This is a genomic window from Nocardia sp. NPDC051832, from assembly GCF_040681285.1.
Classification (GTDB): Bacteria; Actinomycetota; Actinomycetes; order Mycobacteriales; family Mycobacteriaceae; genus Nocardia.
Genome location: NZ_JBFAYL010000002.1, coordinates 1 through 55,121 on the forward strand (window position 1 = coordinate 1; position 55,121 = coordinate 55,121).

General features: G+C 68.4%; 58 protein-coding genes and 1 pseudogene (1 of these 59 running past the window's edge). 29 read left to right on the forward strand and 30 right to left on the reverse strand.

Annotated elements, in window-relative coordinates; all coding sequences use genetic code 11:
* Positions 1-142: 142 nt before the first annotated feature.
* Both AB0M14_RS09615 and AB0M14_RS09620 read right to left on the reverse strand, forming a co-directional pair.
* Entirely contained in the window at positions 143-1,486 is a 1,344-nt protein-coding gene (locus AB0M14_RS09615) for a hypothetical protein (RefSeq protein WP_364991508.1), read from the reverse strand.
* Positions 1,483-2,022, reverse strand: coding sequence for a GNAT family N-acetyltransferase (locus AB0M14_RS09620; protein WP_364991511.1), 540 nt, complete (start codon positions 2,020-2,022; stop codon positions 1,483-1,485). Before AB0M14_RS09620 ends, AB0M14_RS09615 begins: the two co-directional genes overlap by 4 nt.
* Between AB0M14_RS09620 and AB0M14_RS09625 the strand changes: the two genes are divergently transcribed.
* On the forward strand, positions 2,013-2,300 hold the full coding sequence (locus AB0M14_RS09625; protein ID WP_364991514.1) for a hypothetical protein: 288 nt from the start codon (positions 2,013-2,015) through the stop codon (positions 2,298-2,300). The genes AB0M14_RS09620 and AB0M14_RS09625 overlap by 10 nt on opposite strands.
* Here the strand turns inward: AB0M14_RS09625 and AB0M14_RS09630 are convergent, their stop codons facing one another.
* Together AB0M14_RS09630 and AB0M14_RS09635 are read right to left on the reverse strand one after the other, a co-directional pair.
* Positions 2,301-3,299: a hypothetical protein gene (locus AB0M14_RS09630; protein WP_364991516.1), complete on the reverse strand. Its 999-nt coding sequence runs from the start codon at positions 3,297-3,299 to the stop codon at positions 2,301-2,303.
* Between the two features lie 37 nt (positions 3,300-3,336).
* Positions 3,337-4,260 carry a LysR substrate-binding domain-containing protein gene (locus tag AB0M14_RS09635; RefSeq protein ID WP_364991519.1) on the reverse strand — a complete coding sequence of 308 codons (924 nt, stop codon included), beginning with the start codon at positions 4,258-4,260 and terminating at the stop codon, positions 3,337-3,339.
* 130 nt (positions 4,261-4,390) lie between these two features.
* On the opposite strand from AB0M14_RS09635, the gene fdxA reads away from it, so the two are divergent.
* Together fdxA and AB0M14_RS09645 are read left to right on the forward strand one after the other, a co-directional pair.
* Entirely contained in the window at positions 4,391-4,729 is a 339-nt protein-coding gene (gene fdxA, locus AB0M14_RS09640; protein ID WP_364991522.1) for a ferredoxin, read from the forward strand.
* A gap of 47 nt (positions 4,730-4,776) precedes the next feature.
* The gene (locus AB0M14_RS09645) at positions 4,777-5,523 is read left to right on the forward strand and encodes a Sir2 family NAD-dependent protein deacetylase (protein WP_364991525.1); all 747 of its coding nucleotides are present in this window, start codon (positions 4,777-4,779) and stop codon (positions 5,521-5,523) included.
* Here AB0M14_RS09645 and AB0M14_RS09650 read toward each other — a convergent pair whose 3' ends face one another.
* Together AB0M14_RS09650 and AB0M14_RS09655 are read right to left on the reverse strand one after the other, a co-directional pair.
* A complete protein-coding gene (locus AB0M14_RS09650) occupies positions 5,524-6,108 on the reverse strand; it encodes a GNAT family N-acetyltransferase (protein ID WP_364991529.1) in 585 nt (194 codons plus the stop codon).
* 22 nt (positions 6,109-6,130) lie between these two features.
* Positions 6,131-6,760, reverse strand: a complete 630-nt coding sequence (locus AB0M14_RS09655; protein ID WP_364991531.1) for a TetR family transcriptional regulator — start codon at positions 6,758-6,760, stop codon at positions 6,131-6,133.
* A gap of 72 nt (positions 6,761-6,832) precedes the next feature.
* Between AB0M14_RS09655 and AB0M14_RS09660 the strand changes: the two genes are divergently transcribed.
* A complete protein-coding gene (locus tag AB0M14_RS09660) occupies positions 6,833-8,233 on the forward strand; it encodes a carotenoid oxygenase family protein (protein ID WP_364991535.1) in 1,401 nt (466 codons plus the stop codon).
* Positions 8,234-8,398: 165 nt separating this feature from the next.
* On the forward strand, positions 8,399-9,166 hold the full coding sequence (locus AB0M14_RS09665; RefSeq protein WP_364991537.1) for a hypothetical protein: 768 nt from the start codon (positions 8,399-8,401) through the stop codon (positions 9,164-9,166).
* 32 nt (positions 9,167-9,198) lie between these two features.
* On the opposite strand, the gene AB0M14_RS09670 is transcribed toward AB0M14_RS09665, so the two are convergent.
* The 5 genes from AB0M14_RS09670 to AB0M14_RS09690 form a co-directional block, all read right to left on the reverse strand.
* Positions 9,199-10,314: a hypothetical protein gene (locus AB0M14_RS09670; RefSeq protein ID WP_364991540.1), complete on the reverse strand. Its 1,116-nt coding sequence runs from the start codon at positions 10,312-10,314 to the stop codon at positions 9,199-9,201.
* A 133-nt stretch (positions 10,315-10,447) separates the two neighbouring features.
* Positions 10,448-11,182, reverse strand: coding sequence for a hypothetical protein (locus AB0M14_RS09675; RefSeq protein ID WP_364991543.1), 735 nt, complete (start codon positions 11,180-11,182; stop codon positions 10,448-10,450).
* A 219-nt stretch (positions 11,183-11,401) separates the two neighbouring features.
* Positions 11,402-11,836: a helix-turn-helix domain-containing protein gene (locus AB0M14_RS09680; RefSeq protein ID WP_364991546.1), complete on the reverse strand. Its 435-nt coding sequence runs from the start codon at positions 11,834-11,836 to the stop codon at positions 11,402-11,404.
* Positions 11,837-11,878: 42 nt separating this feature from the next.
* Complete coding sequence (locus tag AB0M14_RS09685) at positions 11,879-12,901, reverse strand: hypothetical protein (protein WP_364991549.1); 1,023 nt, start codon at positions 12,899-12,901, stop codon at positions 11,879-11,881.
* A gap of 3 nt (positions 12,902-12,904) precedes the next feature.
* Positions 12,905-13,441 carry a hypothetical protein gene (locus tag AB0M14_RS09690; RefSeq protein ID WP_364991552.1) on the reverse strand — a complete coding sequence of 179 codons (537 nt, stop codon included), beginning with the start codon at positions 13,439-13,441 and terminating at the stop codon, positions 12,905-12,907.
* Between the two features lie 151 nt (positions 13,442-13,592).
* On the opposite strand from AB0M14_RS09690, the gene AB0M14_RS09695 reads away from it, so the two are divergent.
* A complete protein-coding gene (locus tag AB0M14_RS09695) occupies positions 13,593-14,033 on the forward strand; it encodes a hypothetical protein (protein ID WP_364991555.1) in 441 nt (146 codons plus the stop codon).
* A 1-nt stretch (position 14,034) separates the two neighbouring features.
* Here AB0M14_RS09695 and AB0M14_RS09700 read toward each other — a convergent pair whose 3' ends face one another.
* Positions 14,035-14,724: a hypothetical protein gene (locus AB0M14_RS09700; protein WP_364991558.1), complete on the reverse strand. Its 690-nt coding sequence runs from the start codon at positions 14,722-14,724 to the stop codon at positions 14,035-14,037.
* Between the two features lie 330 nt (positions 14,725-15,054).
* On the opposite strand from AB0M14_RS09700, the gene AB0M14_RS09705 reads away from it, so the two are divergent.
* A complete protein-coding gene (locus tag AB0M14_RS09705) occupies positions 15,055-15,813 on the forward strand; it encodes a helix-turn-helix domain-containing protein (protein WP_364991560.1) in 759 nt (252 codons plus the stop codon).
* Positions 15,814-15,935: 122 nt separating this feature from the next.
* On the forward strand, positions 15,936-16,484 hold the full coding sequence (locus AB0M14_RS09710) for a hypothetical protein (protein ID WP_364991562.1): 549 nt from the start codon (positions 15,936-15,938) through the stop codon (positions 16,482-16,484).
* Between the two features lie 76 nt (positions 16,485-16,560).
* Here the strand turns inward: AB0M14_RS09710 and AB0M14_RS09715 are convergent, their stop codons facing one another.
* From AB0M14_RS09715 to AB0M14_RS09725, 3 genes are all read right to left on the reverse strand, one after another.
* A complete protein-coding gene (locus tag AB0M14_RS09715) occupies positions 16,561-16,761 on the reverse strand; it encodes a DUF397 domain-containing protein (protein ID WP_364991564.1) in 201 nt (66 codons plus the stop codon).
* 272 nt (positions 16,762-17,033) lie between these two features.
* On the reverse strand, positions 17,034-17,576 hold the full coding sequence (locus AB0M14_RS09720) for a YaeQ family protein (protein ID WP_364991565.1): 543 nt from the start codon (positions 17,574-17,576) through the stop codon (positions 17,034-17,036).
* Between the two features lie 21 nt (positions 17,577-17,597).
* Positions 17,598-19,199, reverse strand: a complete 1,602-nt coding sequence (locus tag AB0M14_RS09725) for an alkaline phosphatase D family protein (RefSeq protein ID WP_364991568.1) — start codon at positions 19,197-19,199, stop codon at positions 17,598-17,600.
* Positions 19,200-19,308: 109 nt separating this feature from the next.
* Between AB0M14_RS09725 and AB0M14_RS09730 the strand changes: the two genes are divergently transcribed.
* Entirely contained in the window at positions 19,309-22,632 is a 3,324-nt protein-coding gene (locus AB0M14_RS09730) for an arabinosyltransferase domain-containing protein (RefSeq protein WP_364991571.1), read from the forward strand.
* Between the two features lie 3 nt (positions 22,633-22,635).
* Here AB0M14_RS09730 and AB0M14_RS09735 read toward each other — a convergent pair whose 3' ends face one another.
* The 3 genes and pseudogenes from AB0M14_RS09735 to AB0M14_RS09745 form a co-directional block, all read right to left on the reverse strand.
* Positions 22,636-24,072, reverse strand: coding sequence for an MFS transporter (locus tag AB0M14_RS09735; protein ID WP_364991574.1), 1,437 nt, complete (start codon positions 24,070-24,072; stop codon positions 22,636-22,638).
* A gap of 72 nt (positions 24,073-24,144) precedes the next feature.
* Positions 24,145-24,603, reverse strand: a complete 459-nt coding sequence (locus AB0M14_RS09740; RefSeq protein ID WP_364995612.1) for an SRPBCC family protein — start codon at positions 24,601-24,603, stop codon at positions 24,145-24,147.
* A 114-nt stretch (positions 24,604-24,717) separates the two neighbouring features.
* Positions 24,718-25,107, reverse strand: a pseudogene (locus tag AB0M14_RS09745) (NUDIX domain-containing protein); the annotation flags it as partial.
* 34 nt (positions 25,108-25,141) lie between these two features.
* Between AB0M14_RS09745 and AB0M14_RS09750 the strand changes: the two are divergent.
* Complete coding sequence (locus tag AB0M14_RS09750) at positions 25,142-25,474, forward strand: MmcQ/YjbR family DNA-binding protein (RefSeq protein WP_364991576.1); 333 nt, start codon at positions 25,142-25,144, stop codon at positions 25,472-25,474.
* On the opposite strand, the gene AB0M14_RS09755 is transcribed toward AB0M14_RS09750, so the two are convergent.
* Positions 25,464-26,210 carry a tyrosine-protein phosphatase gene (locus AB0M14_RS09755; protein ID WP_364991579.1) on the reverse strand — a complete coding sequence of 249 codons (747 nt, stop codon included), beginning with the start codon at positions 26,208-26,210 and terminating at the stop codon, positions 25,464-25,466. The two genes, AB0M14_RS09750 and AB0M14_RS09755, sit on opposite strands and share 11 nt — an antisense overlap.
* 39 nt (positions 26,211-26,249) lie before the next feature.
* Between AB0M14_RS09755 and AB0M14_RS09760 the strand changes: the two genes are divergently transcribed.
* The 5 genes from AB0M14_RS09760 (at position 26,250) to AB0M14_RS09780 (ending at position 30,314) form a co-directional block, all read left to right on the forward strand.
* Positions 26,250-26,510 carry a hypothetical protein gene (locus AB0M14_RS09760; protein ID WP_364991583.1) on the forward strand — a complete coding sequence of 87 codons (261 nt, stop codon included), beginning with the start codon at positions 26,250-26,252 and terminating at the stop codon, positions 26,508-26,510.
* A gap of 99 nt (positions 26,511-26,609) precedes the next feature.
* Positions 26,610-28,472 (forward strand): hypothetical protein, encoded by a 1,863-nt coding sequence (locus AB0M14_RS09765; protein ID WP_364991586.1) that lies wholly within the window; start codon positions 26,610-26,612, stop codon positions 28,470-28,472.
* Complete coding sequence (locus tag AB0M14_RS09770) at positions 28,469-28,639, forward strand: hypothetical protein (RefSeq protein ID WP_364991588.1); 171 nt, start codon at positions 28,469-28,471, stop codon at positions 28,637-28,639. The genes AB0M14_RS09765 and AB0M14_RS09770 overlap by 4 nt, the downstream gene beginning before the upstream one ends.
* Entirely contained in the window at positions 28,636-28,995 is a 360-nt protein-coding gene (locus AB0M14_RS09775; RefSeq protein WP_364991591.1) for a hypothetical protein, read from the forward strand. Before AB0M14_RS09770 ends, AB0M14_RS09775 begins: the two co-directional genes overlap by 4 nt.
* On the forward strand, positions 28,992-30,314 hold the full coding sequence (locus AB0M14_RS09780; protein ID WP_364991593.1) for a hypothetical protein: 1,323 nt from the start codon (positions 28,992-28,994) through the stop codon (positions 30,312-30,314). The genes AB0M14_RS09775 and AB0M14_RS09780 overlap by 4 nt, the downstream gene beginning before the upstream one ends.
* A gap of 6 nt (positions 30,315-30,320) precedes the next feature.
* Here the strand turns inward: AB0M14_RS09780 and AB0M14_RS09785 are convergent, their stop codons facing one another.
* The 3 genes from AB0M14_RS09785 to AB0M14_RS09795 form a co-directional block, all read right to left on the reverse strand.
* Positions 30,321-30,692: a hypothetical protein gene (locus AB0M14_RS09785; protein WP_364991595.1), complete on the reverse strand. Its 372-nt coding sequence runs from the start codon at positions 30,690-30,692 to the stop codon at positions 30,321-30,323.
* Positions 30,693-30,830: 138 nt separating this feature from the next.
* Entirely contained in the window at positions 30,831-31,526 is a 696-nt protein-coding gene (locus tag AB0M14_RS09790) for a hypothetical protein (protein ID WP_364991598.1), read from the reverse strand.
* 68 nt (positions 31,527-31,594) lie between these two features.
* A complete protein-coding gene (locus tag AB0M14_RS09795; RefSeq protein WP_364991600.1) occupies positions 31,595-32,917 on the reverse strand; it encodes a serine hydrolase in 1,323 nt (440 codons plus the stop codon).
* Between the two features lie 174 nt (positions 32,918-33,091).
* On the opposite strand from AB0M14_RS09795, the gene AB0M14_RS09800 reads away from it, so the two are divergent.
* From AB0M14_RS09800 to AB0M14_RS09815, 4 genes are all read left to right on the forward strand, one after another.
* Positions 33,092-34,042 carry an ATP-dependent DNA ligase gene (locus AB0M14_RS09800; protein WP_364991602.1) on the forward strand — a complete coding sequence of 317 codons (951 nt, stop codon included), beginning with the start codon at positions 33,092-33,094 and terminating at the stop codon, positions 34,040-34,042.
* Positions 34,043-34,456: 414 nt separating this feature from the next.
* Positions 34,457-35,215: a hypothetical protein gene (locus tag AB0M14_RS09805; protein ID WP_364991604.1), complete on the forward strand. Its 759-nt coding sequence runs from the start codon at positions 34,457-34,459 to the stop codon at positions 35,213-35,215.
* Between the two features lie 86 nt (positions 35,216-35,301).
* Complete coding sequence (locus AB0M14_RS09810; RefSeq protein ID WP_364991607.1) at positions 35,302-35,736, forward strand: anti-sigma factor; 435 nt, start codon at positions 35,302-35,304, stop codon at positions 35,734-35,736.
* Positions 35,726-36,574, forward strand: a complete 849-nt coding sequence (locus tag AB0M14_RS09815; protein ID WP_364991610.1) for an RNA polymerase sigma factor SigF — start codon at positions 35,726-35,728, stop codon at positions 36,572-36,574. The genes AB0M14_RS09810 and AB0M14_RS09815 overlap by 11 nt, the downstream gene beginning before the upstream one ends.
* Here AB0M14_RS09815 and AB0M14_RS09820 read toward each other — a convergent pair.
* Positions 36,571-37,341: an SDR family oxidoreductase gene (locus tag AB0M14_RS09820; RefSeq protein WP_364991612.1), complete on the reverse strand. Its 771-nt coding sequence runs from the start codon at positions 37,339-37,341 to the stop codon at positions 36,571-36,573. The genes AB0M14_RS09815 and AB0M14_RS09820 overlap by 4 nt on opposite strands.
* A gap of 59 nt (positions 37,342-37,400) precedes the next feature.
* Positions 37,401-37,604, reverse strand: a complete 204-nt coding sequence (locus AB0M14_RS09825) for a hypothetical protein (RefSeq protein WP_364991614.1) — start codon at positions 37,602-37,604, stop codon at positions 37,401-37,403.
* Between the two features lie 143 nt (positions 37,605-37,747).
* On the opposite strand from AB0M14_RS09825, the gene AB0M14_RS09830 reads away from it, so the two are divergent.
* Positions 37,748-38,659, forward strand: a complete 912-nt coding sequence (locus tag AB0M14_RS09830; protein ID WP_364991616.1) for an NADP-dependent oxidoreductase — start codon at positions 37,748-37,750, stop codon at positions 38,657-38,659.
* 323 nt (positions 38,660-38,982) lie between these two features.
* A complete protein-coding gene (locus tag AB0M14_RS09835; RefSeq protein WP_364991619.1) occupies positions 38,983-39,321 on the forward strand; it encodes a transglycosylase family protein in 339 nt (112 codons plus the stop codon).
* A gap of 62 nt (positions 39,322-39,383) precedes the next feature.
* On the opposite strand, the gene AB0M14_RS09840 is transcribed toward AB0M14_RS09835, so the two are convergent.
* Positions 39,384-39,827 (reverse strand): nuclear transport factor 2 family protein, encoded by a 444-nt coding sequence (locus tag AB0M14_RS09840; protein WP_364991621.1) that lies wholly within the window; start codon positions 39,825-39,827, stop codon positions 39,384-39,386.
* 71 nt (positions 39,828-39,898) lie between these two features.
* Positions 39,899-42,553: a discoidin domain-containing protein gene (locus AB0M14_RS09845; protein ID WP_364991624.1), complete on the reverse strand. Its 2,655-nt coding sequence runs from the start codon at positions 42,551-42,553 to the stop codon at positions 39,899-39,901.
* A gap of 532 nt (positions 42,554-43,085) precedes the next feature.
* Here AB0M14_RS09845 and AB0M14_RS09850 point away from each other — a divergent pair.
* The gene (locus AB0M14_RS09850) at positions 43,086-44,597 is read left to right on the forward strand and encodes a phosphatase PAP2 family protein (protein ID WP_364991627.1); all 1,512 of its coding nucleotides are present in this window, start codon (positions 43,086-43,088) and stop codon (positions 44,595-44,597) included.
* Between the two features lie 127 nt (positions 44,598-44,724).
* On the opposite strand, the gene AB0M14_RS09855 is transcribed toward AB0M14_RS09850, so the two are convergent.
* The 4 genes from AB0M14_RS09855 to AB0M14_RS09870 form a co-directional block, all read right to left on the reverse strand.
* A complete protein-coding gene (locus tag AB0M14_RS09855) occupies positions 44,725-45,774 on the reverse strand; it encodes an ABC transporter ATP-binding protein (protein WP_364991631.1) in 1,050 nt (349 codons plus the stop codon).
* The gene (gene modB / locus AB0M14_RS09860) at positions 45,771-46,529 is read right to left on the reverse strand and encodes a molybdate ABC transporter permease subunit (protein WP_364995615.1); all 759 of its coding nucleotides are present in this window, start codon (positions 46,527-46,529) and stop codon (positions 45,771-45,773) included. Before modB ends, AB0M14_RS09855 begins: the two co-directional genes overlap by 4 nt.
* Before the next feature lie 247 nt (positions 46,530-46,776).
* A complete protein-coding gene (modA, locus tag AB0M14_RS09865; RefSeq protein WP_364991633.1) occupies positions 46,777-47,559 on the reverse strand; it encodes a molybdate ABC transporter substrate-binding protein in 783 nt (260 codons plus the stop codon).
* The gene (locus AB0M14_RS09870) at positions 47,559-47,957 is read right to left on the reverse strand and encodes a helix-turn-helix transcriptional regulator (RefSeq protein WP_364991636.1); all 399 of its coding nucleotides are present in this window, start codon (positions 47,955-47,957) and stop codon (positions 47,559-47,561) included. Before AB0M14_RS09870 ends, modA begins: the two co-directional genes overlap by 1 nt.
* A gap of 184 nt (positions 47,958-48,141) precedes the next feature.
* Here AB0M14_RS09870 and AB0M14_RS09875 point away from each other — a divergent pair, with 184 nt between their 5' ends.
* The 7 genes from AB0M14_RS09875 to AB0M14_RS09905 all read left to right on the forward strand — a co-directional run.
* Entirely contained in the window at positions 48,142-49,506 is a 1,365-nt protein-coding gene (locus AB0M14_RS09875; protein WP_364991639.1) for a glutamine synthetase family protein, read from the forward strand.
* A complete protein-coding gene (locus AB0M14_RS09880; RefSeq protein WP_364991641.1) occupies positions 49,487-50,212 on the forward strand; it encodes a gamma-glutamyl-gamma-aminobutyrate hydrolase family protein in 726 nt (241 codons plus the stop codon). The genes AB0M14_RS09875 and AB0M14_RS09880 overlap by 20 nt, the downstream gene beginning before the upstream one ends.
* A 19-nt stretch (positions 50,213-50,231) precedes the next feature.
* Positions 50,232-51,593, forward strand: a complete 1,362-nt coding sequence (locus AB0M14_RS09885; protein ID WP_364991645.1) for an aldehyde dehydrogenase family protein — start codon at positions 50,232-50,234, stop codon at positions 51,591-51,593.
* Between the two features lie 7 nt (positions 51,594-51,600).
* Positions 51,601-52,368 (forward strand): 3-oxoacyl-ACP reductase, encoded by a 768-nt coding sequence (locus tag AB0M14_RS09890; RefSeq protein WP_364991649.1) that lies wholly within the window; start codon positions 51,601-51,603, stop codon positions 52,366-52,368.
* Between the two features lie 52 nt (positions 52,369-52,420).
* Positions 52,421-52,642 carry a hypothetical protein gene (locus tag AB0M14_RS09895; protein WP_364991652.1) on the forward strand — a complete coding sequence of 74 codons (222 nt, stop codon included), beginning with the start codon at positions 52,421-52,423 and terminating at the stop codon, positions 52,640-52,642.
* A 102-nt stretch (positions 52,643-52,744) separates the two neighbouring features.
* Complete coding sequence (locus tag AB0M14_RS09900; RefSeq protein WP_364991655.1) at positions 52,745-54,169, forward strand: nitrilase-related carbon-nitrogen hydrolase; 1,425 nt, start codon at positions 52,745-52,747, stop codon at positions 54,167-54,169.
* A gap of 235 nt (positions 54,170-54,404) precedes the next feature.
* Positions 54,405-55,121: the beginning of an MFS transporter gene (locus AB0M14_RS09905; RefSeq protein WP_364991657.1), read on the forward strand. It continues 735 nt past the right edge of the window; only the first 717 of its 1,452 coding nucleotides appear in the window; it begins with the start codon at positions 54,405-54,407; the stop codon falls past the right edge of the window.

The window sequence follows — 55,121 nt, forward strand, 5'->3', positions numbered from 1 at the left end:
TTTTTTCTCCTCCCAGACTTACTAAAAAACACAAACTCCAAATTAGAGCCCCCCCCCTAACAACACTGCGTCTACTTGTTTCTGGGGGGGGGGGGGGCCCCCCCCGGCCCCCCCCCCCCCAACACTCACTTCGAGACACAACCTAGCGGAAGCCGAACAGCGGCGGAAAGACCAGGACCACGATCCACGCCCAGGCGGCGTAGACGACGAGGTAGCTGGTCTGCCAATGCTCCAGGCGGGCGAAGGGGGTCCGCCCGCGCAGGAATCCGAACAACAGCCAAGCCGACCAGGCGAGGTTGGCCAGCAGGATGAGGTTCTCGCCGAGGGCGGCGATCTTGTTGGGGCTGGACCCGTATTCGGTGATGCGGCTGGTGAGGGCGGTGAGGACGAGCAGGTCGACGAGCAGGGCGCTGACCACCAGGGCCAGTTGCAGTTTGTCGAACAGCTTCGGCTCGTCCGGACGGTCGACGGCGGAGATGGCGTAGAGCAGCAGGCCCAGGATCACCACCAGCAGCAGGTCGAACAGGATCAGCACGTCGCGGTCGACCTCGAGGCCGGTGCTGCTCAGGCCGAAACCGATCAGCAGGGCAAGCAGGACGACGGTGAACAGCGGCGTGAAGATCTTCGTCAGCACCGGTGCGATGGTTTCCAGGACGCCCTGTTTGGTTTCCACCAGCCAGGCGGCGACCACGATCGCCGCGACCGCGCCGCACGGCGCGAGCGCCTCGCTGACGAAGATCTCGACATCGATGCCGATGGCGTCGAAGGTGCCGACCGTGATGGCGGTGAGCACGCCGCCGCCCAGATTGATCAGGACGAAATAGACGATCCATTCGCCGGTGAAGCGGATGAAGTCCATGCGTTTGGCGTGCGAGCGCCAGTCGCCACCCGTATAGGCCACACCGACCGCCAGCCACAGCGCCAGCGGCAGATGGATGGCCGACAATGCCACCAACTGCGAATCACTGTCCAGCCCAAAGGCGTTGGCGGCGATCGCGCCGACCACGAACAGCCCGGCGACGAGCGCGACGGCGGTGCCGCCGAGCCGGCGCCGCAGGCCGAAGTAGAGCGCGAGCGGTGCGAGCGCGAACAGCGCGAGGTTGCGCAGATAGAACTCGCCGCTGTCGTCGAAGTCGACGCCGAACAGCGCGGGCACCTTGATCGCGAGCGCCGCGCCGGCCGCGCACACCAGCATGGTGAGCATGGCGGTCCGGTTGCCCGTGCGGTCCGGCTCGCCGGTGAGCACCAGGTCGCGCCACAACCGGGTGGCGTGGGCGCGGGCGAACTCGCGCGCCGGGCCGTCCTCGGCGGCAAGCCGTTTCACCGCGACGAGGAAACTCTCGTCGGGCCGCAACCCGGTCGCGGTCAGCTCCTCGATACTGCCCCGCAGACGGCCGTCCAGTGCGTCCGCTTCGCCCGGTGAGCCGTGTTTGCGCAGGTAGGACTGCCACTGGCTGAGCTGTGCGTCGAGACCGTCCGCGCTCATGTCGTCATCACAGGCTGATCGAAACACAGAATGTTGTATTTTCTGTGGTGTTTCGGGTGGGGGTTGGTGTGACCTGCCGGGCGCCAGCCCCAGGCCCGGTAAAGCGCGTCGGCGGGGGCCGTCGGGTCGACCGAGAGGACCGCGAGCGGTTCGGGGCGTCCGCGCAGGAGCTCGTCCAGCACGGCGCGGCCCAGCCCTCGGCCTCGATGTGATCGGCGCACAGCGAATTCCATGATCGAGAACTTCGGTACCTCGAGCGCGCCGGGCGGCGCCGGTGTGGCGGCCTCGGGCAACCACTGTCCGGCCGCGAGGTTGAACCCATAGGCCATCCCGGCGAGTTCGCCACCCTCGACCGCGCGGACCAGAGCGAATCCCGGTTCCGCGAACTCGGTGGTCAGTAACTCGCGGAACCGGTCCACGTCGTCCGGGCCCTCGTTGTACGGCGGGTCCGCGAAAACCTCTGTGTACAACTCGATCAGCGCCTCGGTGTGCCGTGCCGCCGCGGTCGCGTCATCGCGGATGAACTGTGCAGTCATCGTGCATATTCTGCGCGGACCCCGCGCTCCAGGCCAGGGCGTGTCGGCTCCAGTGCCGGTCCATCGGCCGCGACCCGGCCACCCTGGAACGGGTCTACGTCAGCGGCTTCACCCCGGAGAACCCGCTCGCCTCAATGGAAGTCTTCGCCGAAACCGTCGACCGCTACACCGCGATCGGCATCACCGAACTGGTCGTGCACTGGCCGGTACCGGGCAGCGCCTTCGACAACGACATGGCGGTTTTCGAGCGGATCGCGAAATCTCAGCACGCCGAGTAGTCAATCCGCTGACTGGAGGGTGACGGCGGCCTGCCGGAGTTGGGTGAGGAGCTCCGGGGAAGGCCAGGTGCGGATTTCGTAGCGGGGCGGGTTCATGCCCGGCACGGGGGTGAGGCCGGTGATCGCGGCGGCGGCGGCGAAGGGGACTTCGAACAGTCGCTCGATGTCGCCGGATTCGGTGTCGTGGCAGAAAGAGATGTAGTCGGCGTGTGGGAGGAGGTAGTCGACGCCCTCGCCCCAGACGGTGAGGGTGGCGGGACCGTCGGTGGTTTCGATGAAGGTGGCGGCCGCGGCATAGGCGGGGTCCAGGTCATAGCCCGGGAGCTCGTAGATATCGTCGAAAGTCTCTGTGATCCAGTGGGTTTGGGCCGCGTACTCGGCGGTGGTCAACCCGGCGCGGGCGCGCTGGGCGGCGGGTAGTTGCTCGTGCGGGCCGGCCTGGTCGAACGGGACGACATTGTCCGTGGCGTCGAGGGTGTAGCCCTGCGGCGAGAGTGGGCGGGCGGCCTCCCGGTATTGCTGCTCGGCCATCGCGAACATGCGGGCGAGGATGCCGGGGTGGTCGGGCACCACGATCAGGCTGTCGGTGTCGGGCATGAAAGCGACCGGGCGGCGGTGGCCGTACCGGGCGCGGAACGAGGCGAGCCAGCCGGGAACCAGTGGCCAGGAGGCGAAATAGGCGTTGCCGTCGTCGACGTAGCGGAGAATCGCGTCGCCGCCGCTGTCATGCGGCTGAACGAGGGCGGCCAGATTCGCGTGGGCGGCGGTGAAGACTTCGTCGGCCGAGACGCCCCAGCGGGCGAGGGACGACGGGGAGACGATGGCACGGGACTCCGGTTTGTCCACCGCGACCAGCTCATTGATGAACGGGAAGGCGGGGCGTGCCACCGGCTGGGTGTCCGCGAGGTGATCGATCCCATAGGTCACCGGCCGCAGAATCGGGCGCAGGTGCGCGCGTACCGAGGGCCAGTCCTGCTGCTCATCCGCTGAATCCACCACCCGGCCACCGTAGTCCGGACGAGTCGGGCGCGCCCGATTACCGGGTGGCGCGCTGCTGCTCGAACTGTTCCGCGTAGCGGATGAGCAGGTCGCCCGGGTCGGCAGGCGGGGCTTGGCGGCGCCACACGGCGCGGAACTTGCGGGTGAGAACCGCGTCGGCCAGCGGGATTTCGAGGAGTTCACCGGCGGCCAGGGCAGCGCCGGCGACGAGCCGGCTGAGCACGGCGGGTGCGGCGCCGGTGCGCGCGGTCGTCAGGATCGCGGCGGTCGAACCCAATTCGGCGGCGGGGGAGCAGGGTTCGGAGTCGGCCGCGAGCAGTTCCCAGATGGTGTCGCGGGTGCCCGATCCGGGCTCGCGCCAGAGCAGGGCGGTGGCGGCGAGTTCCCGCACGGTCAGGGGTTTGCGGCGACGCGACCACGGGTGGCCGCGGCCGACCACCACGACCAGGTCGTCGGCGCCGAGCACCCGGCTGGCGAGTTCGGCGGGGGCATGCGGTCCTTCGACGAATCCGACGTCGGCCTGCGCCTGCTGCACCCAGGCTTCGACCTGGCGCGAGTTGCCCACTTCGAGCGCCACCGTCACCTCGGGCCGGGCCGCGCGCAGCGCGGCGAGCCAGTGCGGCATCCGGTGGTCGGCAATGGTCTTCGAGGCCGCGATGCGCAGTTTCGGCCGGTCGGCGGCGCGCAGCGTCTTGACGTAGTCGGCGAACGTGCGGGCGGCGGCCAGCACCGGGCGCGCGTGGTCGACGACGGCGCGTCCCGGTTCGGTGAGCACGGAGCCGGTGGGTCCGCGGTCCAGCAATCGCAGGCTCAGCCGCCGTTCCAGCGCGGCGATGCGCATGCTGGCGGCCGGCTGCGTGATGCCGTGCCGGCGGGCGGCGGCGCCGAGACTGCCCAGCTCGGCGACCGAGACGAGAAGATCGAGCACCTCCAGGTCGGGTGTTCCCGGTGGGAGGGTCATGGGGGGATTATGCGCCATGCACCCATAAGTCAGCCTGATGAGGTGGTCGGCATTCGGTGGCTACCGGACCGCGATACCAGCGGCGATCGTTGAACCCTGCCTCCGGGGCAGTGAAAACCGAGGAGACATCATGACTTTCGTCATCGGAGCGGCCTGCGTCGACGTCCTGGACCGCGCGTGCATGGAGGAATGCCCGCTCGACTGCATCTACGTCGGCGACCGCATGGCCTACATCAACCCGGCGGAATGCACGGACTGCTCGGCCTGCGAACCGGTCTGCCCCGTCGAAGCGATCTACTACGAGGACGACATGCCCGCGGGCGAGGAGGTCTTCGTCGCCGAGAACGCGCGCTTTTTCGACGAGGTGCTGCCCGGTCGCGAGGCGGCGCTCGGTGACCCCGGCGGTGCGACGAGCCTGGGCACGATCGGCGTGGACACGGCGTTCGTGGCGGCCTACCCCTCGGCCTGACCGAAATTCGATCGCCCCGAGCCGCCCCGCTCACCTAACGTTCCGGTATGAACGACATGAGCTGGGCGCGCGGCGTCACTCGGCTGGCGGTGCTCACCGGCGCGGGCATCTCCACCGACTCCGGCCTGCCCGACTACCGCGGTCCGCAGGGCACCTGGACCAAGGATCCCGCGCTCATCGGTGCGTTCACCGAGCAGAACTTCCTCGCCTCGGCGGAGGTGCGGGACCGCTTCTGGCACGCCTTCAGCGCGCTGCACCGCACCGACATCGAGCCGAACGCGGCGCATTCCGCGCTGGCCGAACTCGATCGCGGCGGACTGGCGGTGCGGGTGCTGACCCAGAACGTCGACGGGCTGCATCAGCGCGCCGGTTCGCCGGAGCGCAAAGTGCTGGAGTTGCACGGCAGTCTGGCCACCGTCGATTGCCGCGGCTGCGGGGCGCGGAGCGCGACCGAATCGGTGCTCACCCGGGTGGCCGCGGGTGCCGGCGATCCGCGGTGCGGGTGTGGCGGCATCCTGAAACCGTCGATCGTGATGTTCGGCCAGTACCTCGACGGCGCGGTGCTGGCCAAGGCGCGCACCATCGCGGCCGCCTCGCAGCTCTTCCTCGCTATCGGCAGCTCGCTCCAGGTGGAGCCCGCGGCGTCGCTGTGCGCGCTCGCGGTGCAGGCGGGCGCGAAGCTGGTGATCGTCAATCGCGATCCCACGCCGTACGACGCGCTGGCCACGGCGGTGATCCGCGAACCGATCGGCACCGCCGTCCCCGCGATCTGCCGCGCGCTGGCCGCACGCTGATTACCGTGCGGCGGCGGCCCATTCGGTGCTGAGCATGGCGAAGTCGAGTTCCGTCGACCACTCGCCTTTGAAGAATTCGTTGTGCACCAGGCGCGCCTCCTGCCGCATTCCCAGCCGCCGCGCGACCGCGGCGGAGGCCGTGTTGCGTTCATCGAGCCGGGCGATGATGCGATGCAGCCCGAGGTCTTCGAACCCGAGGCGCAGCACGGCCTGCGCCGCCTCGGTCGCGTACCCGTGCCCGCCGGCCTCGGGATGCAGCACATAGCCGATCTCGCCGCCGGCATGGATCCGGCTGTGCCAGAACAGGATCACGTCACCGATCAGCGCACCGGTCTCGGCCACCTCCAGGCCGAGGGTCAGCGCCTGTCCCTCGTCGGTGAGATCGGAATTCGCCCACTGCGTTTCGAGCCGTTCCTCGATCAGTTCCCGCGTCATCGGCTCGAACGGCACGTACCGGCACACATCGGCCCGGCTGCGGTAGGCGTACAACGCGTCGACGTCACCGACGCCGAGCGGCCGCAACAGCAGCCGCTTGGTCCGGATCGGATAGGTGGGACACAGGGCGGCTAGCGGAGCGGACGACACGCCGTCCATCGTGCCAGCGGGTTCAGGTCTCCGGTCCGGATTGCAGGACGCGCAAGCAGAAGCGGGTGCATTCGGCCGCCAGGTCGGCGGTGGACAGGGTGATGGCGCCGTCGAGCCAGCCTTCGATGAGCTGGTTGACGCCACCGGTGATGAACAGGGCGGCGCGGCGGAGCTGGGCGGGGTCGTCCGAGTCGAGGACGCCGGGGGCGTGCTGGACGACAAGGTCGGCGATCATGGCCAGGACGTCGTGCCGGCGTTCGGCCAGGCCGGGGACGCCGGCGGTGTCGCTGGTGACGATGCGCATGATCTGCGGGTCGGCGGCGGTGGTGTCCAGGAAGGCTTGCAGGGCGGCCTGGAGTTTCTCGGCGGCTCCGCCTTCGGCGCCGAGTCCGGCTTGGACCATCGCGGTGAGCAGCTGGTCGCGGACGTCGTCGGCGACGGCGAGCAGCAGCGCGTCCCGGTTGGCGAACTGCTCGTAGAAGTAGCGGTCGGTCAGGCCCGAGAGGGCGCAGACGCCACGCACTTTCACACCGGCGGGCCCGGATTCGGCCCACGCCCGGCGCCCGGCGGCGAGCAACCGCGCCCGGCGTTCGGCTCGCCGGTCTTCGGCGCTGACCCCGCCGTACGGGCGCATCACCTCGGGCCTCGTCATTGACATCACTCTAGGCCCCTTCGTAAATTGGATGACGAACGTCATCAGATTTACGGTTCAAAGGAGAACCCCGTGCATCACCGCGTGTACGAACCGCTGCTGGACGAACGCACCTACCGCGTCGGGCAGATCGACGGCGAGCTGCCCTCGGACTTGACCGGCACGCTCTACCGCATCGGGCCCGGCAAGCACCGGGTCGGGAGCACACTGCTGCACAGCCTCTTCGACGGCGACGGCATGGTGTCGCAGTTCGTGCTCGACGGGTGCTCGGTGCGCTACCGCAACCGATATGTCCGCACCCGGCACTTCGAACACGGTCAGCGTTCGGATCGGATCCGATATCGCGGCGTCGGCACGCAGATCCCCGGCGGTCCGCTCGCCAATATCGGGCGGTTGCCGGCCAACGTGGCCAACACCAACATCGTCGATTACGCCGGCGGGCTGCTGGCGCTGTGGGAGCTGGGCAACCCGCATCGGATCGACCCCGATTCGCTGGAAACGCTGGGCCCCTGCGATTTCGACGGCAAACTCGGCTTCCTCGGCGCGTTCTCCGCGCACCCCAAATGGGATCCGAGCACCGGCGACATGTACAACTTCGGGCTCGATCTGTTGCCCACACCCCGGATTCGCACCTACCGGGTGGACCGCTCCGGCCGCATGCATTCGCTGGCGACGGTGCCGATGCTGGACCTGGTCTGGAATCACGATTTCGCGCTGACCCAGAAGTATCTGGTCTTCGTGCTCGACCCGCTGCGGCCCGACCTGACCAAGGTCGCGCTGGCGAGTCACTCGTTCATCGACTCGCTGCGCTTCGACCGGGCCAAGGGCACCCGATTCCTGTTGGTGCCCAAGGCCGGTGGCCGCCCGCGCGTCGTCGAGCACGAGGCGCTGCTGCATTTCCACCTCACCAACGCCTACGACGACGGCGACGATGTCGTCGTCGAGCTGGTGCGCTTCGACACCGCGTGGAACGAGGTCCGCGGCGCGACCAACGCGATCAACAACGACCGAGGGGAGGCGCCGAGCTTTCCGGACTCGCGCCTGATGCAGTACCGGATCACCCGGGGCGGCACCGTGCTCGAACGTGAACTGTCCGATCGTTCGGTGGAATTTCCGCAGTACGACTGGCGGCGGAGCACCCGCCCGCACCGCTACAGCTACCTCGCGGGCAAGAGCGCCGACGCCGCGGTCTACGACTCGATCGTCAAGGTCGACCACCGCTCCGAAGTGGAAACCCGGTGCGAGTTCGCGCTCAGCAGTGTGGGTGAGCCCTTGTTCGTGCCGCGTACGCCCGACGCCGCGGAGGACGACGGCTGGCTGCTCTTCCTCAATCACCAGCTTGCCGAACATCGTTCGCAGCTGGTGGTGCTCGACGCCCGAGATCTGGAGCGCGGACCGCTGGCGACGGCCTGGCTCGACCATCACATCCCGTGGGGATTCCACGGCACCTTCACCCGGCGGCTCGCACGCTGAGAAACCGATGCGTTACATCGGGGCCGCCGGTGGCGATAATCGAGTAGAGATCTGCCGATTACCTGGAGTGATGTCATGGTCGAGCTCGGTTTTGTCGGTGTCAGCCGTCCCGCTAACGATCATCGGTTCGTCAGTACGACCGATGGTGATACTCCGAATATCGAGATGGCCGTGCGCATGGTCTCCATCGATACTCCCGAGTCGCTGTTCGGCGGCAGCCCGCCGACCGCGCAGGCCGCGCTCGAGCGGGCGAAAACCCGGCTCGAGGATGGCACTTTCGACGCCTTGCCCAAGGATCTCCGCGACTACCTGGTCGGGCGGATCACCGCCGATGCGGCCCAGCGGCATCTGGGCGCGGGGAAGGCGGCCGCCGACGTGCACAAGCAGATGGTCGAGACTCGGCTCACCCGCCCCGACGGCAGCAAACGCAAGCTGGCGGTCATCGCGACCGGTGAGCTGATCGAGAGCAAAGGCCGGATGCTCGCCTACACCGCGCCCTGGTTCAGCGGCACCGCGAGCGATCCGATGCCGCCGCGCAACGATCCCCGCCGCCGCACCTTCAACCTCGAGCTGGTCGCCACCGGCTGGGCCGCCACCTTCCTCATCTACCCCTCGATCCCGCGCACCGCCGACCTGAACATGCTGCTCGACGCGGCAACGGTGGCCTGGGACAACAAGTTCGGCGCATGGACGCACGGTGGTGAGGACCTGCTCCTCGCCTACGAGTACCGGGCACTGATCAAACTCGGCGCCGCCAACCTCGACGATCCCGCCGCGACCCTGGACGAGGCGTTCCAGCGGGTCTGCGTGGACCTACGCGACCTCACCGAGGTCGGCCTGCACGGCTATCACAAGGTCCCCCCGCCACACCGATTGTGGTTCTGGGCCAAGGACACCGAGCAAGCGCGCCGCGATCTGCCGATCACGCACTGAGCCGCCCGGCCCAGGTCGTCCCGCGGCGGCGCTCACTCCCGGTTCGGGTCGGGCTGCCACGGAACGAACGGCCGGCCCTCGGACTCGGCGGCCTTGCGGGCCGCGTTCAGCTGATAGGGCGTGATCCCGCCGGGTTGCCAGGCGCTCACCGAGCCCGCCGCGATCGCCGGAGCGGCTTTCGGCGTGAGCCCGATCTCGCTGCGCACCACCGTGATCGGGCGATCGGCGAGACCGAACCAGTCCAGGTCGAGGAAGTCGTGGCTGCCCTGGGTGCGGGCGCCGCGGCGCATCGCGTCGCCGAGCCGGACCGCCATGCCGCCCGAGCGCAAATGTCCCTCGTTGGCTTCGAACAGGCCGGCGCCGGCCTTCAGATAGCCGGTTTCGAACAGGGAGATGACCATGGCGAGCAGGCTGAAGGCGCGCGGATCGTCGTTGGCGCGCGCCATGAACGCGAACACCTCGATCTCGTTCTCCAGCGTGGTGCCGTAGCCCGCCAGCACGTGCACCCAATCATGTTGGGCCAGTAGGGGCGGGGCCGAACCCGGCAGGCCGGGCGTGACGAAGCCACGATCGCGATAGAAGTCGGCGACACCGCGGCCGAGGGTACCGACCGGCAGCTCCCACAGCTGTGCCCAGCGCGCGGCCAGTGCCGGATCGTGGGCGACCTGGCCCCAGGAGCTGTCCAGGTCCTGGGTGTGCAGCGCGTTGAGCCGGTCGGCGTGCAGGCCGCCGAGGTAGCCGTTGCGGTCGAAGTCGGCCGCCGCCAGATCGGCGGCCCCGTCGGCGTATTTCTCAGCGACCGCGATCATGTCGTCGTCCACGTCCAGCGCGTCGGCGAACTCGCGCAGTCGCAGCGCCACCTCGGCCGGCAGCGGCCGCACCACCAGCGCGGCCAGCAGCATGGTCTGCACGATCCGCTCCCGGAAGATCCGGTTGCGCCGCGCCAGCTGCTGCGCGAACTCGACGGGACCGATCGGCGTCAGCGCCGCCAATTCCACCGCGTGCCCGGTCATCGACAGGAACAGCGACGGAATCAGCAACTCCTGCAAGGGCGTCGGGCCGTCGTCTCCCGTCGCGGCGGCGAGCACGCCGCGCGCCAGGATTCGCACCTCGTCCGCGCCGGGCGGCGTGAGCAGTACTTCTTCCATCGGGCACCCTTCGATCGCTCACGTCATTCTGCGGCCGAATTATCGCCTGCCCGTAGTGATTTCGCTCAGGGCGTGAAAGCGTCGAGGGCCCGGTCCGCCGTAGCGGACCGGGCCCTCGCGATCGTGCGGCGCCTTATTGGTTCTCGGGCGCGTTGATCCGGTTGTGGAAACCGATGCCGATGACGATGGCCGCGGGCACACCGGTCAGCACGAGGCCGGCGGCGGCACCCAGCGGAATGCCGACCGCGGCGCCGGCGAGGCAGCCGGCGATGCCGGTCGCGCCGCCCAGGTCCAGGATCGGCAGGCCCAGGATCAGGCCGCCGGCGCCGCCGATGGCGCAGCCCGCGCCGCCGCCGACGATGGTGCCGACCAGGGTGCCGATGGCGGTGATGATGCCGAACTGGGTGGCCGCGGCGGACACGGCGTCATCGAAGGCGTCCTGCTTGACCACTTCGTTGCGCAGGCTGGACGGGTGCCCGGCGCTGACGTCCTTGACCGGGGTCAGCACGGCGCGCAGGCCTTCGACGCTGGCGTTGATCGGGTATTCCAGGTCGTTCAGGGTGTAGGCGAGCGGCAGGCCGACGACCACGTTGCCCGCGTCGTCGCGCACCTGGAACTGGCCGTTGTCGGTGGTGAGCGAGCCCTTGTCGGTCTCGACGACGATGGAGTCGCCCTCGATGGAGGTCTTCCAGTTGATGCCGGGCAGCACCTGCTGGACGCCCTGGTTCACGCCGTCGAGGAACGACGGCAGGACCGGGACGGGGGCCGGAGCCGGGACGGGAGCCGGCTCGGCGTGCGAAGTACCGGTAGCGATGCCGAGAGCCGCGATAACCAGAGCCGAGGTTGCGGCGATCTTGCTGAACTTCATTACTTTGCTTTCCCTCAGTGGCGCGGTCCCTTATCAGGTCCGCAGGTCCTCGACCGAGCACCCATGGTCAAGTGTCCAAGAGATTGTTGCTGAAAAGTAACTTAAAGTTTCATAAGCGGGCGAAACGGACTGTGATCCGAGTCACTTGGCCGTCATCCGGCCGGTCGCGCCGGGGTTTTTCCGGGCCGTTATCCAAGTGTGACTCGTGCCACAAAACCGTCAGGAACGCTCGGATTCGGGCAGATCCGGGGGATCGGCCGGCAGGCCCTCCTGGACGCGCAGGAACTTGAGGTAGTCGATCAGCGAGGCCAGCGACTGCTGGGACAGGTCGATGGCGCGAAACGCGATGGCCTCGAGACCGGGGGCCGTGCTCAACCGCAGGTACTCGATCTCCTGGCGGCCGCGCTGCCAGGCGTCGTCGTCGGTGAAGAACCGGATGTCGACGCCGAAGGCGGCGGCCAGGCCGGTCGCGTGCTTGAGGGACGGATTCTGCTTCAGGCCGGACCGCAGTTGTGCCACATAGACGGCGGAAATCGGATGCCCTTGCTCGGTGGCCCGGCGGGCGATCTCATCGGCGGTGTACCGCCGGCCGTTGGTGTTGGGCATCGTGCGGAACAGGTACTCCAGCCGGTCTGAGAAGGGCGCTCCTCCCATGCCACGCTCCTCACTGACTCGGGCTCCGCTTTGAGATAGCCGTCATGCTACAGCATATGGCAGTGCGGCCTCGGGCCCCCGGAACAGCCGGGCCGCGGCCAATTCGTATGCGGCACAGTGGGTGTTGCCGGCTGCGGCGGCGCGGATCAGCTGATCGCCGAGTCCCCGGGCCGCCGCCAGGGCCGGTTCGTCGCGTTGCAGCAGCCGCAGCGAATCGCTGATCTCGATCAACATGTCGGTCACCCGAGTTTCGGCGCGCCGGCTCATCTGGGTGCGGAAACGCACCTGCGGATAACGCTGGGTCAGCCAGGCGTGCAGCGGCGCGAGCTGCTCGATGTAGGACCGGGCCAGGCGCGTGCTCCGGACCGCGCCCAGCACCGCCGGGCCGATACTGCCCGCGACCAGCAGCAGACTCGCGACGATTTGGAACACGATGGTGAGCGTCTGCGCCCACGGCGGCGGCATCGCGGGCCACACGGTGACCACGACGATCACCCACGCCTCGTACACGGAGTACATGACGACCACGCCCACCAGGATGCTCAGCAGGGCCCGGCGCCAGTGCCGCTCGCGGGCGCTGGCGCGGGCGGCGACCACGCCCAGCGTGCACGTCGCGTGGATCATCAGCAACGCCTGCAGGATCCAGTAGAGCTGAATGCGCGGGCTGCCTTCGAATTCGCGCGCGAAGCCGGCGCCGTGTGGTTGCTGGGGCGAGGACAGGAACAGGTAGGCGAGCGCGACGACGACCACCCCGTAGACCGCGCGGGTCACCAGCACCCGGCGGCGGCTCGGCGGCGCGGTCGCGAGCGCGTGGCCCCAGTAGAAGGTGGTCAGGGCGATCGCGGTCAGGCTGCAGAAGTGGCTGAACAGGTAGGCGGCGTTGATCCGGATCGCGTCGAACGCGGCCTCGGCGGACGGCGTCAACGCCAGGAAGCTCAGCGAGAGCAGCACTAGGATGACGATGGGCGCGCGCTGCCCGCGGGCGCCCTGCGGGGTGAGCTGCCAGACCAGGACGCAGGCCCCGAGCAGGATCAGCACGGCGACCACGGTGACGAACTGTGCCATGTGCTACTCGATTCGAGTGCGGGGAAAGCCCAGTGCGCCGCGGATGGTCGCGGATTCACCGGTGTCGGCGTCGCTCCAGAGGATGGTGCGCAGGGTCAGCCGGGCGAAGGACTCGGCCTCGCGCTCGCAGCGGGAGTCGTAGGCCGATCGGTACCGGACATGCGCGAAGTTGCCGATGGCGGCCGGGCTGAGGATCGAGCACAGGGCCTGGCCGGCGTCCAGCCGGAGTTCGACGCTGGTGTGGCCGTGCAGGATATGGCCGGCCTCGTGCAGCACGGTGTTGATGCGCGCGATGTCGGGGAGATCGGCGTCGTATTCGATCAGATCGCCGGAGCCGGTGCGCAACCAGCGACCAGCCACTGCGGGCGGCAGCGTCGTGCTCGGGGCGATGCTGACCGGAATCCCGCTGGCATCGGACAGGATTCGGCCGAACTCGGGCAAGGTGAACGGTTGTAGCTGCGCGGTGTGCCGTTGTACCGCGGCCAAGGTGCGGCGTCGGGTACGGCGGGTCATGTTCAAATCGGCTGGGTCCTCGGGCATGTCCCCCACGCACGATATTGCCACAGCCCGCTGACAGAACCGGCATACGACCGCGCCCGGAATTTCTGGGTCTTGTCCGCAATAGCATAGCGGCACAGTGGTATTCAATATGATCTTGCTGGCTCGGGTGCGGTTGCGGGAGGATGGCGGGATGGGGAGACGCGCGCGCGAGCCGGAGTCGCCCGGCAGTTCCGAGCCGGCGCCGTCGGGCCTGGCCGAGGTGGTGGTGGCGCTGCATTCGGACCTGGCCGAATGGATGGGCACGGACGCGCCGCCGAAGGTCTTCGACCGGTTCGCCGAGGCATTGCACGACAAGTTCAGCGCGGTCACGGTCGTCGCGCAGGTCGTCGACCGCGACACCCTGCTGACCGGCGTGTGGTCGGTGCGGAACGCGCAGCCGGGCTTGCGGATCGAGATCTCCGAGGTCGAGGAGATCGCCGAAGGCGACGGCATGGCCGCGGTCCGCTTCGTCGCGGAGTATCAGCACGAGGAGATGCGCGCCCGCAGGATGGTCACCGCGGTGCTGGTATCCGGCGATCATGGGTACCGGTGGCGCTCGTTGCACGAAACCGCGCCACCGGCGACGGAGTAGGTCAGCTGGTGAGGGTCAGGGTTACCCCGGCTCGGTTGTTGACGCTGTTCGGATCTCCTGCCATCAGCGTCGTGACGCTGACCTGCACATATCTCGGGCCCTGGTGCGAGAGGTTCTCCACCTGGATGTCGCGGGTGTATTGCCCGCCCGCCGCGATGGCCGGGACCGTGCAGACGAATTGGCTGTCGGAGGTGCCGGGGATGAAACTGCTGGTGCAGTCGCTGCCGGCGCCCGCCTTGTAGGAGAAGCCCTGGACCGGGTGCACGACGATGGTCATCGTGGCGGGGCCGGAGGCGGCGCCGTTCGGATTGGAGACAGTAGCGCGAACCTTGCCCAGGTAGGAATTCGACGCGGTGACAACGACATTGGTCGCGAGGTCGACCGTGGAGCCGCTGGCCGGCGGCGCGGGCGCGGGTTGCGGCGGCGCGGGTTGTGGTGGCCGCGGAGATGGCGCCGGGCGCGGCGGGCGGGGCGGGTACGCCGACTCCGGCGGCGCGGTCGGCGGTGGTGCGGAGATCAGTGTCAGAGCGCTGGTGGGAACTAGATTGACAATGGCGCCGCCGCCTACCGGCGCGATGTCGTGGCCATTGAGAGTTTCCACTCCGTTGGGATAACTGAATGAAACTCCCAGTACTTCGTACTGATTGCCCTGGTATTCGACGATACTTCCCGGTCCGTAATAATCCGGCATGGCAGTAACCTTCTGGTGGAATTAGATTGCGCGATAAAGGAATAGCGCTTCGAATAGCGTAAGTGATCGTTTCCGGATCTCTAGGCTGTGCGGGCTAAGCGCTTCCCGCGCAAGGGTTTTCATCGAACCGAAGCCCGCGTTCACGCCGCGGACGCCGCACACCTCGCCTGGAGTAGTCTTGGTCGAGGCGTGCAATTCGTCGCACACTTCCACATCCATGGGTAGGGCCTGGTCGGCTCAGCGAACCGGGTGTTCTATTTCCGAGCCGGCGAACGATAGATCCGGTGGTGCTCGGTTCGTTGCGGTATTCGCACAGGTGGGAGAACTAGAGTGAACGATGCGACATGGGGAGTGAGCGCACCGGCCACGGGGGGCCGTGGTGTGCTCGAAGGTGCGTTCGCGATATTGGAGGTCCTCAGCTGTGGCGCTGAGCTGGGGCTGACCCCGCTGGCCGCGGCGGCGGGGATCCCGAAGGCGACCAGCTATCGATTGCTCAACCAGTTGGTCGACGAGGGCGCGGTGCTGCGCCGCGACGGGCGTTATCAACTCGGACCGCGGTTGTTCCGGCTCGGTCAGACCTGGCAGCCCGCGAAGATGCTGCGGGCCGCGGCCGCGCATCCGCTCGGGCAGCTCACCTCGGTCACCGATCGAGGTGGTTACAGCCTGGCGGTGGCCGAACGCGGCCAGTGCATGCTGATCGGCGGGGTGGGCCGGGAGATCGATGAGGTGTTCCCGCTGCGGGCGGGGGTGCTGCTGCCACCGGGCACGGCCGCCGAGCAGGTGCTCTTCGCCGGGAAGCCGAATGGGGCTGTCCCGGCTGGTTTCTCGCACCGCGAGTGGCAGCGGATGCGGATCGCCACCCGGGATCAGGGGGTGGCTTTCGACACCGACATGAGCCGGTTCGACCTGGCCTGTGTCGCCGCTCCGGTCCGGGATCCGTCCGGTACGGTCGTGGCCGCGCTCGCCGCGACGGTCCGGGAGCAGAAAAGGGTCGGGGGTGCGGCGGAGGCGGTGCGCCGGGCCGCCGACCTGGTCACGGCCAACCTCGGCCGGCTGATGAAAACTCACGCAGTTCGATCTCCGGCGTGACACGCGCAACGCCCCGCCCAGGCCATTCGTCCCCGGGCGGGGTCAAGCGCTAACTTGTTCGGGTGACGAAGAGCGGTGTATCCACGGTGGCGGCAGCATGGCAAGCGGGCGACGGAAGCCCAGTGCCTTTGAAGGACGCGACCGTGGCCTGGGCGCTGGCCGCCCACACCGAGCTGGCCGAGATCGCCACCGGATACGGGCATTTCATCACGGTGACGGAATTGGCCGAACGGGTGCAGGAGGTGTCCGGCGTCCATACCGCCGCGCCGACCCGCACCTGGATGGAGGCGATTCTGCGCAAGGTCGCGCGGCGCTGTCACAAGGCGGGGGAGCCGCCGTTGACCGCGTTATGCGTGCGGCAGAACCACACCGTGGGCGAGGCCTACAAGTACGTGCTCGAGTTGGCCGCCCTGCCGGTTCCGGATGATCTCGAGCTGCACGCGGCCTACGCGCGCTGGCAGTGCTATCAGTTCCACGGCGCCGAGATGCCCGCCGACTTCTCCGTCCCGCCGCTCACCCCCAAGGTGGCGAGCCGCCGTCGCCCCGTCAACAAGATGACCACGCAGGCCGCGCACACCGGCGCCGAGGTCGCGCAGCCGGTGCGGCCGGCCGTCTGTTCGCAGTGCTTCATGCAGCTACCCCGCGCGGGGACCTGCATCAACTGCATCTGAGGTTTTCCGCGAACCCTACGCCGCCCGGCGGCCCACCGAGATCCTTCGCTCAGCGAAGGATCTCGGTGCGGTCGAGCTACCGGTCGAATGTGCCGGTCGCGACGGACTCGGTGAAGGCCGTCCACTCGCCGGGAGTGAATACCAGCGCCGGGCCGGAGGTGTTCTTCGAGTCGCGAACGCCGACTTCACCGGTGTCGAGGAAGGCGACCTCCACACAATCCTTGGTGCCACTGCGCTGGCTCTTGAACCACTTGGCGGCGGACAGTTCTGTTTTCACGGCTTCTCCTTTGCAGTCCTGCGAATGAGAGTTGGCGCCTCCCCGCCACATCCAACAGCGCAGACCCTGGGGTCTGCGCAGGACTACGATACGACTGGATCCGTGCGAGCACTATCGATTCCGGCGGAATTCCGATGCCGCCGTAATCATTCGAGCTCTCCCGGTAGCATAAGTGTAATAGTCAATGCATCGCGATCATGTGATTAACAAAATTAACGACCGCGTTATTGTTATGCGGCGCAACCTATTTCGCCGGTTGCGCAATTGCGAGATCATCCGATGTGATGCTCGGCGACCGGCGTGCTCAGACTCGTGCCGTTGAGCTCGAGGAACAGCTCGCGCTCGGTGATCGACACGGTGACGGTGTTGCGGCGGTCGATCGCGGGCAAGGCGGCATCGATGAAGGCCCGGTCGAAGCTGTAGACGGGGATGTCGGCGCCGCGGTGGATGCGCTTGCCGGTCAGTTGCGCGAGCACCTTGACGGGATCGCGATGGGTGTACACGGCGGCGCGGCCGGCCAGCTTGCTGCCGCGATGCAGGCGCTCGGCGTCGGGCGCGCCGACCTCGATCCAGGCGGTGACCCGGCCGGTGAGGTCGCGCACCAGCACGGCGGGCTCGTCGGTGGAGGAGACGCCGCCCTCGCTGAAGGTGATGCCGTCGGTGTACTCCAGGCAGTAGGCGAGCAGGCGGGTCAGCATGAACTCGGCGGTCTCCGAGGGATGCCGCGCGACCCGCAACTCCAGGTCCTCGTAGACGCCGCGGTCGACGTCGGCGAGCTGGACGGTGAAGGTGTGCAGGGTTGCGCTCAAGGCCATAGCTGCGGAGCCTACTGGGTGCTACGCGTTTGCCTGGAGGTCGAGCTCGGTGACCTTGATCAGGCCCTGGTCCGGGAGCGCGGTCTCCAGGGAGAATGTGGCGGCCCGGCCCGCGATATCGAGCGAGGCGATGGAGTTCCCGAAATGCGGGCCGCTGATCTTCTGCCAGCGCACCGGGTCCGCGGAGATTCCGCGCTTGTCGGCAAGCCAGCGCAGCGCCGTGGCCAGCGGACGGGCCCAGGACAGGGCGAACAGCACGTGGTACCGCTTCGGGGGATCGTTGTGCACCGGGGAGCACACCAGTTGCAGCACTTCGGATTTGGTGGGCTGGGTGTATTCGGCGCGGGCGGCGTAGCTGTGGTGCACGTCGCCGGACAGGACGCAGATCGTGCTCGGTGCGTCCGCGGCGGTGCCCAGCCGGTGGATCAGGCCGGATAGTCGTTCGAAGGAGGCGCGGAACGCGGGCCAATGCTCCAAATCCGCTGCCTGTCTGATTTTTTCACCGAGCCGGCCACGGCGGCCCGGCAGGCTCGCGGCGCGCTCGTTCAGGGATTGCAGGTGGCTCACGGCATGCGGCATCAGCCACGGGAGTGAGGAGCCGATCAGCAGATGATCGAAATCGCCCGCGGCATTGGCCTCGATCCAGTCGAACTCCTCCTCGCCGACCATCAGCCGTTCGCCGTCGAGAATGCGGCCACTGCGAGTGTCGATGACCAGCAGGCGGATTCGGCCGAAGTCGCGGCGGTAGGACCAGCGGGTGGGTTTGCGGCCGTCGACCTCCTTGTCGGCCCGTTCGGCGAAATCCTCCAGCAGCTCCTGTACGTCGGTGCCCGCCTTGGTGATCTCGCGGTACAGGTCGTTGCGTTCCAGCTCGTCCGGGCCGAGGTTGCCCAGATGCTGATACACCCAGTAGGAGGCCAGCCCGGCGCGGATGCGGCCGCGCCACCACGGTTGCTCCGCCATCTGCTCGCGCCAGGTGCGGGAGGTGTTCCAGTCGTCGCGTACATCGTGATCGTCGAAGATCATCGAGGTCGGAGTGGTCGACATCAGCCAGCGGATCTCCGGGTCCGACCAGGACTCGTGATACAGCTCGGCGTACTCGCGGAAGGACACCACCTCCTTCTCCGGCTCTTCCCCGTTGCGCCGTTCGGCCAGCCACTGCTCGACCTGCGGGGTCGGCTGGTCGGCGTAGACCTGATCGCCGAGCAGCATCAACGCGTCCGGCCACTGCTCCTCGGGCAGGTCGCGCATCCGCAGCGCGTAGGCGTCCAGCGCGTCCGGGCCGACCGCGTCCGCCTCCAGGACACCCGGCGTCGCCTTGGCCGCCCGGCACGAGCCGAACAGGATCTTCGACACCTGGCCGGTGCGGATCCGGCAGGGCGGGAACTCGGAATCTGGTTCCGGCCAGACGGATTCCCCATCCAGGACGACCTGGTAGGAGATCGAGGCGTCGGGTTCCAGGCCGTCGATACACACCAGAGCGAAGTGCAGTTCACCCACCTGGAAGGTGCGGGTGCGGTGCCCGAGCACCTCCACCTCGCACGCCACACTGGTTTCCACCCAGACGGTCGCCGAGGTTGCATCGACGTGCCGCAACACCGGACCCAAGACCAACTCCGCCATAATCTCGAAGGTACGTCGTCGGGGGCCGCCGGGGTTGAGAAAAGTGCTCTCCCGCCGATCCGACCAACTCATAGGGTGATTCCCGGCGGCTGTGGCTAGCATCTCGATCGTGCGTGCGGATTCACCCGGGCTGCTACCCCGGGTCCAACTGATCGCCGTCCTCTCGGGGTGTCTCGGTCTGCTGCTCGCGGTACTCGTCCCGCTGCTTCCGGTACGGCAGGATCGAGCGAGCCTGGATTGGCCTCAGCCCCAAGGGATCCAAGTCACCGCACCGCTGCTCCAGTACTCCCCGCTGGCACTCGACTTCACGATCGCCTGCACAACACTCCGCGACCTCCCGGGCGGAACCGTGGTGTCGACAGTGCCTCCGCAGACACCGAGCGACAAGGGACTACTGGTCCGGATCGAAGACCGGGCCGGAATCGGTCGCACACTGGCGGTTTCGCTACGTGGGACATTACTGCTCATCGCCGCGATCGCCGAAATCACCGGCGGTTCGCCCATCCCATCGCCGTCAGAGGGCGAAAAGCCTGCGGCGACTGGTCTTTGCGGTGCGCTGATCGTCCACTCCACCGCTGCTGGGTCGACCGCTGAACTTTCCGGTCTCACGCGCCCCGACGGAACGCCGTTTCGGCGGACGATCGCGGAGGATATCCGCCCCCAAGTCGTCGGCGTCTATACGGATTTGGATCGCGCTCAACTGGGGGACGCCCGGCTGCACGCCGAGGTCGATTCCCGCTTCTCTTCCAGCCCGAGCCGGTGGAAGATGGCCGCGATCGCCGGCGCGGTGCTGTGCACGCTGATTGCGCTGATCTGCCTGCACCTGCTCGACAGCACCGATGGCCGCCGTGCGCGCCGCTTCCTGCCCAGCGGCTGGTGGCGGCTCACCAGCATCGACGGCGTGGTCGTCGGAATCTTGCTGCTATGGCACGTGATCGGCGCCAACACCTCCGAGGATGGCTACCTCCTCACCATGGCCAAAGCCTCCCGCGCGGCCGGCTACACCGCCGACCACTACCGCTGGTTCGGCGTCGCCGAAGCCCCGTTCGGCTGGCCGTACGAGGTGCTGGCCTGGATGACCCGGCTCAGCGACGCCAGCCTCTGGATGCGCCTACCTGCGCTGCTGACGGGCCTACTGTGCTGGTGGGTACTCAGCCGGGAAGTCCTCCCGCGCTTAGGCTCCCGAATCCACACGAACGCCCTGTCCCACTGGACCACCGCCCTGATCTTCCTAACCATCTGGCTCCCCTACAACAACGGCCTACGCCCCGAACCCCTGATCGCCCTCGGCGCCCTACTCACCTGGTGCTCGATGGAACGCGCGATCGCCACCCGCCGCCTCCTCCCCGCCGCCATCGCCGTCCTCATCACCGCCCTCTCCCTCGCCGCCGACCCGAGCGGATTGATCTGCCTGGCAGCACTTTTCGCAGGCTCCCGGCAAGTACTCCGCCGACTGTCCGCCACCCGCCACCGACTCGCTGCGATTTCGGGTGCGTCCGCCGAGGCAGAGGGCGGGTCTGCCTCGGCGGCGGGTGGAGGGCTCGCTGTTGAGGCAGGCGGTGGTGCGAGTGCGGTGCGTCGGCCGCTGGGCGGCGGGCTTCGGTTCGCGGGGGGATTGTCGCGCAGAGTTGGGAGGCTGGGGTTCGGTAGGGGGAGTGCTGACGGTGGTGGGGTCGGGGGGTGGGGGGTTCTGGGGTTGTTTGCGTTGGTGGCACCGGTGTTGGCGGCGGGTGGGTTGGTGCTGGTTGTGGTGTTTGCGGATCAGGGGTTGGGGGTGGTGGGGGAGGCTGTTCGGGTGCGGCGGGTGGTGGGGGCTGATTCGGCTTGGTTCGCGGAGTGGGGTCGGTGGGAGTCGTTGTTCTCCTTGACTCCGGATGGGGCTTTGGCTCGGAGGTTCGGGGTTTTGGCGATGCTGTTGTGTTGGGGGGTGTGTGCCGTTGTCGTGGTACGCGGGGGTGGGCGGGGTTTGGATGTCGCGCGGGGGCCGGTGGTGCGGGTGCTGGCGATGGTCGGGATGTCGTTGCTGTTGATGACGTTTGCGCCTGCCGAGTGGACGCATCATTTCGGGGTTTACGCGGGGCCGGCGGCCGCGGTGGCCGCAGTGGTGTTGGGCGGCAGTGTGATTCGTGTGCGGTATCGCCGGTTGCTGTTCGCCGCTGCGGTGCTGTTGCTGCTGGCGGTGTGCTTTACCGGGTCGAACGGATGGTGGTACGTCTCCGGGTATGGCGTGGTGTGGTCGAATCGGGCTCCGGAAATTGCGGGGGTTGGTGTCGCCGCGGTGCTGCTGAGCCTGGCGGTGGGGTTCATGCTGGTGTCGGTTCGGCGCTACTTCCGTGGTGGCTATCAGAATGATTCGGGCCCAGGGCGTTTCGTCGCTCAGCCGCTGGCTGTCGTGGCGGCGGCGCTGGTGTTGTTCGAGGTGGTGACGATGGCCGCGGCGGCCGGTTCGCGGTACCCGGCGTATTCGGTCGGGCTGTCGAATCTGCGTAGCCTGGGTGGGAATCGTTGTGGGATGGCGGATTCGGTGCTGGTGGAGACGAATACGGCGGATTCCCCGTTGCTGCCGTTCGTGGGTTCGGCGGCCGAAGGGCTCGCCGCGGCGAACATCGGGTTCACCGCTCAGGGCGTCGGGGAGCTTGCGCCTGACGGGGACGGACCCGGCGGCCCGGCACTGCCGTTCGGACTGGATTCCGCACGGGTCCCGTTGCTGGGCAGTTACACCACGGGCGAGCGGCGTGCGGCGAGCCTGACGACGCAGTGGTATCGGTTGGATCTGGCTGCCGCGCAGCAGGATCCCGCCTACCGAGTGGTGGTTCTGACGATCGCCGGGCGAATCGAAGGCGAGCAGCTGCGGGTGGAGTTCGCGGATCGCGCCGGGGACGGCACCATCCGGCCGCTGGGCGAGCTGGTGCCGCCGAGTGTCGCCGGCACCCCGAGGTGGCGGAACCTTCCGATCGCGTTGGATCGAGTGCCCGAGGGGACCAATGCGATTCGAATGATCGCGGCGGACGGCGATCCTGCGGAGCAGCAGTGGCTGGCGGTGACTCCGCCGCGCCTACCGCACCTGGCGACACTCAGCTCATTGGTCGGCAGCAGGGCTCCGGTGCTCGCGGATTCTCTTGTGGGCCTCGCTTTTCCGTGTCAGCGACCGTTCACACATCGCCACGGCGTGGCAGAGCTTCCGGTCTGGCGCATCGCACCGGACGAACTCAATTCCCAAGTCGCCGAAACCTGGCCGGGCGGCCCGCTGGGCTGGACCAGCCTGCTGACCCGGCCGCGCACCCTCCCGGCCTACCTCGAACACGACTGGACGCGGGACTGGGGAGAACTGCAACTGCTCACACCGATCGTCGAAGCGCCCCCGGCGGCATTGCGAACACGCACCGAAAACGAGTGGGGAACAGCGAATTACGGCCCGATCAAAGCCCGGTAACCCCTAGACCTTGGACGCACTGAGCGGCCGCGCCAAATCCTCCAGCGACCGCTGCTCCGCCTTCACCCCGAAGACCACCTCCACCAGCCCCGCCACCAGCATCGCCGTAGCTCCGATCGCGAAGGCCAGAGCGGTCCGCCCGGGATCGCCCTCTTCGGCGAGATTCGCGAAGACCAGCGGCCCCGCGATACCACCGGCCGCGGTACCGATGGCGTAGAAGAACGCGATCGCCATGGCACGGGTCTCCATCGGGAAGATCTCGCTCACCGTGAGATACGCGGCGCTCGCACCGCAGGAGGCGACGAAAAGCACCACCGTCCAGCAGGCGGTGAGGGTCACCGCGCTCAAATGCCCACCCTGGAAGAGCCAGGCGGTGACGAACAACAGGAGCGCCGAGCCGATATAGCAACCCGCGATCATCGGTTTGCGCCCGAGCGTGTCGAACAGCTTGCCCAGCAGCAGCGGGCCGAGGAAATTGCCGAAGCAGATCACCGCGAAGTAGTAGCCGACCGAGGCGTTGTCGATGCCGAAGGATTTCGTCAGGATCAACGCGTAATTGAAGGTGATCGCGTTGTAGAGGAACGCCTGACCGATGAACAACGAGAACCCTAGTACCGCGCGTTTCGGATACAACCGCACCAGCACCGAGGCGATCTCGCCGAACCCGGTGGCGCGGCGCTGGGTGATTTCCAGGCGCTGATCGGAAACGTCCTCGAGCTCGGCCCCGGTCCCTGCGCGCACCTGGTCCTCGATGTCGGCGACCGTGCGTTCGGCGGCCTCCTCGCGACCGTGGATGAACTGCCAGCGCGGACTCTCCGGCATCGTCCGGCGCACGAACAGGATGATCAATCCGAAGACCGCGCCGAGCGCGAACGACAGCCGCCACCCGATATCGGCCGGGAACAGATCCGTGTTCAACGCGACGATCGACAGCAGCGCGCCCGCGGTCGCGCCCAGCCAGAACGTGCCGTTGATGACGATGTCGATGCGCCCGCGGTATTTGCGTGGAATGAGTTCGTCGATCGCGGAATTGATCGCCGCGTATTCGCCGCCGATACCGAATCCGGTGAGGAAGCGGAAGAACACGAACCACCACATGTTGAACGACAGCGCGGTCATGGCGGTCGCGAACAGGTACACCGCGAGCGTGATCAGGAACAGCTTCTTGCGCCCGAACCGGTCGGTCAGCCAGCCGAAGAACAGCGCACCGGTGGCGGCGCCCGCCACATACAGCGCCGCCGCCAGGCCGGAGACCTGCGCGGCGGTAATGGCCAGCCCGCTACCGGGTTCGGATAGCCGGCCCGCCACACTGCCGACGACGGTGACCTCGAGCCCGTCCAGGATCCAGACCGATCCCAACCCGATGACGATGGTCCAGTGCCAGCGCGACCAGGGCAGCCGATCCAAACGTGCCGGAATATCGGTGGATATGGTTCGCACGGGGCACCGCCTTGGATCGCCATCGGTCTGCTGGGGCGATTACCCGCCGACGGCGTGCACAATCGGCGTGCCTCAGGACTTTTCGGCGAGCTCCGCGAGGCGGTCCACCGAGGCCTGCAATTTGTCCGGGGTGGTGGCCCGGGCCCGGGGCAGCCGGTTCTCGTCGGTCAGCCGGGTCCAGTCGTAGGTGTGGGTGACCAGGGTCCGCTGCTCGTCCAGCGGTTCCAGCTCCCACCGCCACAGATGCCCGGGCGGCTCCTTGCCGGGTTCGGCGGGCAGCCAGGCGATCCGGCGACCCTCCTCGAACTCCACCACCCGGTTCTCCCGCACGTGCCCGTTGGTGATAGTCATCGCGAAGACCGCGTCCGTGGCGCGCACCCGTTGTCCCGCAGGCGCTTCCGACAGATTGTCGTTGCCGTCCCAGCGCGGCTGCTGCGCCGGATCGGCGATCAGCTCGAAGATCGTCGCGGCCGGCGCGGCGACCTCCCGGCTGGCGATGACTACCTGTGGCACCTCGATGTCGTCCGTCATGGAATCCATCGAACCACGCGGCGGGCCGGTCTGCGGGGCGGGTTCGAACCAGGTGGGGCCGTCGGCGACGGCGTGCTCGATGCGAAGTCGCTCGTGCGGCGACAGCTCGGGCAGCTCGTCGAGGGCGAACCAGCCGACGGCCAGCGACTCGTCGTCGTTGACGCGGGCGGTGCCGCCGACCGCGCGGCAGACGAAGGTGACGTCCATGAACTGGCAGATATCGCCGTTCGGAAAGGTGTGCGGCGGCAGTGAACGCACATGCGCGATCCGCACCGGAACGCACCGGATCGCGGTCTCCTCGAACACTTCCCGCACCGCGCACGCGGCGGGCTGCTCGCCCGGCTCTGGTATTCCCCCGATCACCGTCCACCGCCCGGAGTCCGCGCGCCGCCCCAGCAGCACCCGGCCCGCGTCGTCGAAGACGACCGCCGCCACACCGGGCATCCAGAGCAACTGCTGTCCCGCGCTCGCCCGGAGCTTACGGATGAAGTCAGGAGTCGCCATGCGACGACAGTAGAGGTGTTGAAAAGATACGAGGGTGAGTGCCACTGGGGATGATGTGCGTGCGGTTGCCCTGTCGCTGCCGGAAACGACCGAGGATTTCGCCTGGGGAATGCCGATCTTCAAGGTCGCCCGCAAACTCTTCCTGACCCTGCCGGAGGCGGAATCCTCGATGGCCGTGCGCTGCCCGATCCTGGAGCGCGACGAACTGGTCCTCGCCGAACCGGACAAATTCTGGATCGCCAGCCACGAGGCGAACAACGCGTGGGTCCGAGTCCGTTTGGCCGCCCTGGAAGACCGCGACGAGTTGGCGGCCATCGTGCGGGACTCCTGGCAGCAGGCCGCACCCCCGCGCCTGCTCACGGAGTAATCCCCCGATCGAGCACCAGCAGCCGGGCCCGCAGATCCGCGATGACGTCCGCGCTGAGGCCGGCCGCACCGGTGAGATAGTCGCGCACCGAGCCGTAGCTGTCGTTCAGGTCGGCGAGCACCAGGCGCATCACCTCGGCGGGCGCCCGCCCGTAGCCGGGCCAGCGCAGCGTGCGCCCAGGATTGGCGGATTTCCAGTCGGCGATCAGGTGCGCTGTGGCGCGTTCGGTCAGGGCGAAGTCGGCGAGGATCTGGTCCTCGGGGACATCCAGCGCGGACAGGAGCAGGGCGGCGATCAGACCGGTGCGGTCCTTACCGGAGGCGCAGTGGAACACCGCGGGCCCGTCGGCGGCGGCGATCAGTTCGAGGGTTTCGCGGATCTCGACGACGCCGTCGGCGGCGACTTCGGCGAAGCGGTCGGCCAGGTAGCGCCACGGGTCGAGATCGGGATCGATCTCGGCCTGATCGTAGGGGCGGTGTTCGATGCTGCGGTTGGCGTAGCGGAAGCGCTCGGCGTGCGGCACCCGGCCCCTGGCCTCGATCTCCCAGGGATAGCGCAGGTCGATGATGGTGTCGACGCCGAGGTCGAGGAAACGGTCCCAGTCGCCGTCGCGCAGCTTGCCGAGGGAATCGGCGCGGTAGATCCGGCCCCAGGCGACGGTGCGGCCGTCGGCGGATCGGTAGCCGCCGAGATCACGGAAGTTGTGCAGACGGTCGAACTCGATGTGCCGCTTCATGTCTCGCAGACTGTCATAGTCGGCTCGTAACCTCAGGGGATGACGCTGCTGGAGGTTCTCGCCATGACGCGGCGGTTCATCGAACTGCCGGACAACGATTTCTCCTGGGCCGGGTGGGCGGACACCGAGGAGGCGCTCGCGGAGTTCGACCGGCTGGTCGCCGAGGTGCGGCGCGGGGGCCGGCCGTTCATGCTGCGGGTGCTGTACGCGCCGACCGGTCCGCTGCAGGAACTGTCGATCTCCAGTGGCTGGGCCGATGAATATGTGGACCTCGCGGGGCAGTTCGACCGACTGTTCTGACTGTTTCGGCCACGTCTGGATTGCGCCGCATATCAACTCGGATCGGGGGCATACGCCCTTATAAGAGACTCCGGGTTACAGAAAGAGCGGTGCCAGAAGATGAGGCCTGTACTCGCGCGCGGACCGGAAGGCGGGGGCGCCGCGCTGGATCAAGTGATAATTCTGACCGGGGCGGCGACGCTCATCGCCGCGGGCCTGATGTGGGTGGCCTACCTGCACCGGACGCGGCGGATCACCTGGCTGAAGACCGCGGCCGACCGGCTGGGGCAGCTCGGGAACCGGCCGGGCTGGGTGGCGCTGCCGATCGGGGTGTTCATCACCACCATCCTGACCGCGATGCTCGGCTTCATCTGGGATGTCAGCCTGCACATCGGGCAGGGCCGCGACGAAGGCCCGCTGGCCAATCCGGCGCACTACTTCATCATGGTGGGCCTGTTCTTCCTGTTCATCGCGGGCATGCTGGCGATCATCCTGCCGCTGGACGAGAAGCCGGGCCCGGCCGCGATCCGGATCACCCGGAACTGGCACGCACCCATCGGCGGCGTGCTGATGGCGGGCGCGGGGCTGTACGCGCTGATCGGGTTTCCGCTCGACGACATCTGGCACCGGCTCTTCGGTCAGGACGTAACCCTCTGGGGGCCAACCCATTTGATGCTGATCGGCGGCGCGGGCTTGTCGCTGATCGGCGTGCTGCTGCTGGAACTCGAAGGGCGTTTGGACAAGCCGGACCCGGACCGCGCCGACGGGCCCTTCATGTGGATCGCCCGCAGCTTCGCCTTCGGCGGCCTGGTGATCGGCCTGTCGGTGTTCCAGGTCGAATTCGATTTCGGTGTCCCGCAATTCCGGCTGGTGCTGCAACCGATGCTGATCGCGGCCGCCGCCACCGTCGCGCTGGTCGCGGCGCGATACACCCTCGGACGCGGCTCCACGGTGATCCTGGTGGTGTTCGCGTTCCTGGTGCGCGGGATCATCGCGGTGCTCGTCGGTCCGGGGCTCGGCGCGCCGTACAACGTGTTCCCGCTGTATCTGGGCATCGCGGTGGTGGTGGAGCTGCTGGCCTTGCTGCCGTTGATCCGCAAACCGGTGTGGTGGGGTGCGCTCACCGGCCTGGTCGCCGCCACGGCCGGACTCTGGCTCGAATCGCTGTGGGTGGATCGGATGTTCGTCGACCCCTGGCCGGCCTCGATGTGGCCGGAACTGCTGGCCATGGCGGTCCCGGTGGGCATCGCGGGCGGTGCGCTCGGCGCGTTGCTCGGCGTAGTCCTGTGCGGTGAGCAGCTGCCGCGCCCCGCGATCCGGCGGGCGCTGGTGATCGGCGCCGTGCTGATCACGGCCGTCGCCACCGCCAACGGACTGCGCCACGACGTCCCCGAAAACGCGACCGCGACAGTCCGATTGCAGGATGCCGAACCGGTGAACGGCGGCCGCATGGTGACCGCCGAGATCACGCTCGCACCCGCGGATCTGGTCGGCGACGACCCGGAATGGGTGCAACTGCTGGCCTGGCAGGGCGGCACGGGTCAGCTGCTCGGCCGCTGGCGCGGCGACGAAACCGAAAGCCCCGGACGCGGTTTGGTGGTCGATCACCTGCGTCGCGTCGGACCCGGGCAGTACCAGAGCACGAAACCCGTTCCGGTGTACGGCACCTGGAAGACGGTGCTGCGTGTGCACGACGGCCGGGTGCTGACCGCACTGCCGGTATTCATGCCGGCGGACCCGGGTATCGGCGCCACCGAGGTCGCCGCGGACAACCAGTTCACCAGGCCGTTCGTCAGCGAAGTCACCGTGCTGCAACGGGAACGGTCCTTCGACAGCCCGGGCTGGCTGATGCCCGCCGCGTCGCTGCTGGTCCTGGTCTGCTCGCTGCTCCTGATCTGGGCGCTGTCCTGGGGCGCGGCGCGGATCGGTCTGGCCTACCGCCGCACCGCGCATCCGGAGCCGGCGGATCTGGTTCGCCAATGAGATACGAACCGGGAGTAGACATTCTGGCCGATCACTCGGCCCTGCTGGCCATCCCCGCGTTCGCGCCCGCGTTCGCGATCGTCGGGGTGGTCGTCTACATCGCCCTGCGCGATCGACGAGCGGAGCGACGCGAGTCGACCAGCACCGGACAGGAGGACGACAATTGAAGGCGCACAGCATATTCGGACTGGTCACCGCGGCTGCGATCGCGTCCGCCTGTTCGACCACTTCCGAGTCGTCGCCGTCCGGCCCGCCCGCGGAGACGACTGTCGCCATCCGAATCGCCGCCGACGCGGTGACTCCCACGAACGGCCGGGCCGACGCCGAAGTGGGCCAGCCGATCGTCCTGAAGGTCGACAGCGACGCCCCCGACGAACTGCATGTGCACTCCGACCCGCCGCACACCTTCGCCGTCGAACCGCGTGTGGGCCAGGAATTCCGGTTCACCGTCACCGTTCCCGGCCAGGTGGAGGTGGAGCTGCACGAGGCCGGTAAGACCGTGACCACCTTGCAGGTCCGGTGACGGTACTGGCGCACGGCCTGGGCGGCGCCGACGATCTGCCGATCCCGTTGTCCTACGCGCTGATCGGTGCCGCCTGGGCGTTGACGGTCTCCTTCGCGATCCTGCTGGTGGCCTGGCGGGAACCTCGCCTGAATCCGGAGTCGCCGGGGCGGCGGCTGCCCGCCGTCATCGATTCGCCGATCCTGCGGACCGTGATCGCGGTGCCGAGCGTGGCGATCGCGATCTTCCTCGGGCTGGTCCTGGTCCTGGGTTCGCCGGACCCGCAACGCAATCCGATCCCAGGCGTCTTCTACATCTACCTGTGGGTCGGTGTCATGACGGCCTCGCTGCTGTTCGGCCCGGTCTGGAAGCTCGTCTCACCGCTGCGCGCGCTGCATCGCCTCGCTTGCTCCCTGCTGCGTCGCGACCCGCGGCAGGGGGTGTTCGACTATCCCGAATCGTGGGGGTACCGCCCGGCGGTCGCCGGTCTGTTCGCCTTCGTCTGGCTGGAACTGGCCGCACCGGAACCGGGTTCACTCCCGGTCATCGGCTGCTGGCTGCTCGCCTACGTACTGATCACAGCGACCGGTTTGGCCCTGTTCGGTACGGCGTGGGCCGAACGCGCCGACCCGTTCGAGGTCTACAGCACATTGCTCGCACGCCTGAGCCTGTTCGGCCGCAACAACTCCGGCGAACCGGTGCTGCGCGCCCCGCTGAACAATCTCGCCGCGAGCCCGGTGCTTCCGGGCGCGGTGGTGCTGGCCGCGACCCTGCTCGGCTCCACCGCGTTCGACAGCCTCTCCGCCCTGCCCGCCTGGCGGAACTTTCTCGACTCCCGCGGCGGCGGAGCGGTTCTCACCGAAACCGTCACCCGGACTCTCGGACTGCTCACCGTGATCGCGATCGTCAGCATCCTCTTTCTCCGGGCCGCCCGGGCCGTCCCCGGCCTGACCCGCGCTGAGCGCGTTCCCCTCCCACGCCTGCTGGCTCACAGCATCACCCCGATCATCGCGGGCTATCTCATCGCCCACTACCTGACATTCCTCGTCGAGAAGGGGCAAGCCACCCTCTTCCTGCTGGCCGACCCCTTCGATCGCGGCTGGAACCTCGCGGGGCTATCCGACAATCAGGTCGACTACTTCCTCTCGGCCCATCCGGCCGTCCTCGCCACCCTGAAAGTCCTTGCCGTGCTCACCGGCCACATCCTCGGCGTCACCGCCGCCCACGACCGCTGCCTGCGACTGCTCCCGCGCGCACACCGCGCCACCGGACAGCTCGCGCTGATGCTGGTCATGGTCGGCTTCACCTTCACCGGCCTGTACCTGCTCTTCGGCGGGTGAGGCGTCCTACTGGCGGACGGTGAGCGCCGTCTCCATCAGCCCGTGGTACTTGCAGTAGACGGGGTGCACGCCCGGTTCGGCGGGGGCGGTGAAGGTGACGGTTTGCCCGGGCGGCACCTCGTAGTCGAAGTAGCCGGTGCGCCGGCTGGTGATGCTGTGCTGGACCGGATCGTTGTTGACGACGGTGACGACCGCGCCCGGTCGGATCGGCGGCGCGACGCTGTAGCCGAGCTTGTCGATGGTGATGGTGAGAGTGCCGGCCGGGGCGGGCGCCGGCAGCGGTGGGACGTCGGCGGGTTCGGATTTGCCGCAAGCCGCCGTCAAGGTCACGGCGAGCACTGTCGCCGCGAGAGCGATCCGGTGTTTCGGTGCGGCCATGGCGCCTCCTGCGCGGTCGGCGAACCTCTCTCGATGGTAGGTCGCCCACGATTGCCGCAGCTAACGATTCGGTCCCGGTACCCCGGGGATCGGCCGATCGGGTCGATCCGGAGCGCCGGGACCGAACTCGTGTTCGTCTCAGGCGGGCGGTGCGGCCGTCATACCCTCGACGGCGCCCGCGGCGGCGCCGACGACCGCGCCGACCGCGGCGAACGGCGCGGCCACCATCGCGTAACCGAGGGCCGCCCCGACCACGGGCACGATGACCAGTCCGATGGGCGCGAACGGCAGGCCCGCCACCAGTCCGGCGACCACGCCGATCAGCGCGCCGGTGGAGGCGATGGGCCCGGCGACGACGGTGCCCACGGCCGCGCCGATCGCCGCGGAGCCGAGCACGTCGTCGGCGACGCGCTCGGCCCGCCACGGCTCGACCCCCGACCCCTGCAACGCGCTCGACAGCGCTGTCTCGGCGCCGCCGGCGGCCTCGTTGATCTGAGCCGCCATGTCGACGGGCAGCCACTCGGGGCGATCGACCTGGGTGTCACCGATGCGGATCCGATTGCTGTCGACCGGCGGCAGCGGTTCCTCGACAACAGGTTCCAGCACCGGGGCCGGCGGCGGCAGCAGGTGCGCCGGGAGCAAGGTTTGCAGGAACGCGAGCGGATCCGGCACCGCCGGTACGGATTCGACGACCTCCGGACCGGGTGGTGACTCCTCGGCGGCCGCGGCGCCCGCCCCGAAGACGGCGACTGCCAGGGGCAATGCGCAGGCCGCGAGGGTCGCGGCGCGCAGGCGGTGGGATCTGACCGGGACTTCGGACTGCTGTGCGTCCATGGGTGACCTCATTCGAACGACGATGTTTACACACCAACATTCGGAACAGCGGGCGTTCCGGATTGCGTCTACCGGATACCCGGGGTGGCGGGCTGGGTGCCCACGCAGCCCAGGATGAAGCAGCCCGGGGGCCAGTCACCGTACGGGGCGGCGAGGGGTTTGCCCAGGCAGGCGGCCACGTTGCAGCCCGGGTACGCGGCCGGTCCGAGCCCGAGGACGCCGAACAGGGCGTCCGGATTGGAGACCATCGGGTCGGCCAGGCTGACATCGGGAAGCGGCGTATAGGGCCCGGGGTCGGGCAGGGCGGGTGCGCGGAACGCCGCGATGACGGCGCGCAGCACATCGTGCGGGAAGCTCACCGAGTCACCGGGAACGGTCACCCCGGTCCAGCTGACCATCAGGCCGAGGCTGGGGACGATGAAGTTGTCCTGGCGCATCATGCCCGACATCTGCACCGCGTCCGACGGTAGCCCGGGGAAGGAGCCGCTACAGCCGGGCCCGTTGACGACCAGCAGGAACCCGAAACACGGCTTGGCAGGGGAGGGTTCGCTCGCGCGGCGCAGGTACTCCGCGGACACGACCTGGGTGCCGCCGTATGCGCCTTGGTTGCCGATCAGCAGGCCGAGCTTCACGAAGTCCGCCGGCGGCAGCACCAGATGCGCGTACCCGTAGGTGTTTCCACTGCGATCCCGGGCCCAGTAGTAGTCACTGGCCGGAATCCCCAATGGCGTGAACAGCTTTCGCTGCGCATAGGACTGGAAATCCTCACCCACCGCCTGTTGCACGACGTAGACCAGCAGGTCGACCGCGCGCTGGCTGTACTGCCAGGTCGTGCCCGGCTCGTGATCCATCGGCAGTCCCAGCGCCTGCACCACCACGTTCGGGTCGAACTGCGCCAGACCCGTAATCCCTTCGGAGGCAACGGCAACCCGCATACCCGACGATTCGTCCAGCAGGTGCCGCACCTTGATCGCCCGGTGCGCCTCGTCGCCGAGCCCGGGCGGCAGGTAGGCCCCGATCGGATCGTCGATGTTCAGCCGCCGCTCGTCGGCGGCGATGCCCGCGACCAGCGCGACCACACTCTTGGTGCTGCTCCACAGATTCCAGGCCACGCCGCCGTTCTCGGCGTTGCGCGCCCCCGTGGCGATCAGGCAGTTGTTCCGGAAGACGTGGAAGGTGCGCCGCAAGGGATCGTTCGCGATCCGTATCGCCTCGGCCAGCGCGGCCGAATCCAAGCCCACCTCTTCAGGTTTCGCGGTCTCCATGGTGCGGCCGGTACTGACCGCGCAGTGCTTCAATCCCTCCGGTTCCGCCCTCGCCACACTCGGCACACCCCACAGCACGGCCGCCGCCATGCCGACCGACAACACCAGAATTTCCAGACGACGCACAGCACTCTCCGCTCCCGACAACCTCTGCTCGGGACATCGGGCCGCGCAACCTCCGGATTACGCCTTGACGTGCCCATACTTGTCGGGGCGGAAGTTGTCGGGGCGGGTGGCGGACACTTGTCGTACCGCGGTCGTACCCTCGGGGTGCGCGGCACAACCAGGGAAGGCGGGCCGATGGGCGACGAGGAACGCAACGGCGTCAAGCTGACCAATCTCGACAAGCCGTTGTTCGACGGCGCCGAGGCGACCAAACGCGACCTGATCGATTACCTCGAGTTCGCCGGTGACCGGCTGGTGCGCCAGCTCCGCGATCGTCCGCTGTCGGTCATCCGAATCCGGCCCGGGCAGCCGCCCTTCATGCAGAAGAACCTGCCGAAGTACACCCCGGAGTGGGTGCCGCGGGTCACCGTATGGGCCGAGAGTTCGCACCGCGAAGTCACTTACGCGCTCTGCGAGGACGTGCGCACCCTGCTCTGGTTCGGCAACCAGCGGGCCATCGAATACCACCCCACCCTGCTCCTCGCCGATCACGCCCAAGGACCGACGCACCTGATCCTCGATATCGATCCACCCGAGGGGCAGCCGTTCGGGCAAGCGGTCGAGGCCGCGAAACTCATCCGGCAGGCTCTGACCGATGACGGTCTCGCCGGCGCGGTGAAGACCAGCGGCGCCAAGGGCCTGCACATCTTCGTCCCGCTCGTCGCGGGCCTCGCCATCGACGACGTGGCCGCCGCCACCCGCGCCATCGCCGCCCGCGCCGAACGCCTGGACCCGGCCCTGGCCACCACCGCCTTCATCGTGGAAGACCGCAAGGGCAAGGTCTTCCTCGACTCCACCCGCGCCGGCGGCGCGACCGTCGTCGCCGCCTACAGCCCCCGCATCCGCCCCGGCGTCCCGGTCTCCTTCCCGCTGTCCTGGTCCGACCTGGACACCATCACCCCCGCCGACTTCACCCTCCGCACCGCCCCGGAACTGCTCGGCGACCGCGACCCCTGGGCCACCGAAATGCCCGCGCCCCAAACCCTTCCCGCCGATCTGCTGGCCGAGGGCCACACCATCCCCATCGCCCGCGTCCAGGCCATGCACGAAGGCAAACGCCGGGCCCGCGCCGCCCGGAACAAGTAGTCCCGGCCGGTGTGGCCGATCCGCGTTCGCCGGTGGCCTCCGGCAGAATTCCGGGACGCGGCGCGCCGCGGAGTTAACAGGACGCTAGCCATCGACGATCGGCGCGACCCAACCGCTGGCAGGTGGGTTGTCTGATGCGTTGCGGGGCAGTCATTTTCGCTCGGCTCACACCGGAGATCTTCCGGCGGTGCGGCTCTTCACACCCATTCGCCCACCATTTCCCAGCGAGTTATGCAATGTTGGTACTGCACAACGGCATTGAGGAGATGCCGGGGTCGCCGTGAAGGCGTCGGTCAAGGGAGTGTGGCGAACATGTCGTCGGCGTACGCATCCGAGCCAGGCGGCCGCGCCGGCGCGCGTCAGTTCGGGGGGCGCGCTGGTCAGGCTGGTCGCGGCGTCCCGCTGTGGCCGGGAATGATTCCACTGCATCAGCAAGCCAGGCAAGCGCGGCAACAGCGATTACAGGAGCACGCGGAACCGCGGCATCCGGAGCCCGCGCGCGGCGAGATCACCCAGCCGCACACGTCCCCGCTGCGCCAGACTCCGCAGCGCGCCGCCCCGCAGCGCATCGAACCGCGCCGCCCGCTGCCCGCACGCCGGGTCGAACCGCACCAGCGTTTGTGGCCGGCCCGGGCGTCGCGTCCGCACAGTCATCGCAAACGCACCCGGCAACCATGGGTGGTGGTCTCGGTGGCCAGCGGCGCCTCCCTGGCCGCCGTAGCCATCGTCGCCGTCTACACCGCGCAGGCCACCGGCCCGAGCGAATCCTCGCCCACCGTCGCCGGCGCGGCGCTGGGCGGCGGACCGGGTTGTGAGGCGGCCCGCACCGAACAGTTCGTGCGCGGCAACGGAATCGGCTCCAGCGAGACCGGGCCGGACGCGATCCTGGCGTTCCAACACGCCTACTACGTGGAACGCTCCGGCATCGCCGCCCGCGCCCTGACCGCACCCGACGCCTCGGTGCCCGCCGCCGCGGTGATCGACAAAGGCATCGCCTCGGTGCCCGAGGGCACCCGGCATTGCGTGCTGATCACCCCGATGCCCGACGGCCGGTTCGACGTGGTCATCACCGACATGCGCCCGGATGCCACGGTCCGCACCTATCGCCAGTTCGTCACGGTGGCGGTGCGGGACGGCGCGATCGTCATCACGAAGATCGCACCACCGACCTGACCCACCGCCTCGAGGTAGGCTGACCGCCGCGGTCGGCGTGGCAACGGCATTGCTCGCCGGATGACCACTCAGAGAGCGGTGATGGGATGGACGAGAAGATTTCGGAGTCCACGACGGGTACGACGACGATCGGGGTACGGGTCCCGGCGGAGCTCGAACAGCTGACCATGCTGCGCGCGCTCGCCGAAACCGTCACGCTCATCGCGGATTTCGGGATCGACGAGGTCACCGACATCAGGCTCGCCCTGGACGAGATCGCCACCGCCCTGATGCTGGGCGCGGTGCCCGGCTCCGAGGTCGAGGCCGGATTCACCTATCGCGAAGGCGCCATCACCGTGCAGGTGTCCGGCGTCGCGGCCACCGACACCGCGCTGGATCAGGGCAACTTCGGCTGGCACATCGTCGAGACCCTGACCGACACCATCTCGGTGGCCCAAACCCCGTTCGACGCAACGGTTTCCGGTTATCCTACGGTCGTCGTTTTCACCTGGGTCAGAGGCGGAACCATCAATGAGCGATGAGGCGCCTTCGCCTCGCCCTGACCGCACCCCGCACCGCGGGGCGGCAACCGGCGGGGCGGGCAGGAATCGCCGCGGCAGCGACAGCTACGACAATATCGAGCCGCTCTTCGCCGAACTGGCCGCGCTCGACGCGGCGGATCCGCGCCGGCACGAGGTCCGGGAGGAACTGATCCGGCGGTGCCTGCCGCTGGCCGAGCACATCGCCCGCAAGTTCACCGGGCGCGGCGAGAACTTCGAGGACCTGCTGCAGATCGCGCGGGTCGGCATGGTCGCGGCCGTGGACCGGTTCGATCCGGCGCACGGTGCGTCGTTCCTGTCCTTCGCGATCCCGACCATCATGGGCGAGGTCCGGCGGCACTTCCGCGACTATGCCTGGGCGGTGCGAGTGCCGCGGCGGCTCAAGGAGATTCAGCAACTCATCGGGCCCGCCGTGGAGAAGCTGTCGCAGGAGCTGGGCCGGATGCCCAAGGCGAGCGAGATCGCCGAGGAACTCGAGGCCGACCTGGTGGAAGTGACGCAGGCGCTGATCGCCCGCAATGCTTACCAGACCTCGCCGATCGACGCCGCCACCGACAAGGACGACGACAACAGTCCGCTCACCCCGATGGACACCCTGGGCACCGACGACCCGGAGTACCGCAATGTGGAGGACTATCTCGCGGTGCGCCCGCTCATCGCGGCGCTCCCCGAGCGGGAACGCAAGGTCCTGATCCTGCGATTCTTCGAGTCGAAGACCCAGACCGAGATCGCCGAGCAGCTGGGCGTCTCGCAGATGCAGGTGTCGCGGATCCTGTCGAAGACGCTCAGTCAATTGCGGGAGCAGGCGCTCAAGGATTAGGCGCCGTAGCCGCCGTCCACATCCAGCTTCTGGCCGCTGATATAGCCCGCGCGGTCGGAGGCGAGGAAGCAGACCGCTTCGGCGATGTCGTTCGCATCGCCGAAGCGGCGCAACGGGATATTGCCGCGGGCGATCTCCCGCGCGCGCTCGTCGAATTCGCCGGAGTCGAACAGTCGCACCGCCATGCCGTCACCGGTCATGCCCGGGCCGACGCAGTTGGCCCGGATGCCGAAGCGGCCCTCCTCGGCGGCGATGGCCCGGATCAGTGCCTCGACCGCGGCCTTGGGTGCGCTGGAGAGGCTGTCGCGCACCGGGAATCGCGCGGTGGCGGCGGTGGTGACCGCGACGATGTTGCCCTGGGTGGTGCGCAGATGCGGCAGCGCGGCGTGCGCGGCGTTGAAGAACGCGGTCGCGTCCTCGGTCAGTTGCCGCCGGAAGTCGGCCGGGGCGATCCGGCTCAGATGCACCATCGGCACGTGCGGGCCGGCGGCATAGATCAGGGTGTGGATGCCGCCGAACGCCGCGGCCACCTCGGTGACGACCTCGGCGGTCCGCGCGGCGTCGGACAGGTCGAGCTGCCAGGCCTGCGCGGTGCGGCCGTGCTCCTTCGCGACGGCCCGCAGCGGCTCCAGCGTGCCCGCCGAGCGGAAGTAGGTCATCGCCACCTCGCTGCCGCGTTCGATGAGCATGCGCGTGATGGTCTGACCCAGACCGCCGCTGGCGCCGAGCACCAGCGCGGCGCCGGAGCGTTGTGCGAAATCGTCCATCGGGTCATTGTTAGCCGACGGAGCGAAACCAAGCAAGTGCTTGGGTTCAGTCGGGTCGGTCAGGAGGCTTCGCGCTCACACTGGAAACGGCCCCGGTAGATATCGCGGGCGCGCTGCCGCGCACCGAGCCGATCGTGCGGCCGCGCCGTGGGCTCCGGTACGAAAATCGCGGGCGGGTAACGAAACTCGAAATCGAGCGGGTCGGCGTCGGTATTCCGGATCCGGGCGTCGTTGGCAGCGGAGTTCCGGCGGGGGATCTGCATGCGCCCAGGTTAGGCCGGGACCCGGGGGACCGGCACGAGTAGTTCTACCCGGCTGTTGAACGTAATGCACACCAGGCCAACGGGATTCGGAATGCTCCCGTGTTGCTCGACGCAAAGCCTGGCCCGAGGCATAGGGTGGGCTCATGCGGGCGATTGCGTTCAACGAATTCGGTGGGCCGGAGGTACTGCACGTCGTCGAGAAGCCGGTGCCCGAGCCGGTCGGCGACGAGGTCCGGGTGGCGGTGCGCGCGGCGGGCGTGAACCCGGCCGACTGGAAGATGCGATCCGGCGCACTGGTTTTCGGTGAGCCGAAGTTCCCGCAGTACCCCGGCGGCGAGATCGCCGGCTTCGTCGACGCGCTCGGTCCCGACGCGCACGGGCACGCGATCGGCGACCAGGTGTTCGGCTGGGCCCGTAACGGCGGCTACGCGGAATACGCGCTGAGCAGCGCGCTGGCGCGCAAACCCGAGGGGCTGGACTGGGCCGACGCCGTGGCGCTGCCGGTCGCGGTGAGCACCGCCGCCAAGGTGCTGGACCTGCTGAAGTTGCAGGCGGGCGAGGTGCTGCTGGTCAACGGCGCGTCCGGGGCGGTCGGCTCGATGGCGGTGCAGCTGGCGATCGCGGAGGGGGTCCTCGTGATCGGCACCGCCTCGGCCCGCAACCAGGAGATCGTGCGCGGGTTCGGCGCGATACCGACGACCTACGGTGACGGGCTCGCCGACCGGGTCTGGGCGATCGCGCCGCACGGCGTAGACGCGGTCTTCGACACCGCGGGGCACGGTGGTCTGCCCGCGGCCATCGAACTGCGCGGCAGCACCGACCGGATCATCACCATCGCCGACGGCGCGGCGGCGCAGCTCGGCGTCACCTTCGCCAGCGGGGGGTCCGGGCCGCGGCCGGTCGAGTTGGCCGAGCGGGTCGCCGAGCGCGTGCTCACCGGCGAATTCCGGCTGCCCGCGCCGGCCCGCACCTTCACCCTCGGCGAGGCCGCCCTGGCGCAGCAGGAGATGGAACACGGCCGCGGTCCCGGCAAGGTCGTTCTGCTCCTGAACTAGTGCGCCGGGTCACTATCTCGTAGTGATCTCATCCACATAACGTGACGATAACGACAAAGATGTAATTCTCGCGCCACGCGGGCCGACTTGCGCCGATGCCGGAATGTCCGAAATTCGGTCCGGACATCCGCGCCGAATCGCGATGTGCCGCTCTCGCAATTCTTGGTTACCGTCATTGGCGGCCCGAATAACGACGGGCTTTGACTCGACCGCCGAATGCCGGAATCCCTGCCCCGCGGTCCGAGGATCCCCGAGTTTCCCTGGGGGCAGGGACCTGGCTGGAGTAGCGCCGGGACGGTGTGCCGCAGGGCAGGAATTCTTTTATGTCGCTTATGCGTAATGTCAGCACGCGTGCCTTCGGTCTGACCGCGGTCGCCGCCGCTCTGGTGGCGGTCCCGTTCGGCCTGTCCACCGCCACCGCTTCGGCCGAAGGCGGCAACAACTGGGATGCTGTCGCCGAGTGCGAGAGCGGCGGTAACTGGGGCATCAACACCGGCAACGGTTACTACGGTGGCCTGCAGTTCTCGCCGTCCACCTGGGCCGCCAACGGCGGTGCCGGCAGCCCGTCCGAGGCCAGCCGTGAGGAGCAGATCCGCGTCGCGGAGAACGTGCTCGCCACGCAGGGCCCCGGCGCCTGGCCGGTGTGCGGCGCGCACCTCTGAGGTTCGCCCGCGCTCGACAGCCGATCGACGCCCACCGCGTTTCCGCGGTGGGCGTCGTGCTGTCAGAACCCGGGTGTGGGCGGGGTCAGATACATGTAGCTCTTTTCCTCCGACCGGGTCGCGATGCGCCAGCCGCCGTCGACCCGGGTGAAGGTGTCCAAATACCAGAGGCCGCAGAACATTACGGTCTGCTTGCCGTCATGATCTTTGATGAGCATCGGGTTGTGGCAGATGGTGCGTGCGGTCGCGGTATCGCCGTCGACCGTGATCGAGGAATTGCTGATGAGGTGCTGGTAGGCCGGGAAATTGGGGAGGGTCGCGGCCAGGAATGCTTTGGTCGAGGGCAGATCGCCGGTGGCGCCGCCCATGGCCGAGTAATCGATGTGGGCGTCGGCGGTGAAGATGTCGTCCAGCAGGTCCCATTGCCTGGTGTCGACGGCGTGGGAATAGCGGACCATCAGGTCCTGGATTTCCAGACGGTCCGAAATCTCCTGCAACGACAACATAGGGCCTCCGATGTGCTGGGGTGCGTGTGCGTAATCGGAGCAGGGCTGGGCCGGTGGCGCAAGAGCCTGGCTCAGTTCGGGGCGGTGACGTCGAGTTCCCGGACGCCTGGGCGCTGGGTGTCGGAGCCGGTGATCTCGAGGCGGATATACCGTCCGGACGCGGGCCTTTCGAGCTTGCCCGTCGCCGGATCGAACTCGACTGCTGTCCAGTTCTGCTCATCGGGGGAGATCGCTACCGTGGCGGCGGTGGGTGCGGGCTCGGTCCAGTGCGGAACGATGGCGCCGATCTCGAGGTTGCTGCCGAGGTCGACGGTCAGCGTGCCCTGTGCGCCGTCCGGGGCCCATGCCGTCGCCGCGCTGCCGTCGACCGCGGCGTCGCCGTACCGTCCTGATTCGGTGGAGCTGGTGCGGACCGGCTTGCACTGTGAAAGATCCTGCGTTGGTGCGAGATCCGGTCGGCGCGTCGGCACGATCAAGGGCGTCCCGATACTGGCCAGCTGTGTGCCGGACTCGGTGCGCACCGGCATCGGCGCGCCCGCCGAGACGGTGATCCGGGTGTCGCCGGGACCGATCTCGGCATCGAAAATGCGTCCCTGCCAGTGCATTCCGCGAATACTCAGCGCGGCGGACGATGGTGCGGGAAGCAGTGGCGCGATCGCGATCTCGTTGTCGTGCAGGCGAAGTCCCAGCAGGCCGCTGGTGAACGTTTGCAGGAATCCGCCCGCCGCCGTGGTGAAGGTGAACGCCGGCGCGCCCGCCAGCGGGTCGTGCGCGCCCGCCTTCGCCCCGCGGGCCTCGGCGAACTGCGCGAACGGCGGCCGGATGAACGGGCGGGCGGAGCGTTCCAGATAGGTCCAGGTCGCGCAGCCTGGTGCGCCGATCCGGGCGGCGTCGATGGCGTTCACCGAATCGGTCATCGCCGGGCCGTCGGGATCGGTGCGCTCGGAATAGTATTCGAGCACGTTGGCCGCCACCCGCGGTGCCATCGGCCAGTCCAGCGGATAGCCGAGCAGCACGGTGTCGGCCTGCTTGGTGGGCGTGCCCGGGTAGCCGTCGTACTGGAGGAAGATCTGGCGTTCTGGATCGAACGGCATGCGCAGACCGTCCGCGATCGCGGTCCACTCCGGAGGCGCTGGGGCGCCGATGATTTCGGCGGCGCGCGCGGCGTTGCGCAAGGCCAGCGCCGCGCCGCCGTTGGTGTAGACCGCGTCGTTCACGCCGTTGCTGTACTCGTCCGGTCCGGCGACATCGAGGATCGAGTAGCTGTCGTCGGGATTGCGCCGCACCCGCGACGCCCAGAACTCCGCGACATTGCGCATGATCGGCCAGATGCGCTCGCGCAGATAGTCTTTGTCGCCGGTGCCCAGGTAGTAATGCCAGGCGGCCAGCGAGATGTCGCCCTGGAGATGGATCTGGGTGAGGCAGTGCGGTGGATCCCAGCTGTGACATTCGTCGAGAGCGCCGCTGCTGGCGCTGGTCCAGGGATAGAACGAGCCGCGGTAGCCGAGTCGTCCGGCGTTCGCCTGTGCGGCGGGCAGCGTCTTGAACCGGTACTCGACAACGGATTTCGCCAAGGTCGGCGCGAACTGCAGTAGGCCCGGGAACATCCAGATGTCGGCGTCCCAGAAGACCAGGCCGCCGTAGTTGTCGCTGCTCAGGCCGACCGGCGAAAGGCTGTTGTCCTGAGCGGGATTGGTGGCGGAGTACAGGGCGTAGAGCGCGCCGCGGATCCAGGATTGCAGCTCCGGATCGCCCGGCGTCGCGATGTCGCCGCGCCAGAGATCGCGCCAGATGGCGGCGCTTTGTCCGAGCAGTTCGGTCCAGCCTTTGTGCGCGGCGGCCCGGGCGAAGGTCAAGGCGGAGGCGGCGGGCACCGTAGCGGTGCGGTCGGTGTCGACACCCACGTATTTGGTGAGGGCGTAGGAACTGCCCGCTTGCGCCGGCATTCGCACTTCCTGGGTCACCGACAGGTCCCGGGCTTCCGGCTCGCGCGTGCGGTCGGGCTGGGCCGAGTCCGAATCCAGAATGGAGACAAGGCTTCCGGCAACGCCGGTGCCGTCGGTGCGGAAGTCGACGCCGATGGTGCGCTCGTCGCGCGCGCCGCCGCCGGTCTGCGTCATCCGCCGTGCGCCCGCGCCGTCGAGTAGGTCGGTCACCACCAGCTCGCCGGACCAGCGGGGAGTCGCAGTCAGCCGTACCGCGCCGACGTGCTGATCGGCGCGATCGGTCAGCACCTCGTAGGTCAGGTCGGTGGCTTTGCCGTCCGTGGTAGTCCAGGTCAGTGTCGTACGCACCAAACCGCAACGCTGATACAAGGTTTGGTTGAAGTTCGAGATCCGCGCCGCCGGTGTGGCAGCCGAGAACTGCTCCGCGCCCACAGTCACCAGCAGTGCCGACCAATTCGGAACCGCGGCCGCGACCTGACGATCATCGGCCACACCGGGCTGATTGCCGTACAAGCCCGCCACGAACGCCCCGTCGTAGGCGGGTGTGTAAAGCGGCCATCCGGTCGCCTCGTTCGAGGCGTAATAGCCCATTCCGTGCGGCGGCACCCGCAACCCCAGATACCCGTTGCCGACGAACGGATGCTGATCGATCCCGGCCTCGATGCCGGTACCGGCAGGCGACCACCCGGCCGCCGATACGGTGTCATCGGGGCATCCGACCGCCGCAGGTCGCTCGGACGACTCACACGCGGTGATCAGGGCGGCGCTCACCACCGCCACTGCCAGCGCGGATCCGATCCTTCGTGGTGCGGAAGACCGGCGATCTGCTGCTGAACCGGCCTGGATCTGCGAACGCACCTGGCACCTCCCGTTGTGAAACCCGTCCCGGTCGCCTGAATTCGAACCGGCACGGCGCTGACACAGGGTGATTCAGCGCTCGATGCCGCTGAGCGGGTGTAGCCATCGAAGATTTGCCGTACGACGTGCTGGTACCGCGTCGTCCTCATTACGTTTGCAGCACGGCGTGCTGGTGCGGCGTCGTCTCATTACGTTGCTGGGCGGTGTGCTGGTGCGGCGTCGTTTTCGTCGCGTTGCCGGGCGGTGTGCTGGTGCGGCGTCGTTTTCGTCGCGTTGCCGGGCGGTGTGCTGGTACCGCGTAGTCCTCGTCGTGCGTGCCGCAGGGTGGTTGATCCGCGCCGCGGCTTCAGATCCGCAGCGGTTAGATGATGCCACGCCGCGGCTGTCGATTGTGCGTTCGGGCGGGCTGACCAGGGCTGATGGCGGGTCGGATGATCATGGCTAGGCTGGGGCGATGCGTGTTAAACGGGATCGCAAGACCGCCGGACCGCACGGACTGGCCAGCGCACTGGATGTGTGGCTGGTCGATCGGAGCGCGCGCGTCCGGCCGTCGCGCGCCGACCGGATGCTGCGCGGGCTGAGCACCAGCGCGAACTACAACAGGTTGTGGATCGGCGCGGGCGCGGCCATGATCCTGCTCGGCAACCCGGCCGCGCGCCGGGCCGGTGCGCGCGGGCTCGTGGCGGTCGGACTCGCCAGCGGGATCGCGAACGGTGTTGCCAAACCATTGTTTCCGCGTCGGCGGCCACCGGACGAGTCGGTGCCTTTCGTACGGCGGCTGGTGAAACCGCCGGTGTCGTCGTCCTTCCCGTCCGGTCACTCGGCGTCGGCCGCGGCCTTCGCCACCGGTGTGGCACTCGAATATCCCGCTGCGGCAGTCGCGGTCGTGCCGCTGGCCGCCGCGGTCGGATATTCGCGGGTGCACATCGGGGTGCACTGGCCCTCGGATGTGGTGGCGGGGGCGGCGCTCGGCTCCGGTATCGCACTGGCCACCCACCGGTGGTGGGCGGTGCGCGAGGACGAACCGGCGCTGCTCGGGCCCGCCGAGCGGATCGAGCCGCTGGTCGGCGGGCGCGGTCTGCTGATGGTGATCAACCCGAACGCCGGCGTGGGCAGCGGCGGCAGCACCTACAACCCGGCCCTGCTGCGCGAACGCTTGCCCGAAGCGGTCTTCATCGAGCTCGACCCCGCCGTCGGGCTGGACACCCAGCTCGAAGAACGATTGAGCCGCAACGATATTCGCGGCATCGGGGTGTTCGGCGGCGACGGTACTGTCTCGTCGGTGGCGGGTTTCGCGGTACGGCACCGGCTTCCGCTGGCCGTTCTGTCCGGCGGCACGCTGAACCATTTCGCCCGGGACGCGGGCGTCGACGACATCGACGCGACGCTCGCCGCCGTGCAGACCGGTCAGGTCGCGGCGTGCGACGCGGCGGCGGTGCACGCCGACGACGCCGAGCCGCGCACCTTCGTCAACACCGCGAGCCTCGGTGGCTACCCGGATTTCGTTCGGCTGCGCGAACGCTGGCAAGAACACCTCGGCAAGTGGCCCGCCGCCGGCATCGCCATGGTCCGCGTCCTGCTCGGCGCCGAACCCCTGCACACCATGATCGACGGCCGGCCCACCGCCATCTGGATGCTCTTCGTCGGCAGCGGCCGCTACCACCCCGCCAACCAGATCCCGCGCTCCCGCCCCGAACTGCACCGCGGCACCCTCGACGTCCGCTACCTCCGCGCCGACATCCCCTTCTCCCGCACCCGCCTGATCTGGTCCACCCTCACCGGCACCCTCGGCCGCTCACCCACCTACGTCCGCCACGAACGACACCGCCTCGAAGTCTCGGTCACCGAAGCCTCCGTCTCCCTCGCCACCGACGGCGAAGTCGACTACAAGGGCCGCGATTTCGTCTTCGAAAGCCAACCCAACACCCTCACCCTCTTCCACCGCGACCCGCGCACCGAGGACTGACTCACAGAGCCACACCCGATGCATTCGCCGGGCCTGTGTCACAGTGCGAACTCTGTGCTGAGCGACCGTTCGGCCACAGCCTGGAGCTCGCTGCCCGGTCCCGGTCGATGGATGTTGTGGTTGTGGATCAGGCGGGGTAGGTGTGGGTTTCGGTGGCTTTGACGGCGGCCCATAGTTCGGTGCCCGGGTGCAGGTCGAGCTCGGCGACTGTTGCCGGGGTGATGTCGGCGAGGACCGGTGGGGTGCCGTCGAGGCGGACTCGGGTGGTGTGGGCGTGTTGTTCGATGCCCGCGATGGTGACGGGCCAGGTGTTGCGGGGGCTGCCCGCGGGTTGGGCGGGGTGCAGGCTTACCGCGCTCGGGGGGAAGGCGATATGTACTGTGCCGCTGGCCGGTTCGGCGACGGTGAAGGAGCCGCCGCCGTCGAGGGTGACGTGGGTGCCGTCGGCGCTGCCGCGGTAGAGGTTGAGGCCGACCAGGTTGGCGACGTAGTCGGAGCGGGGGCGGCGGGCGACTTCGGCTGGCGGGCCTTCCTGCACGATCGCTCCGTTCTCCAGGATGACCAGGCGGTCGGCGAGGACCATCGCGTCGAGGGGGTCGTGGGTGACCAGGACGGTGTGGCCGGGGTAGTCGGACAGGTGGTGGGCCAGGTCCGAGCGCACGCGCAGGCGGGTGCTCGCGTCCAGTGCGGCGAGGGGTTCGTCGAGTAGCAGCAGGTGCGGGTCGGTGGCCAAAGCTCGTGCGAGCGCGACACGTTGGGCTTGGCCGCCGGACAGGGCGCGGGGTTTGGCGTCGCGGTGCTCGGTCAGGCCGACACGGTCGAGCCATTGGGCGGCGCGTTCGCGCGCGGCGGCTCGGCGGTGGCCGCGGGCGCGCAGTCCGAACGCGACATTGTCGAGCGCGCTCAGGTGCGCGAACAGCAGGTAGTCCTGGAAGACGACGCCGACTGCGCGCCGCTCGGCCGGCACGAACACCTGAGGTGGTGCGTCCCAGAGTGTTTCGCCGACCTGGAGACTGCCCGCGGTCAGTGGCGTCAGCCCGGCCAGGGCCCGCAGTGCCGTCGTCTTTCCGGCTCCGTTCGGCCCCAGCAGCGCCACCACTTCGCCCGCCGCCACCTCGAATTCGACCTCGAGCCGGAATTGCCCACGGGCAACGCCCAATTCCGCGCGCAATGTCATGCGGCTCCTCGAATCCAGCGTTCGCGCAACGCCACCAGCACTATCACCGAGACCGCGAGCAACACCAAGCTGAGCACGATGGCGGCCTCTGGATCGGTTTCCAGGGCCAGATAGACGGCCAGCGGCATGGTGGTGGTCTTGCCGGGGAAGTTGCCCGCGAAAGTGATCGTCGCCCCGAATTCCCCCAGCGCCCGCGCCCAGCACAGCACCGATCCCGCGATCACTCCGGGCAGCACCGAGGGCAGCGTCACCCGCCGGAAGGTCAGCCACCGTGACGCGCCGAGCGTGGCCGCGGCTTCCTCGAACCGCGGATCCGCCGCCCGCAACGCGCCTTCCACCGAGATCACGAGAAACGGCATCGCCACGAACGCCTCCGCGATCACCACACCGGTGGTAGTGAAAGGCAAAGACACCCCGAACCATTCGTACAGATACTGCCCGACCAGCCCGCGCCTGCCGAGCACCAACAGCAGCGCCACACCGCCGACCACCGGCGGCAACACCAGCGGCACCGTCACCAGCGCGCGCAGCACGCCCCGAGCCGGCACGTCCCCCCGCGCCAGCAACCAGGCCAGGGGAATCCCGAGCAGCAGGCACACAACAGTCGCCAGCGTCGCGCACACCAGCGAAAGCCGCAGCGCGGTAAGCACTTCCGCACTGAACAACCGATCCGGCATCGTCCCCCACGGCGCCCGCACCAGCAGCCCGACCAGCGGCCCCACCAAGAACACCAGCCCAATCACCGCAGGCACCATCAGCACCAACGGCCGCCGTCCCCGCACCGACCGCTGCCGCGCCGCCCGCTGCCACAGCGACCGTCCAGTATCTACACGCACCTCGGTCACAGGTACACGTCACCAGCGTGAGCGCCCCCAGCCAAGCAGGCTCGCCGGGCACACCGAAGGCAAGCCGAAACATCCGACCGCCTGCCGCTCGACAGGCTGCCGCTCGATGGGGTGCCGCTCGACTGTGTGTCGTTCGACGGGGTGCGGACGGCTCGGGTCACGGTGTGTCGAATCCGGCCTGGGTGAACACCGCTCGGGCCTGCTCCGACCGGATGAATTCGACGAACGCGGCGGCGGTGGCCGGGTTGGGGGCCTTGGCCAGGGGAGCGATGGGGTAGTCGTTGACGGCCTTGGTGGATTCTGGGAAGTCGATGCCTTCGACCTTGTCACCGGCGGCTTGGACGTCGGTGCGGTAGACCAGGGCGGCGTCTACTTCGCCGAGGGTCACCTTGGTCAGTACTGCCTTGACGTCGGTTTCGCGGGTGTCCGGTTGCGGGGTGACGCCGGCCGCCTGGAAGACGGTGGCGGCCGCCGCTCCACAGGGCACCTGCTCGGCGCACAGTGCGAGCTTCGGTTCGGACTTGCCGAAGTCGGCGAGGCCCGTGATCCGGCCGGGGTTGCCCTTGGGCACCACGATTTCCAGGCGGTTGCGCACGAAAGTGACCGGGTTGGCGGTGATCTCGCCCTTGTCGACCACCTGCTGCATGTTCTTGGGCGCCGCGGAGGCGAAGACGTCCGCGGGCGCGCCTTGTTGCAGCTGCTGGGCGAGCGCAGAGCTCGCGCCGAAGCTGTAGACGACTCGCACGCCGGGGTGCGCGGCCTCGAATCGGGTGCCGAGTTCTTTGAACGTCTCGGTCAGGGAGGCTGCCGCGAACACCGTGACCGTGCCCGACACCTGATCCGCGGGCGCGGCCGAGTCGTCGGATCCACAACCTGTCACCAGCGCGGCGGCCAGTCCCGCCGCCACCATCGCCACACCCGTACGCATCATTGTCCGCATCAACTTTCCGGTATCTCCACTACGACATGTGTCGACTTCACCGACGCGACGGCGACGCTGCCGACCTCGAGCCCGAGCTCCTCGACCGATTCCGCGCTGAGCAGCGACACCAGCCGGAACGGACCGGCCTGCATCTCCACCTGCGCCATCACCCGGTCCTTGACGACCCGGGTGACGATCCCGCGCATCCGGTTGCGGGCCGAGGCCGCGACCGTCACGCCGGGTTCGGGCGCGTCGGCGCGGGTGCGCAGGAACTCCGCGAGTTCGCGCCCGCTCAACCACTTGCGCCCGTTCTCCAGCTGGATCGCGGTGAGTTTGCCCTGCTCGATCCAGCGCCGCACGGTGTCGTCACTGACACCTAGCAGCGCCGCAGCCTCGCTGATCCGCAAATACGACACGGATAGGACTCTACATCCGCATCTGCGGGGAACAATGCTTGATATCTCCGAATGTGAGCGTCTGGGACTGCCCGCTGCTTGGCGGATGCGACAGCCGGACCCCGGGGAATTTCGTGTCCGTCGCACGCACCGGCCGGAATTCCTTTAGCGTGAGCAGCGGGTTGGACGCCGAGAGGGGCCTGGGATGCGATCGGGGATGCTGGGGCTGGCGGAGTTGCGGGTGCGGGTGGAGTCGGGCGACATCGACACCGTCCTGGTCGCGATGACCGATATGCAGGGCCGGTTGCAGGGAAAGCGCTGCGCCGCACAGTATTTCCTGGACGAGGTGATCGGGCACGCGACCGAGGCCTGCAACTATCTGCTCGCGGTGGACGTGGAGATGACCACCGTCGACGGCTACGCGATGTCCTCCTGGGATACCGGCTACGGCGATTTCGTGCTGCGCCCCGACCTGAGCACGCTGCGGCTGCTGCCCTGGTGGCCCGGGACCGCGCTGGTGCTCTGCGATGTCGAACAGGTGCAGCCGAGCGGGACGCCGGTTGCGGTCTCGCCCCGGCAGGTGCTGCGGGCCCAGCTGGATCGGCTGGCCGAGCACGGCCTGCAAGCCTTCGTCGGCACCGAACTGGAATTCCTGGTCTTCGACGACACCTACGAATCCGCGTGGAACAACGGCTATCGCGGCCTGACTCCGGCCAACCAATACAACGTCGACTACTCCATGCTCGGCACCGGCCGTATCGAACCGCTGCTGCGCCGCATCCGCAAGGAGATGGCCGGAGCGGGACTGTATGTGGAGTCGGCCAAGGGGGAGTGCAACCCCGGCCAGCACGAGATCGCCTTCAAGTACGACCAAGCGCTGATCACCTGCGACAACCACAGCATCTACAAGACCGGTTCGAAGGAGATCGCCGCGCAGGAGGGTCGCAGCCTTACCTTCATGGCGAAATACGATGAGCGGGAAGGCAATTCCTGCCACATCCATCTGAGCCTGCGCAGCACCGGCGGCGCGGCGGTCTTCGCCGACGGGTCCGACGGTGAGATGTCCGCGCTGATGCGGCATTTCCTGGCCGGGCAACTCGACTGCCTGCGCGAATTCACCTTCCTGCTGGCGCCGAACATCAACTCCTACAAGCGTTTCGTCGCGGGCAGCTTCGCGCCGACCGCGCTGGCCTGGGGCCGGGACAACCGCACCTGTGCGCTGCGCGTGGTCGGGTCGGGCCCGTCGCTGCGCATGGAGAACCGGATCCCCGGCGGCGACGTGAACCCCTACCTCGCGGTGGCCGCGATCATCGCGGCGGGCCTGCACGGAATCGAACGCCGGCTGCCGCTGGAACCGGAATTCCACGGCAACGCCTACCGCTCGCAGCGGCCCCGGGTACCCAGCACGCTGCGGGACGCGGCCCGGTTGTTCGGCGAGAGCAAGCTCGCGCGCACCGCTTTCGGTGATGATGTGGTGGACCACTACCGAAACGCGGCGCGCGTCGAGCTGGACGCGTACGACGCCGCTGTCACCGACTGGGAGCGCATCCGTGGGTTCGAACGGCTCTGACCGGCGTCCGCTCATCGGCCTGCCCACCTACCGGGAGCGGGCGCGGTTCGGCACCTGGGACACCGAAAGCGCCGTCCTGCCCATCGGTTACGCCACCATGGTGGAGCGCGCGGGCGGAATCCCGGTGCTGTTGCCGCCCACCGGTGTCGCCCGCCCGGAGCTGGTGGACCGGCTCGACGGTCTGGTGCTGACCGGCGGCGCCGATATCGATCCGGCGCGCTACGGCCGGCCGTTGGAACAGGCGCTCGGCTACTCCCGGCTGGACCGGGACGAGTCGGAATTCGAGTTGTTCGCCCTCGCGCGCACGTCGGGTCTGCCGATTCTGGCCGTGTGCCGTGGACTACAGCTGATCAATGTCGCGCTGGGCGGCACGCTGATTCAGCACCTGCCCGATGTGGTCGGCCACGAGGAACACTCCGGCGGTCCCGACTCCTTCACGGTGCTCCGCGTGCTGACCACGCCGGGCAGCGCGATCGCCGACCTGATCGGACCGGAAACCAAGTCGCACTGCCACCATCACCAGGCGATCGAGCAGCTGGCGCCCGGTCTGACCGCGGTGGCGCACAGCGCCGACGGCACCATCGAGGCCATCGAGATTCCCGGCGATCCATTCTTGATCGGCGTGCAGTGGCATCCGGAGGCCGACACCTCCGACGACCGGCTGATGCGCGCGCTGGTCGACGCGGCGACGAACAGGTTCGGGTGAGTGTGTGGAAAGGAGTGGCGTGACGACAACCGAGGTGATCAATCCGGCGACCGAAAAGGTAGTCGCGACAGTCGAACTCGTGGATGCCGCGGGAACGGATGCCGCGGTCGAACGGGCCCAGCGGGCGGCGCGGGACTGGCGCGAGGTCGCGCCGGGGGACCGAGCCCGGCTGTTGCGCAAGTTCGCCGAGGCGATCGACGCGAATCTCGAGGAGCTCGCCCAGCTCGAGGTCGCCAACGCCGGGCACACCATCGGCAACGCGCGCTGGGAGGCGGGCAACGCCCGCGATGTGCTGCACTTCGCCGCGGGCATGCCCGAACGCCTGCTGGGTCACCAGATTCCGGTAGCGGGCGGTGTGGACATCACCTTCCACGAACCGCTCGGCGTGGTCGGGGTGATCGTCCCGTGGAACTTCCCGATGCCGATCGCCGCCTGGGGATTCGCGCCCGCGCTGGCCGCCGGCAACGCCGTCGTCCTGAAACCCGCGGAGCTGACCCCGCTTACCGCGATCCGGCTCGGTGAGCTCGCGCTGGAAGCGGGTCTGCCGGAGCACGTTTTCCAGGTGCTGCCGGGCAAGGGATCGGTGGTGGGGCAGCGCTTCGTCACGCACCCGGGCGTGCGCAAGGTGGTCTTCACCGGTTCCACCGAGGTGGGCAAACAGATCATGGCGGGCTGCGCCGATCAGGTGAAGCGGGTGACCCTCGAATTGGGCGGCAAGAGCGCCAACATCGTGTTCGCCGACGCCGATCTGGAACGGGCCGCCGCCACCGCGCCGTACGGTGTGTTCGACAACGCCGGTCAGGACTGTTGTGCGCGGTCACGAATCCTGGTGCAGCGCAGCGTCTTCGATCGCTTCCTCGAACTGCTGGAACCGGCGGTGCAGGGTGTGCGGGTGGGTGACCCGGCGGCGGAATCCACCGAGATGGGACCGCTCATCTCGGCAGCGCATCGCGAACGAGTCGCCGCGTTCGTCGAACCGTCGACCAAGGTCGCGTTCACCGGCGGCAAGCCGGATGGACCCGGATTCTGGTATCCGCCAACGGTTGTGCTGCCGGACGCACCCGCCGACCGCATCCTCACCGAGGAGATCTTCGGCCCGATCGTCGCGGTGCTCCCGTTCGAGGACGAAGCCGACGCGCTGCGTATCGCCAACGACACCGACTACGGCCTGTCCGGCTCCATCTGGACCAATGACGTCGGTCGCGCCCTGCGGGTGGCACGCGGTGTGGAAGCCGGCAACCTGTCGGTGAATTCGCACTCCTCGGTGCGGTACTGGACTCCCTTCGGCGGCTACAAGCAGTCCGGCCTCGGCCGCGAACTCGGGCCCGACGCGGCCCTGGCCTTCACCGAAACCAAGAACGTCTTCCTCGCCACCCAGTAAAGGAGAAGTGTTGCAGCGCTTACAGGATCGAGTCGCCGTGGTAACCGGCGGCGGCAGCGGCATCGGTCTCGCCACCGTGCGGCGCTTCGCCGCCGAAGGAGCGAAAGTCGTTGTCGCGGACATCGACGCGGGCACCGGTGAAGCCGCCGCCGGGGAGGTCGGGGGCACCTTCGTCAAGGTCGACGTCACCGACGAGACCCAGGTGCGTGCCCTGTTCCAGACGGCCGTGGACACCTACGGCGGACTCGACATCGCCTTCAACAACGCGGGAATCTCACCGCCGGAGGATGATTCGATCCTCACCACGGGCCTGGACGCCTGGCGGCGGGTGCAGGAGGTGAACCTGACCTCGGTCTACCTGTGCAGCAAGTACGCCATCGAGCACATGCTGGAGCGCGGGAAAGGGTCGGTGATCAACACCGCGTCCTTCGTCGCGGTGATGGGCGCGGCTACTTCGCAAATCTCCTACACCGCCTCCAAGGGCGGCGTGCTCGCCATGAGCCGCGAACTCGGCGTGCAGTTCGCGCGCCAGGGCATCCGGGTCAACGCCCTGTGTCCCGGCCCGGTGAACACCCCGCTACTGCAGGAGTTGTTCGCCAAGGACCCGGAACGCGCCGCTCGCCGTCTCGTGCACATCCCGGTGGGCCGGTTCGCCGAGCCCGAGGAAATCGCGGCTGCCGTGGCTTTTCTCGCCAGCGACGACGCCTCGTTCATCACCGCGTCGCAATTCCTCGTGGACGGTGGAATCGCCGGAGCCTATGTAACACCGCTGTAGGGCAACCGATTCCACTAGTAGAAAGGTGAACTACTCGGGGAGGGTTGGCGCCATGGCCGTCCGATTCTGCGCAGGCGACGGCTGCCGTCGCATGCTGTCGATCTCGGTGATCCCCGGCGGCAACCCCGTTGCCCGCGCCGACCCCGAACATTTCGCCGTCCGGTTCCTGATCTGCACCCAGTGCCACTCCGGTTTCTGTGACCGCTGCCTGCCCGCGGAGTCGCCGTTCTACAAACTTCGCGCCTGCCCGAAGTGCGGCGCGGACCTGCTCTGACGCGGTCCGCACCGCGGCTCGGGATCTAGCACTCCAGGGTGATGCGCGGGTGCGATGCGCCTCGCGAGGATCCCTCCAGCAGGTGATCTGGAGGGACGAGCGATGAAGTGGTGGTGGGCGGCCGGTGCGGCCGCGGCGTCGGCGGTGTTGTGGCGCTTCGGTTTCGGGCTGAATCCGGTGCCGGGGTTGGCGGTGCTCGCTCCGTTGCCGGTGTTGCTCGTCGCGCCGCGTCTGTCGGCGAAGGCGACGTTCCTGATCGGGTTCGGCTCCTGGCTGGCCGGTGCGCTGGCGAGCTTCTGGTCGTACCTGGTGCGGACGGTCGAGCAGCCGGTGCCGAATGCCGTTGCGCTGATCGGGATCTCCGCACTGGTGTACGCCGGGGCAGTGGTGCTGTGGCGGGCGCTGCTCCGCCGCGGGCACGCGATGTTCGCGGTGCTGGCGCTTCCGGCGACCTGGGTCGCGTTCGAATTCCTGCTCGCGCTGACCGAGCTGTTCGGCGCGTGGTGGAGCCTCGCCTACACCCAAGCCGGCGTGCTGCCGCTGCTCCAGACCGCGTCGCTGACCGGTCCGTGGGGGATCAGCTTCCTGATCCTGTTGGTACCGGCGGTAATCGGGCTGATCGCCACGTCGGGGATACCTCGGCGGCAACGAATCCGGGTCGGTGCCGCAGCCGCCGTCGTGCTCACCGCGACCTGCGCGTTCGGCGTCTGGCAGTTGGCTGCGCCGCAGCCCGGGAAGTCGGTGCGAGTGGGCCTGCTCGCGGTTTCCCAGCCGCCGGAGTACGTGGCGGTCGATTCGGCCGCGGGCCGGGACATGATCAGCCGGGTCGGCTCCGAGATCGAGCGGCTCGCCGACCAGGGCGCGCAAGTCGTCGTGCTCCCGGAAAAAGCTTGGCGTGCAGATGAATCCAGCCTTCCCGTACTCGGCGCACCGCTGACCGAGCTGGCCACCCGCCGTGGCATCCATATCGTCGCCGGGCTGATTCTCACTCGCGACGGCCACAGTGTGAACGCCGCCATCGACTACCCCTCGGGCGTCGAATACGCCAAGCACTACCTGATCACCGGTCTGGAGGATGACCTCGAGCCGGGCACCGAGTGGCAGCGGGTCCCGGGTGAGCCGTGGGCTCTCGCAGTGTGTTTCGACCTGGACCGACCGGCGCTGGTACGCGAGAACGCCCGCCGCGGTGCGACGTTGATGCTGGTGCCGGCCCTCGACTTCACCGTCGATGCCTGGCTGCACAGCCGGATGGCGGTCCTGCGCGGCATCGAATCAGGTGTTGCGGTGGCCCGCGCACCGCAACTTGGCGAACATGTAGCAAGCGATGCGCGCGGCCGGATCCATGCCGCCGCGGCGACCGATATCGGCGTCACCCGGTCCGTGCTCGCCACGCTTCCGCTCACCGAATCCCGGACCGTCTACGCCCGCTTCGGCGACTGGTTCGGCTGGCTCTGTGTCGCCCTGTGCGCCGCGGCCCTCCTCGTCGCCGTGACCGGTCGAATCCGCCGTTCCGGCGCTCGCGATTAGCCATGCGGTCGATCTTCGGGCGGCATGCCACATCCTGCATGTGACCGGGCTCACATTATTGCCGGATTGCGCAGGTCAGAACCTGTGCCATTCACCCCTCTGCGGTGACCCGGTGTTTGCTGTCCAGCAAACATGGGTATCGGTTGGTTCGGTGCCGTGCACTCTCGAAATCCGGGAGGCCCGGCCGGGGAGAACCGAGGTAGGTCCGCGGGGGAGCGGGCCGAAGGAGGTACGAATGACCGCGTCCACAGCCGCCGAGCCGGAGAGTCCGGAAGCCAAGCAACAATTACGCAAGTCCGTCGCGGCTTCCGCGATGGGCAACGCCACGGAGTGGTTCGACTACGGCGTCTACGCCGCTACCGCCACCTACCTCACGGACGCGTTCTTCCCCGGTGAACTCGGCACGCTGGGCACGATGCTCGGTTTCGCCGTCTCCTTCCTGCTGCGCCCGCTCGGCGGCATGGTCTGGGGCCCGATCGGCGACCGGATCGGCCGCAAAGCGGTCCTGGGCACCACGATTCTGCTGATGGCCGCCGCCACCGGCGCGATCGGCCTGATCCCCACGCACGCCTCCATCGGCGTCGCCGCCCCGATCCTGCTGATCCTGATGCGGGTCGTACAGGGTTTCTCCACCGGCGGCGAATACGGCGGCGCCGCAACCTATCTCGCGGAATGTGCGACCGACCGCAAACGTGGCTTCTTCGGCAGCTTCCTGGAGTTCGGCACCCTGTTCGGCTTCGTCGGCGGTTCGGCGACGGTGCTGGCCTGCCAGCTGGTCCTGGGCTCGGACGCCATGCACGACTGGGGCTGGCGCATCCCGTTCCTGATCGCGGTGCCGCTCGGCCTGATCGGCTGGTACCTGCGCGCCCGGCTGGACGAGTCCCCGGTGTTCGAGGAGGTGGCCGACCAGCCGCACCCGCCCGGCGGCCTGCGTGAGGTGCTGACCACCTAC

What these genes read in the sequence shown, in the direction of transcription:
- AB0M14_RS09615 (WP_364991508.1), bottom strand. Translation starts at nt 1,486, where the DNA reads ATGAGCGCGGACGGTCTCGACGCACAGCTCAGCCAGTGGCAGTCCTAC.
- AB0M14_RS09620 (WP_364991511.1), bottom strand. Translation starts at nt 2,022, where the DNA reads ATGACTGCACAGTTCATCCGCGATGACGCGACCGCGGCGGCACGGCAC.
- AB0M14_RS09635 (WP_364991519.1), bottom strand. Translation starts at nt 4,260, where the DNA reads ATGACCCTCCCACCGGGAACACCCGACCTGGAGGTGCTCGATCTTCTC.
- fdxA (WP_364991522.1), top strand. Translation starts at nt 4,391, where the DNA reads ATGACTTTCGTCATCGGAGCGGCCTGCGTCGACGTCCTGGACCGCGCG.
- AB0M14_RS09645 (WP_364991525.1), top strand. Translation starts at nt 4,777, where the DNA reads ATGAACGACATGAGCTGGGCGCGCGGCGTCACTCGGCTGGCGGTGCTC.
- AB0M14_RS09655 (WP_364991531.1), bottom strand. Translation starts at nt 6,760, where the DNA reads ATGACGAGGCCCGAGGTGATGCGCCCGTACGGCGGGGTCAGCGCCGAA.
- AB0M14_RS09665 (WP_364991537.1), top strand. Translation starts at nt 8,399, where the DNA reads ATGGCCGTGCGCATGGTCTCCATCGATACTCCCGAGTCGCTGTTCGGC.
- AB0M14_RS09670 (WP_364991540.1), bottom strand. Translation starts at nt 10,314, where the DNA reads ATGGAAGAAGTACTGCTCACGCCGCCCGGCGCGGACGAGGTGCGAATC.
- AB0M14_RS09675 (WP_364991543.1), bottom strand. Translation starts at nt 11,182, where the DNA reads ATGAAGTTCAGCAAGATCGCCGCAACCTCGGCTCTGGTTATCGCGGCT.
- AB0M14_RS09680 (WP_364991546.1), bottom strand. Translation starts at nt 11,836, where the DNA reads ATGGGAGGAGCGCCCTTCTCAGACCGGCTGGAGTACCTGTTCCGCACG.
- AB0M14_RS09685 (WP_364991549.1), bottom strand. Translation starts at nt 12,901, where the DNA reads ATGGCACAGTTCGTCACCGTGGTCGCCGTGCTGATCCTGCTCGGGGCC.
- AB0M14_RS09690 (WP_364991552.1), bottom strand. Translation starts at nt 13,441, where the DNA reads ATGCCCGAGGACCCAGCCGATTTGAACATGACCCGCCGTACCCGACGC.
- AB0M14_RS09695 (WP_364991555.1), top strand. Translation starts at nt 13,593, where the DNA reads ATGGGGAGACGCGCGCGCGAGCCGGAGTCGCCCGGCAGTTCCGAGCCG.
- AB0M14_RS09700 (WP_364991558.1), bottom strand. Translation starts at nt 14,724, where the DNA reads ATGCCGGATTATTACGGACCGGGAAGTATCGTCGAATACCAGGGCAAT.
- AB0M14_RS09720 (WP_364991565.1), bottom strand. Translation starts at nt 17,576, where the DNA reads ATGGCCTTGAGCGCAACCCTGCACACCTTCACCGTCCAGCTCGCCGAC.
- AB0M14_RS09725 (WP_364991568.1), bottom strand. Translation starts at nt 19,199, where the DNA reads ATGGCGGAGTTGGTCTTGGGTCCGGTGTTGCGGCACGTCGATGCAACC.
- AB0M14_RS09740 (WP_364995612.1), bottom strand. Translation starts at nt 24,603, where the DNA reads ATGACGGACGACATCGAGGTGCCACAGGTAGTCATCGCCAGCCGGGAG.
- AB0M14_RS09755 (WP_364991579.1), bottom strand. Translation starts at nt 26,210, where the DNA reads ATGAAGCGGCACATCGAGTTCGACCGTCTGCACAACTTCCGTGATCTC.
- AB0M14_RS09760 (WP_364991583.1), top strand. Translation starts at nt 26,250, where the DNA reads ATGACGCTGCTGGAGGTTCTCGCCATGACGCGGCGGTTCATCGAACTG.
- AB0M14_RS09765 (WP_364991586.1), top strand. Translation starts at nt 26,610, where the DNA reads ATGAGGCCTGTACTCGCGCGCGGACCGGAAGGCGGGGGCGCCGCGCTG.
- AB0M14_RS09770 (WP_364991588.1), top strand. Translation starts at nt 28,469, where the DNA reads ATGAGATACGAACCGGGAGTAGACATTCTGGCCGATCACTCGGCCCTG.
- AB0M14_RS09785 (WP_364991595.1), bottom strand. Translation starts at nt 30,692, where the DNA reads ATGGCCGCACCGAAACACCGGATCGCTCTCGCGGCGACAGTGCTCGCC.
- AB0M14_RS09790 (WP_364991598.1), bottom strand. Translation starts at nt 31,526, where the DNA reads ATGGACGCACAGCAGTCCGAAGTCCCGGTCAGATCCCACCGCCTGCGC.
- AB0M14_RS09800 (WP_364991602.1), top strand. Translation starts at nt 33,092, where the DNA reads ATGGGCGACGAGGAACGCAACGGCGTCAAGCTGACCAATCTCGACAAG.
- AB0M14_RS09805 (WP_364991604.1), top strand. Translation starts at nt 34,457, where the DNA reads ATGATTCCACTGCATCAGCAAGCCAGGCAAGCGCGGCAACAGCGATTA.
- AB0M14_RS09810 (WP_364991607.1), top strand. Translation starts at nt 35,302, where the DNA reads ATGGACGAGAAGATTTCGGAGTCCACGACGGGTACGACGACGATCGGG.
- AB0M14_RS09815 (WP_364991610.1), top strand. Translation starts at nt 35,726, where the DNA reads ATGAGCGATGAGGCGCCTTCGCCTCGCCCTGACCGCACCCCGCACCGC.
- AB0M14_RS09820 (WP_364991612.1), bottom strand. Translation starts at nt 37,341, where the DNA reads ATGGACGATTTCGCACAACGCTCCGGCGCCGCGCTGGTGCTCGGCGCC.
- AB0M14_RS09825 (WP_364991614.1), bottom strand. Translation starts at nt 37,604, where the DNA reads ATGCAGATCCCCCGCCGGAACTCCGCTGCCAACGACGCCCGGATCCGG.
- AB0M14_RS09830 (WP_364991616.1), top strand. Translation starts at nt 37,748, where the DNA reads ATGCGGGCGATTGCGTTCAACGAATTCGGTGGGCCGGAGGTACTGCAC.
- AB0M14_RS09835 (WP_364991619.1), top strand. Translation starts at nt 38,983, where the DNA reads ATGTCGCTTATGCGTAATGTCAGCACGCGTGCCTTCGGTCTGACCGCG.
- AB0M14_RS09840 (WP_364991621.1), bottom strand. Translation starts at nt 39,827, where the DNA reads ATGTTGTCGTTGCAGGAGATTTCGGACCGTCTGGAAATCCAGGACCTG.
- AB0M14_RS09850 (WP_364991627.1), top strand. Translation starts at nt 43,086, where the DNA reads ATGCGTGTTAAACGGGATCGCAAGACCGCCGGACCGCACGGACTGGCC.
- AB0M14_RS09855 (WP_364991631.1), bottom strand. Translation starts at nt 45,774, where the DNA reads ATGACATTGCGCGCGGAATTGGGCGTTGCCCGTGGGCAATTCCGGCTC.
- modB (WP_364995615.1), bottom strand. Translation starts at nt 46,529, where the DNA reads ATGGTGCCTGCGGTGATTGGGCTGGTGTTCTTGGTGGGGCCGCTGGTC.
- modA (WP_364991633.1), bottom strand. Translation starts at nt 47,559, where the DNA reads ATGCGGACAATGATGCGTACGGGTGTGGCGATGGTGGCGGCGGGACTG.
- AB0M14_RS09875 (WP_364991639.1), top strand. Translation starts at nt 48,142, where the DNA reads ATGCGATCGGGGATGCTGGGGCTGGCGGAGTTGCGGGTGCGGGTGGAG.
- AB0M14_RS09895 (WP_364991652.1), top strand. Translation starts at nt 52,421, where the DNA reads ATGGCCGTCCGATTCTGCGCAGGCGACGGCTGCCGTCGCATGCTGTCG.
- AB0M14_RS09900 (WP_364991655.1), top strand. Translation starts at nt 52,745, where the DNA reads ATGAAGTGGTGGTGGGCGGCCGGTGCGGCCGCGGCGTCGGCGGTGTTG.